Source organism: Succiniclasticum sp. (genome assembly GCF_056977735.1).
On sequence record NZ_DBMCWA010000003.1, the window covers coordinates 23,399 to 81,069 of the forward strand.

Consider the following 57,671-nt stretch of genomic DNA (forward strand, 5'->3'; position numbering starts at 1 on the left):
GCTGTGAAGAGAAGAGTACGCAGAGGAAACTGCCACAGAGAGCTTTCATACCGGTGCAAGAAAGCGCAGGGAACTTTGCCGAAGATGGCCTTGGAGCTGACTGGTCGAAGTAATTGAGACCGTCCGGGCGCACCCGTTACCGTGCTGGGGTATTCAAGGAGAAGTCCCGCGTACCCGAGAAGCTGGTTTTGTAATTTTTACATTTGCTGCTCGCGGTACAGGATACATCCCGCGTACCCGAGGAGGCCGGATGTGTGAGCATCCGGTAAATATGGGTGGTAACACGATGCTTTCGTCCCATTGGGGCGAAAGCGTTTTTTAGTTTCAGGCCTGTTTCCGGTGCGCAAGGTTGCCCAGAGGGGCAGCGCGAGGGACGGCAACACACACCTGCCCCCTGTCAGCGTTACAAGGCTAACCACATCACAGCCGCAAGGAGGAACCAATATGCCGGTGAAAATTACAAACCAGTTGTCTGCAGTGGAAAACCTGCAAAAAGAAGGAATTATCGCCATTACGGAGCAGCGGGCTGTGACCCAGGATATCCGCCCGCTGAAGATCCTGATCCTGAACCTGATGCCCCTGAAGAAACCCACGGAGCTGCAATTGCTGCGGCTGCTGGGCAACAGCCCCCTGCAGATCGAAGTGGACTTCGCCCGTACCGTGTCCCGGGAAACGACCCACACGGACAATACCTATCTGGACAAAGCGTATCTGGAATTTGCGGACATCAAAGACCGGTATTATGACGGTTTTATCATCACGGGGGCGCCGGTGGAATGCTTCGAGTTTGTAGAGGTGGAATACTGGCAGGAATTGGTGGATTACATCCGGTGGGCCCAAAGCCACGTGTTTTCCGTACTGTCCCTCTGCTGGGCCGCCCAGGCTGTGCTGTACTATCATTACGGTATTCAGAAACATGTGCTGCCCCGCAAGTTATCCGGTATTTATCCCTACGGGCTGACGGTGAAGTATCATCCGCTGCTGCGGGGCTTCGACGACCGTTACTTTATTCCCCAGTCCCGCCACACGGACATCGACCATCAGGCGGTGGACGCTACGCCGGATCTGAAAGTGCTTTCCCGTTCCCTGGAACGGGGAATCAACATCTGTTGTACGGAAGACATGCGCCGGGTCTTTGTGCTGGGGCACTTTGAATACGACCGGGAAACCCTGGCCACCGAGTACATCCGGGATAAGAAGAAGGGCATGGACCCGGACCTGCCGGAATACTACTATCCGGACAACGACAGTACCGAACAGCCGGTGTTCAAGTGGTGCAGCTATGCCCACCTGTTTTACGGCAATTGGCTGAACATGGTTTATCAGGAAACGCCTTACGATCTGCTGACGCTGAAGAAAAGGGAATAAAGCGGAACAAACAAGGACGTTTTGCAGTTCAGCAAGATGAATGTGAACAGTTATGCGAGTAAATAAATAATAACCGGTTAACTCCTGCGATTCCATTGCAGGTAAAAATAAAGAATTTAAATAAAGGAGAGAATATCATGGCGAACTATAAATTTGAAACATTGCAGTTACACGTTGGACAGGAACAGGCAGATCCGGCAACGGATTCCAGGGCGGTGCCGATTTACCAGACCACTTCCTATGTATTCCACAACAGTCAGCACGCAGCGGACCGCTTCGGTCTGAAAGATGCCGGCAACATTTACGGACGTCTGACCAATTCCACCCAGGACGTGCTGGAAAAACGGCTGGCGGCTCTGGAAGGCGGCAGCGCGGCGCTGGCCCTGGCCTCCGGCGCGGCGGCGGTGACTTACGCGGTGCAGGCGCTGGCAGCCAACGGCGGTCACATTGTTGCACAGAAAACCATCTACGGCGGCAGCTTCAACCTGTTGGAACACACGCTGCCCGCCTACGGCATCAATACAAGCTTTGTGGATGCCCATAACCTGAACGAGATAGAAAACGCCATCCAGGAAAACACCCGGGCCATTTACCTGGAAACTCTGGGCAATCCCAACAGCGACATCCCCGACATCGATGCGGTAGCAGAGATTGCCCATAAACACGGTCTGCCACTGGTCATCGACAACACTTTCGGCACTCCTTATCTGATCCGTCCTATCGAACACGGAGCGGACGTGGTGATTCATTCCGCCACAAAGTTTATCGGCGGCCACGGCACCACATTAGGCGGCATTATCGTGGACGGCGGGAAGTTTGACTGGAAGAAGAGCGGCAAGTTCCCCAACATCGCAGATCCGAACCCCAGTTATCATGGTGTGTCCTTCTATGACGCGGTCGGTCCCGCTGCTTTCGTAACCTATATCCGCGCCATCCTGTTGCGGGACACCGGCGCCTGCATCTCGCCCTTCAACGCGTTCCTGTTATTGCAGGGGGTGGAAACCCTGTCCCTGCGGCTGGACCGCCACGCGGAAAACACGAAGAGGGTGGTGGAATACCTGAGCAGGCACCCGCTGGTGGAAAGCGTAAGCCATCCGTCTTTGCCGGAACATCCGGATCATGCGCTGTACGAGAAGTACTTCCCCAACGGCGGCGCCTCCATCTTCACCTTTGAAATCAAAGGCGGCCAGGAAGCGGCCTGGAAGTTTATCGACAACCTGAAGATATTCTCCCTGCTGGCCAACGTGGCGGACGTGAAGAGCCTGGTGATCCATCCGGCTTCTACTACCCATTCCCAGCTGACGGAAGCGGAACTGAAAGACCAGGGGATTTCGTCCAGCACCATCCGCCTGTCTATCGGCACAGAGCACATTGACGACATCATCGCGGACCTGGAAAACGGGTTTGCAGCGATAAAGTGAAAACGATATAATAATACCGGTATTTTATTACAAAATTATCCTGCGCAGCGTCACGGTAATCACGTGGCGCTGCCACAGGGTTTCTACGTTTCTGTAAAATGAAAACTGGAAAGAAGGTAAGTGTTTATGAAAATTGCAAAACTGACGATTGCGATACTGTTAAGCATAGCGTTGCTGCTGCTGGCAGGCTGCGGTGGGGAAAAGAAACAGGAACAGAAGCCTGCGGAGAAACAGAAGGCTGCGCAGACGCTGAAAGTGGGAATGGACGCGGCGTATCCGCCTTTTAGCTCCCAGGATGTAACATCGAAAGAGTACGTGGGCTTTGATGTGGACGTGATCAAAGCAATCGGCGCAGCGGAAGGTTTCAACGTGACGATCCACAATATTCCTTTTGACGGGCTGATCCCCGCGCTGCAGGCAGGCAATATCGATGTGGCCATCAACGACATTACCATCAATGAAGACCGGGCTAAAAGTGTGGACTTTTCCAAACGGTATTACATCGCCGGTCTGGGCGTGGTGGTGAAGAAGGATAACAATTCCATTAAGACCGAAAAAGATCTGGAAGGGAAGCGGCTGGGGGTGTCCATCGGTTCCACCGGGGAAGAAGCAGCGCGTAAGATTCCCGGTGCGAAACTGAAAGTGTTCAATCAGCTGAACGAAGCATTCCTGGAATTGAAGAACAGCGGCGTGGACGCAGTCATTAACGATATTCCTACCAATGAATATTATGTCAACACATCGGGGAAGAACGATGTTAAAACCGTGGAACTGGCTCTGACCCGGGAAGATTTGGGCATCGCGGTAAAAAAGGGAAATACGGAACTGTTAGGGAGAATTAACAACGGCCTGCAAAAGATCAAAAAAAACGGCGAGTTTACGAAATTGTATCAAAAGTGGTTCGGCAAAGTGCCTTCGAAAGAACTGCTGGCTGAATGAGGGGGATCCGATGGCTTCTATAAAGAGTATCTTACATGAATATCCGTTGGTTGTGCTGGACGGTGCTTTTGGCACGGAGATCGCCCGGCGCGGCTTCGACACCAGGGATGACCTCTGGGCAGCAAAGGCGCTGTTTGCAAAGCCGGAGCTTGTGAAAGCTGTACACCGCGATTATTTTGAGGCAGGGGCAGATGTTTGCACCAGCGCCAGTTATCAGGCGACGGTGGAAGGTTTTGAGGCCAAAGGTTTTACCCGCAGCCAGGCCGCAGAACTGATCCGGCTTTCCGTACGTCTGGTGCAGGAAGCAAGAGAAGAGTTTTGGGAAAACCGGCAACGTCACAGCAACACTTCCGGTCTGCTTGAAAGGCGTCCGTATCCGCTGGCTGCGGCGTCGGTAGGACCCTACGGCGCGTATCTGGCCGACGGTTCCGAGTACACGGGGGCCTATTCGGCAGATCGTCATGAACTGGCGGACTTTCATGCGGAACGGCTGGCGCTGCTCCTGGAAGCCAAACCCGACATTCTGGCCTGCGAGACGCTGCCCTTGTTCCGGGAAGCGGAAGCGATTCTGGACGCCCTTAAAAAGCATCCCGGGGCGCAGGCTTGGATAACCTTTACCTGTAAAGATGCCCGTTATACCTGCGGAGGCGATAAAATAGCCGACTGCGCCCGTTTTCTGGACAAGGAATCCCAGGTGGCGGCCATCGGTGTGAACTGTACGGCGCCGGAATTTGTGGCAGACCTGATCCGGGAAATCAGAGCCCATACGGAAAAACCGGTAGCGGTATATCCCAATTTGGGAGAAAACTACGACGCGGCGGATAAAGAATGGAAGGGTAAGTCACAGCCTTTTTCGGCTTGCGTGCAAAGCTGGTATGAAGCTGGGGCGCGCCTGATCGGTGGATGCTGCCGGACAACGCCGGAAGACATCAAAGGTATTGCCGCGTTGCGGCAGGAGTTATTTAAAACGTTGTAAGAATTTCCCTAAATTCATATTGACATAGTATGAAATAAGTGATATAACTATGTCTGAGAAGAAAAGAGCACGGATTCGTTTACCGGCGCTTCCGTAGGAAACTTCTGAATTTAGAATAGAAAAGAAGGGAAAAGTTATGGCAAAGATTTTCAAAGGGACACTGGGATTAATCGGCAATACGCCGTTGGTAGAGGTTGTCAATATTGAAAAAGAGTTAGGTCTGGAAGCTACAATCCTGGTGAAGCTGGAATATTTTAACCCGGCAGGCAGCGTAAAGGACCGTATTGCCAAGGCGATGATCGAAGATGCGGAAGCGAAAGGACAGCTGAAACCGGGCGCGGTCATCATCGAACCTACCTCCGGTAACACCGGCATCGGTCTGGCTGCTATCGCGGCGGCCAAAGGGTACCGTATCATCCTCACCATGCCGGAGACCATGAGCGTGGAACGCCGCAATATCCTGAAAGCCTACGGCGCGGAGATCGTGCTGACGGAAGGCGCGAAGGGCATGAAGGGCGCCATCGCCAAAGCAGATGAGCTGGCGAAGGAAATCCCCAACAGCTTTATTCCCGGCCAGTTTGTAAATCCGGCCAACCCAGCCATCCATAAAGCCACGACCGGCCCGGAGATTTGGAACGATACCGACGGCAAAGTTGATATCTTTATCGCGGGCGTAGGTACCGGCGGCACCGTAACGGGAACCGGCGAGTATCTGAAAGAACAGAACCCCAATGTGAAAGTTGTGGCGCTGGAACCGGCCGATTCCCCCGTATTATCCGAAGGCAGGGCAGGCGCTCATAAGATCCAAGGCATCGGCGCCGGATTTGTGCCGGACGTACTGAACACCAAACTTTACGACGAAGTATTTAAAGCGGAAAGCGCGGACGCCTTTGCAGCGGCAAAACTGCTGGCGAAAAAAGAAGGCATCTCCGTAGGTATTTCCTCCGGCGCGGCGCTGCATGGAGCCATTGAACTGGCAAAACGCCCGGAGAACAAGGGCAAGGTTATTGTAGCTTTGCTTCCGGACAGCGGTGACCGGTATTATTCCACCCCGTTGTTTACGGAATAAAAGGTATGCGTAAATGATAGAATGATTTCCGCTTCTGTAAGAAGAGAAAAGCGAAAACTGACGTTGGAAGCGATGTTAGCAACAGCTGTAAGATATCGGCAAAACCCTTTATCTTACATGTATTAAGGCGGCGTAGCCAAGCGTTTAAGGCGATAGTCCGCAAGACTATCATTCCCTGTGTTCAAATCCAGGCGCCGCCTCCAAATTATATAAAGATAAACTGTACCGTTTAAGCGGCCAAGCGGCCGGTGCGGTACAGTTTTTTTCTTTAAAAAAGAAGTAAAAACCTTATTCGGTTTGAATGAAACAATAAACTCCTTCGCAATTGCGGAGGAGTTTATTGTTTCCATTTTCTATTTCTTCAGTGTCCGGTTCATGCTGCCGGTCTGATACCCGTCCATATCAAGGGTTACATAGGAAAATCCAAGCCCGTGCAGGGCTTCGGAAACCTGTCGGCGTATTTCAGGCGCAGTCAGCCGAAGGATTTCATCCTGCCCGACTTCGATACGGGCTATGGTCCCGTGAATCCGTACACGCAGCTGGGTAAAGCCCATATCCAGTAAAAACTGTTCGGCTTTATCGACCATGGACAGCTTTTCACGGGAAATTTCTTCTCCGTAGACAAAGCGGCTGGACAGGCAGGCGAAAGACTGCTTGTTCCAGGTCGCCAGCCCCAGCTCTTTGGAAAGCTGCCGGATTTCTTCTTTGTATAGCCCAACATACCGCAGCGGGCTGACCACATGAAGCTCTGCCACTGCCTTTAACCCGGGGCGGTAATCTCCGTTATCGTCCATATTGGAACCCTCGGCTACGTAGGCAAGATGATTTTCCTGAGCGATGGCGATGATCTTTGTAAACAGCTCATGCTTGCACAGATAACAGCGATTCCTGGGATTATGGCGAAACCCTTCGATATCCAGTTCTTCGCTGTCAACAATGATATGGCGGATGCCTTCCTTTCGGCAGAATTCTTCCGCTTCCTTCAGTTCCCTGACAGGAAAAGAACAGGAACGGGCCGTGACAGCAACGATCTGATCTCCCAGCACATCGTGGGCTACCTTTAACAGAAAGGTTGAGTCAACGCCTGAGGAAAAAGCGATGGCAACACTGTTTAGATTAATAAGATACGCTTTAAGCGCTAATAGCTTTTTAGCAGGTGCGGTTGAATCCATGATCTTGTTTCTCTCCTTTACCGAAACAGATATAGTAATCATATAGAATTAATATGAATACTATAGAAATTCTAACAGATATAGGGAATCTGTCAATATGCTTTTATTTTATGGCGAACTCAAAATTAATTCATATAATTCCTATTGACATACTATGGAATAAGTGCTAAAATCAGAATCACAAAATTTCGTAGTGCGCGGCGGCATAGCCAAGTGGTAAGGCAGAGGTCTGCAAAATCTTTATCCCCGGTTCAATTATGGGTGCTGCCTCCAGCTATAGGATTTGTGGTTTTGTGTGAATGGAAGGTACACAGATGAAAAGGTGGAGGGATGTTTATGAAAAAACTCGTGTTGCTCATCAGTATATTGGTATTGTCTTTTTCGCTGGCGGGCTGCGGCGGTGATACGAAAAAAGCAGAAAAGTCAGCCGCGAAAGAAATCAAGATTGGCGCTACGGCAGGTCCCCACGCACAGGTCGTAGAGGCAGTGGCTAAAGAGGGGACAAAACAGGGGCTGAATATCAAGGTCATTGAGTTTTCTGATTACATTACGCCGGATAAGGCTTTGGCTGATGGTGAGATTGATCTGGTTAGCTATCAGCATAAACCGTTTATGGAGAATTTCAACAAGCAGAACAAATCGGATCTGGTGGCTATCGGAAGAACGATCCTTATGCGCATGGGCATTTACAGCGATAAGCATAAAGATCTGAAGAACCTGCCGGAAAATGCGATCATTGCGATTCCCAATGATCCGACCAACGGCGGAAGAGGGCTGGTATTGCTGGAAAAGGCCGGACTGATCAAATTAAAAGAAGGCGTCGTGTTTAAAGCAACAGCCAAAGATGTTGTAGATAATCCTAAGAAATTCCAGTTTAAGGAACTGGAAGCGGCGCAGCTGCCTCGCAGTCTGCAGGATGTAGACGTTTCCGTGATTACCATGAATTATGTGATGAGCGGCGGTCTTGATGTGAAGAAACAGGGGCTCTTCTGGGAGACGAAGGACGAGCCGCTGGCGGTTATGATCCTGGCCGTAAAAGGCAAGGATAAAGAGAACGCCACGTATTTGAAGATAGCGCAACTCTTCCACTCCGAGGGCGTCCGCAAATATATAGCAGATACCTTTAAGGGAACGATTGTACCGGCGGAATAAGTGTATGGAACATAAAGAATTTGTTGAAGAGGTAAAAGGTCATTTCTACTGGCTGCACAGACATCCGGAATTGTCCGGGGAAGAATTCGGTACAACGGAGTATTTGAAAAAGGCTCTGGCAGCCCATAATATTCCGGTCTATCCGCTTCCTTTATCAACCGGGCTGGTTGCCTACGTTGGACAAGGTAATCCGGTTATCGCGTTCCGGTGCGATATTGACGCGCTGCCCATGCAGGAAGAAAGCGGATTGGATTATTCGTCAGAATATCCGGGCAGGATGCATGCCTGCGGGCACGACTTCCATGCTGCGGCGCTGTTGGGAATTGCAATGGCTCTGCAAATTGAAGATTCGCTTCCCGGTACGGTGAAGCTGATCTTTCAACCGGCAGAGGAAACTCTCGGCGGCACCAGGAAGATTCTTGAAACCGGAATTTTAGACGAAGTGCAGGTGATTTATGGACTGCATTGCTGCGCCGCATATCCTGTCGGAACGGTTATCTCCCGACCCGGATTTATGAATGGGGCAGTGGATGAATTTCGCATAGACTTTCTTGGCAGGGGAGCGCATGCCTGTCGTCCGCATACAGCGGCGGATCCGGTTATCATGATTGGAAATTTTGTACAGGCAGCGCAGACGATTGTGAGCCGTAACGTGAATCCGTTCCATCCCCTGCTGGTGGGAATATCCCATATTGAAGCAGGAACAGCCAAAAATATCATTCCGGAGAAAGGGGTTGCGGAAGGCACGATTCGCTCCCTCTATCCGGAAGACCGGAAGATGGCAAAAGAAAGACTTGGAAGCCTGGCCCGCAGCATTGCGGAATCGTTCGGCGGGAGCGCCGATGTCCATATTACAGACGGATCGCCTGCTACGAACAACACACCAGAATGGGTATCTCTGGTGGAACAGGTTGCCCGTAAACTGGGAATGCCATTTGTTTCAGCGCCGGATTCTCTTTCCGGAGAAGATTTTGCTTTTTACCAGCAAAAAATACCGGGGGCATTTATACAAATTGGCACAGGGATTGGCCCTATGATGCATAACCCGGCATTCAGAGCCGATCCGGATGCGTTGGAGCCTGCAGTGCAGTTTGGGGCTCGGTTGGTACGAGAGGCTTTGGAAAAATTGAAAAATGTTGAAAGTTGTTAACTGGGGTACCAGTCAATTTTAAAATTTGAAAAGTGAGGGGAACATCATGAACATTACTAAAAAAGCGATAACCATTTTATTAAGTATTATAATGCTTTCAACGATCGGCTGCGGCAGTGAGGAAAAGAAACCGGCAGCCAGCGCTCCGGTACAGAAACAGGAATTGAAATACCGGGTGATGCCAACGGCTACGTCCGATTTGTTCGAGGCGGGGGTAAAGCCGCTGCTTGAAAAGAAAGGCTATAAGCTGACCCCTGTAAAGATCAAAGACTCGATCCAACGGGAAATTGCGCTGGACGAAGGGAATATTGATTTCCATGTAGACGCGCATGATGCATGGATCAAAGCGGTAAACAAAAGCAAAGGGACGCATTTAGTAGCGGTATTGCCCTTGCCGACAGTTCCGACCGGGATTTACGCCGGTAAAAAGACAGACCTTAAACAGATTGCAGACGGTGACGTTATCGCAATCCCCAATGACGCGTCCAATCTGGCCCGTTCCTATCAGTTGCTGGAACGGCTTGGCTGGATCAAGCTGGATGAGAAAAAAGACAAGGATCATGTAACGGGTAAAGATATTGTATCCAATCCTAAAAACCTGAAATTCCAGGAGATGAAAGGCCCGTCCATCAATGCAATCAAAACGGATGTAGCGTTTATCATCCTGCGCGGATCCGATGCATATAATGCAAAACTTGATTTCAACACGGTGCTGTTCGCCGAAAGTTCCGACAGCATGAAAGACTCCATGCGTATTGCCCTGTGTGTAGCTGAAAAGAATAAAGACACTTCCTGGGTAAAAGATATTATTGCTGCGTATAAATCGCCGGAATTTAAAGAATTCACAAAAAAGAACGGAACGTTCTGGATTCTGCCGAAGTACATGCAATAACAGGATGAATAGCAAAAGAAAGAAGTGAGAACATGGCTATCAATCTTTCGGGTTCCTGGGTGGCAATGCCCATACCCTTTGATAAAAAAGGAGCAATTGATTATGACGGTTTTAAAACCCTGATTGACCGTCAGATCAAATATGGTACAAGCCAGTTGTTTGTATTAGGTTCTGCAGCGGAAGTCAGTCTGCTGACGGCAGAGGAAAAGAAAGAAATCATCCGCCAGACTGTCAGTATAGTAAAACAGCGTATCCCGGTATTCTTCAGTGCGGCTTCCAATACCACAGAAGGAGAAATTGAGATCGCAAAGTTTGCGGAAGAGCAGGGCGCGGATGGTGTGATTTTTACGATTCCGCCGTATGTGCTGATCCCTCAGGAAGATGCGTTCCTGCATTTGGATACAGTGATGGGAGCCACGTCGCTGCCCTGCGGAATCTACAACAATCCGGCTCGGCTTGGCGTGCGGGTTGAACCGGAAACGATCAAACGGCTGTCGGACCGTCATGCGAACTTTGTGGTGGACAAGGAAGCGACCGACAGCGTGTACCAGCTGGTACAAGTACAGCGGCTGACAAAGGGCAAGGTGAAAATTATGTGCTGCGATTCTCCCTGGTATGCAATCGCACTGCCGACCCTTGCGGTTGGCGGAACCGGGTTTGCCAATATAGGTGGGAATATTATCCCGGAAGAAGCCGCCCGATATTCGCGCCCTTGGACCAGTATTGAGATCGTCAACGAGGGACGGGAACTGTACTTCAAATATTTCCCGCTGTTACAGGAGCTGTACGAAGTTTCCAATCCGGTTGTGATCAAGGCGGCATTGAATCTTCTGGGGCTGCCTGGCGGATATGTACGCCGTCCGTATCAGGATTACGACGGTGAAGGATTGAAACGACTGGAAAAGGTGATGACAGAACTGGGGATCTTTGAAAAATATGCAGTGAGGTAAGGAACGTGATTTCATTCGCAGAGGTTACGGTAAAAACCGGTGAAGACATTTTACAGACCATAGAGGCATTTATCATTGCCAGGCGGTGGAATTCCGTTGTGGTGACGAACGCGATAGGTTCGGTGCAAGATCTGCAGTTGGCTACGCCTGTCAGGAACGAATTACCGTTAAAAATCGTGACAACGCCCTGTTACGGTGCAGCTGAAATACTGACCTTTACCGGGGAGATTATGAGCAAGGAACGGATGGATCCTCAACTGAGGGACGTTTATCCTGACAGGGAAAGCCCGTTGTTCATTCATATCCATGTCGCCTGCGCCCGTCCGGGAGGACAGGTTATGGGCGGCGGATTATGGGGAGGTAAGGCATTCCGGGAATTGCGTGTATTTATGTTAGCGCTGTCGGGTGAGGAAATGTTGCCGGAATAATCACACAGGTCGCAGGTGCAACGGGTTATGTTTCCCCAAATGCCTGTGAGAATAAAACGCAGGGGAGAGATCGCTGATGATTGAATTTCAGAATATCAGCAAAGTGTATCAGGGAAAAAACGGAGAGGTACAGGCGCTTGAGCATGTTAACCTGAAAATCATGGATGGGGAAATCTATGGCATCATCGGGTTGAGCGGTGCAGGGAAATCCACGCTGCTAAGCATGATCAACGGCCTGGAGTATCCTTCGGAAGGCACTGTGCTGGTAAACGGAAATAATATCTGCGGGATGAGCTTTAGCGGGTTGCAGAAAATTCGGCGGACAATAGGAATGATATTTCAGGAGTTCAATTTGCTGAACTCCAGAACCGTCCGGCATAATATATCCCTGCCGCTGATTATCGCAGGCGAGGATAAAGCGGTTATCCGGGAAAGAGTCGATAAACTGCTGCAGTTTGTCGGTCTGACGGATAAAGCGGAGCAGTTCCCTGACCAGCTTTCCGGGGGACAGAAGCAACGGGTTGGAATTGCCCGGGCGCTGGTAACGAATCCTTCCATTTTGTTAAGCGACGAGGCGACCAGCGCTCTTGATCCGGACACGATGGAATCTATACTGGATTTGCTGAAACGTATCAATAAAGAGATGGGTATCACGATTGTCATGGTGACACATCAGATACGGGCGGTACAGAAAATATGCAATAAAGTGGCAGTCATGCAGTCCGGAAAAGTCATTGAAGAAGGAGAGGTCTTTCAGGTCTTCAGCAATCCGCAGCAGGAAATTACAAGGGATTTCGTCAGGACTGTAGTGCCGGACGTCATTACGCCTTCTGTCTGCAGGCAGATACGAATGGAATCGAAAGAGAATTATGAGATTCTTCGTCTGAAATTTACCGGAAGCAATGCATTAGGAGATTTGATTTATCAGATTAATACGAAATTTATGCTGAAAACGCGCATACTTCATGCAACTGTTACGGAGCTTGATGAACAGACCCTTGGTATTCTGATACTGCAGATTTCAGGGTCGCCGGAACAGATTGCAGAAGTTGAGGAATATGTACGTGACTGCGGTGTGCAATGCGAGGAGGTGAAATGTCAGTATGGTTTTTAATATCCTGCCCTGGGGCGATATCATCGAAGCGATGAAGACCACCTTTTTTATGGTCAGCATCTCTCTCTTCATTGGCGCGATTCTGGCTGTTATTCTTGCCTTTGCGCTGGTTCTGACGAATGACGGCGGGCTTTGGGAAAACCGGTATGTTTTTTACGGTTTGAACTCTGTGATCAGCCTGATCAGAAGTCTTCCGTTTATTATTCTGATGACCTTTATTTTTCCGTTTACCAAGATGATCGTCGGGACACGTATCGGGGCAACGGCAGCCTTAGTTCCGTTGGTCTGCTTTATCGTTCCGTATCTGGCCCGGTTGTTTGAGAATTCCCTGCTGGGTGTTGACAAGGGTATTATCCGGGCAGCCAAAGCTATGGGCGCCAATTATTTCCAGATTATCTGGTATTTTATCCTGCCGGAAGCCAAAAGTTCCATGATACTGTCCATAACCATTGGAACAATTTCCCTGATTTCGGCTACGGCTCAGGCAGGAACTATCGGCGCAGGCGGAATTGGCGATATGGCGCTGACGTATGGGTATGAGCGGATGGATGTGCCTGTAATGCTTGCCACAATAGTTATTTTGGTAGTGATTGTCCAGTCGGTACAGACGCTGGGTAACTACTTTGCGAAACGGGCGCGTAATCACTAACGGGGTAAGTCAGAGACCGTTGCAGCCATTTAGAGAACAGAGGCATTACAGGAAATCTGCCGGACTGGCATTTTAAGGAGGCTACTTATGGATTTTTCAACGTTATGTATTCACAGCGGTTACAAACCAGACTGTACGGGGAGCGTCAGCGCTCCGATTTATACATCAACAGCCTATGCCCATCCCGGTGTACAGCAGAGCACCGGGTATGATTACATCCGCACGCAGAACCCTACGCGGGAAAGTGTGGAACGATGCCTGGCAGCATTGGAGGGCGGTACGAACGGCTTTGCGTTTGCGTCCGGTATGGCGGCACTGGCCTGCCTGCTGGAACTGTTCCAACCGGGGGATCATGTTATCGTTACGGCCGACTTATACGGCGGCTCGATTCGTCTTTTCAATACAGTATCCCGGAAAAACGGACTGACCTATACGGAAGTGGATACCGGCAATCTGGAGGCTGTGGAAAAAGCGTACAGGCCTGCCACAAAAGCCATATATATTGAAACGCCGTCCAATCCTACCATGCAGATTACGGATCTCCGCGCAATCAGCGAATGGGCGTATGCCAAAAACCTGAAAGTGATTGTGGATAACACATTTCTGACCCCGTATTTCCAGAAACCGCTGCTGCTTGGCGCGGATATCGTCCTTCACAGCGGTACAAAGTATCTGGGTGGCCACAACGATCTGCTGGCGGGAATTCTGGTGACAAAAGAGGAAGAAGATACGGCAAAGATTAAATTTCTGCAGAATACCATCGGCGCGGTACTTTCTCCTTTTGACAGCTGGCTGCTGTTGCGTGGGCTGAAAACGCTGCCGCTACGGATGGAACGGCATGCAGCCTCGGCATTGCGGATTGCCAAATGGCTGAAGCAGCAGCCGCAGGTCAGAGAGGTGTTTTATCCGGGATTGGAGGATTCACCCCGTTATGCTGCAAATGTAAAACAGGTAAGCGGCTTCGGCGGCATGATTTCCTTTGAAGCAGAGTCAGAAGCGTTTGCCCGCAGCGTACTCTCAAAACTGAAGCTGGTTCTGTTTGCGGAAAGTCTGGGCGGAACGGAATCCCTGCTGACCTATCCGCTGCTACAGACCCATTCCGATGTACCCCGTGAGGAAGCGCTGGCAAAAGGCATCAATGAGCGGCTGCTGCGCCTGTCTGTAGGCTGGAGGCGCCGGAAGACATCATTGCGGATCTGGAACAGGCCTTTGCCGCCGCTGCGCAGGAAGCGTAAATAATGCAGCAGATTGTTTTGCATAAAAAGTTAAGTTACCCGTTCTGCATATGCGCTTTGATTATGAAGGCAGGCTGACTTATCGAACAGCAGAAACAGGGAGGGCTCTTTCAATGAATTTGGATAACATCATTGATCGCCGCAATACCGATTGCCTGAAATTCGATGCTGCGGTTCGGCGCGGGTATCCGGAGGATATTTTGCCGCTCTGGGTGGCGGATATGGATTTTCCCGTTGCCCAGCCTGTCATAGAGGCGATACAAAAACGGACGGCCCACGGTATTTTCGGTTACAGCGAACCGGATCCGGTGCGGTTCTATCATGTATTGGAGAAGTGGTTCCGGGAACAGCATCACTGGCAGATACAAAAGGACTGGCTTTTGCAGACGCCGGGCGTGGTGTTTGCGCTGGCCATGGCGGTCAAAGCGCTTACGGATCCAGGCGATGCCGTGCTGATCCAGCAGCCGGTGTATTATCCGTTCAGCGAAGTGATTCTGGATAACGGCCGCCGCAGGGTGAGCAGCGATCTGGTCCTGAAGGACGGGCACTATGAAATTGACTTTACGGATTTTGAACAGAAAATCATAGCGAATCAGGTGAAACTGTTCCTGATGTGCAGTCCCCACAATCCGGCAGGAAGGGTCTGGACCCGGGAAGAACTGGAAACGGTTGCCGGTATCTGCCATAAACATAATGTGATTGTGGTGGCAGACGAAATTCATGAAGATTTCGTCTGGACGGAACGGCTGCATATCCCGTATGCTACATTGGGCGAAACATTCGCGCAGAAAACAGTAATTTGTACCGCACCCAGCAAGACTTTTAATTTGGCGGGGCTGCAGGTTTCCAACATTTTTATTCCCAACTATGAACTTCGCAGAAAGGTCAGGCATGAAATCAACGCGTCGGGTTACAGCCAGCTGAACACGCTGGGGCTGGTTGCTTGTGAAGCGGCGTATCAGTATGGGCATCCTTGGCTGAAGGAGGTAAAACAGTATCTGCGTGAGAACATAAACTTTACCAGGGCGTTTTTGCAGCAGCATATTCCGCAGATCAGCCTGATCGAACCGGAGGGAACGTACCTTCTGTGGCTGGATTGCCGCGGACTGGGACTTACCAATACCGAACTGGAAGAACTCATTGTAAATAAGGCCGGCCTCTGGCTGGACAACGGCGCTATCTTCGGCGCGGCAGGCAAAGGTTTCCAGCGCGTCAATGCAGCCTGCCCCCGCAGCGTGCTTCGAGAAGCGCTGGAACGGATACAGAAAGCCATCTCCTGTTGATTGGAAAACTCAGAAACAGCTGCTCCTTAAAGGCTGCAGGTAAACGAAACAGAGGATTAGATAATCATGCGAAAAGTAATTGTCGGGATGTCCGGCGGTGTTGACAGCGCGGTAACTGCTTACCTGCTGAAAGCCGCCGGCTTTGCTGTTACCGGAATCACACTGCGCACCTGGTCCGGTGCGGACGGGCAGGAAAGCCGCTGCTGTGAGATCAGCGATGCCATGCTTGTGGCACAGAAACTGGATATTCCGTATTATGCGGTAAATTGCATTTCCTGTTTCCGGGAAAAGGTGATCGATCCCTTTGTCGAAGATTACTTACATGGTCTGACGCCGAATCCCTGCGTAGACTGTAACCGCGATGTCAAATGGGAGCAGATGCTGTTGGCTGCGGCAAGGCTGCGGGCGGATTATATCGCTACGGGACATTACGCCTCTTTAGTCCGTCTGCCGAACGGGCGGTATACGGTACAGCAGTCTTCCTTTGCCGAAAAGGATCAGACCTACATGCTGTACCGGCTGACCCAGGAGCAACTTTCGCGTACCATCATGCCGCTGGGTAAACTAAGCAAAAAGGAAGTCCGCCATATTGCAGAAAAAACCGGTTTGCCGGTAGCCCATAAAAAGGACTCCCAGGAGATATGCTTTGTGACTGGGGGCGGGTATGCAGACTACATTGAAGAAGAAACGGACGCACAACTTCCGCCGGAAGGCTGTTTTGTCGATGTGAACGGAAACATCGTCGGACGGCACAGGGGGATCATTCATTATACGGTAGGGCAGCGCAAAGGGCTGGGGCTTGCGATGGGGTATCCTGCCTATGTTAAGAGCATAAACGCTGCGCATAATGAAATCGTGATAGGCGATGAACAATCTCTGTACAGTAAGGAAATCCTTTGCAATGCGGTGAATTTTATGAGCGTTGCGGGGATAGAAGCCGGAAACCCACTGCGGGCCAATGTGAAGATACGGTATCATCACAAGGGAGAAGACGCCTGGCTGAAAATGGAAGGCGAGGATATGCTCCGAATTATCTTTGACGAACCGGTACGGGCGGCCGCGCCGGGACAGTCGGCCGTGTTTTATGATGAAGACCGCTGTGTCATCGGCGGCGGGAAGATTGTGAAAGCAGAATGATAATCAATGCTTCCGTATTTGTGAGGAAGCGCTTATGACCGAGTTAATCACATTATTCCCATTGACATACTATGAAATGAATGATACAATCAAAAATACGAAATTCAGAGAAACAAGGAGCATTGATTATGGCAGAAACGCTGTTAGAGATACATGACTTGCATGCCGGGGCTGCAGACAGGGAAATTTTAAAAGGTATAGATCTTACCATTCAAAAAGGGGAAGTACATGTCATCTTAGGTCCCAACGGCTCGGGAAAGTCTACCCTGATGAACGTGATTATGGGACATCCGGGCTATCAGGTGACGGAAGGCAGCCTGACGTTTGAAGGAAAGGATATTACCGCGTTAAAGACCTTTGAACGGGCCCGGGCCGGTATCTTTTTGTCTTTCCAGACGCCGGAAGAAATTCCGGGGATTACTGTGGAAAACATGCTGCGCACGGCGAGACAGGCGATAACCGGTAAACGGGAACGGATTTTTGGGTTCCGTAAAGAACTGAAGGAAATGATGGAAGATTTGCAGATCGACTCGTCCTATAGCGAGCGCTATTTAAATGTAGGATTTTCCGGCGGGGAGAAGAAGCGCAATGAGATACTGCAGCTGTTGATGCTGCGGCCGAAACTGGCGCTGCTGGATGAAACGGATTCCGGCCTGGATGTGGACGCGGTGCAGATCGTGTCCCGGGGCGTCAGCAAATTCCAAAACGGAGACAATGCATGCCTGATCATTACGCATAACGCCCGCATTCTGGATAAACTGAAGGTAGACCGGGTCCATGTGCTGATGCAGGGCCGGATCGTGGAAGAAGGCGGGCCGGAACTGGTGGATCAGATCAACCGGGACGGGTTTGGACATATAAAAGAAACAACGGTGTGATGCGTTGCCTGTAATATAGACATATGAAGTTTTAAAATGGTTAAGCTTGTAACGGGCAGGCACGAGGCTAAGAGTATGGAACAGCAAAAGACGTTTGTGGAAGATATCGAACGCACCCTGTACGATATCCGCAACGAAGACCATTCCGTGTATAAAACGGAGCGGGGACTGACAGAGGACATCATCCGGGATATTTCCCGGCAGAAAAAGGATCCGGCGTGGATGCTGGATTTCCGGCTGCAATCGCTGGAGAAGTATTATCAGATTCCATTGCCGGTCTGGGGACCGGATATTTCCGAATTAAATATGGACGACATCGTCACGTATGTCCGTCCTGGCGGGAAGATGGCGGGGAACTGGCAGGAAGTGCCGGAAGAAATCAAAGCCACTTTCGATCGTCTGGGGATTCCGGAAGCGGAACGAACCTCCCTGTCGGGGGTAGGGGCGCAGTACGATTCGGAAGTGGTGTATCACCGGGTGCAGAAAAAACTGAGCGACCAGGGGGTCATCTATACGGACTTTGAGACGGCGGTACACGAATACGAAGATATTGTAAAAGAGTATTTTATGAAGCTTGTGCCGCCAAAAGATCATAAGTTCGCAGCGTTGCACGGGGCGGTCTGGTCCGGTGGTTCCTTTGTGTACGTGCCGGAAGGCGTGCATGTGGATATTCCGCTGCAGTCCTATTTTCGTCTGAATGCGGCGGGGGCGGGGCAGTTTGAACATACGCTGATCATCTGCGAAAAGAATTCCAGCCTGCACTTTATTGAAGGCTGCAGCGCTCCCCGTTATAATGTGACGAATCTTCACGCCGGCTGCGTGGAACTGTATGTAAAAGAGGGGGCGCGGCTGCGGTATTCGACCATTGAAAACTGGTCGCGCAACATGATGAACCTGAATACCAAGCGGGCGCTGGTGGAAAAGGACGGCCTGATCGAATGGGTGTCGGGGTCTTTCGGCTCCCATGTGTCGTGCCTGTACCCCAGCAGCATTTTGCATGGGGAGAATGCCCGCTGCGAGTTTACCGGCGTTACCTTTGCCAGTCGGGGACAGGATCTGGACACGGGGGCGACGGTGGTCATGCTGGCGCCAAATACAAGCGCCAATATCAACACCCGGACGATTTCCAAATCCGGCGGAGCAGCCACCTACCGCAGCGCCGTAAAGGTGCCCCCCGGGGCCAAAGGGGCGAAATGCCTGGTCAATTGCGAATCGTTGCTGCTGGATGAAAAGAGCCGCAGTGATACGCTTCCGGTGATGGATATTGAAACCGATGATGTGGAAATAGGGCATGAAGCGAAAATCGGACGCATCAGCGATGAAGCGATCTTTTACCTGACCAGTCGGGGCATTGCGGAAGAAGAAGCCCAGGCTATGATTGTGCGCGGGTTTGTAGAACCGGTAGCCAAAGCGCTGCCGCTGGAGTATGCCGTGGAAATGAACAACCTGATCAACCTGGAATTGGTTGGCAGCATGGGATGAGGTAGCAGACATGGAAAAAGAAATATTCAGTACCCTTCCTGTGCCTACCTGGCACTGGCTTGGGGTCAACGAAGCGTATCTGCCGGAAGAAATACAGACGTTGCCAGCGCCGGTCCGTAAAACGCAAATTGAAGTTCCGGCAGGGCAACATGTTACTCAGGTGATCGCCAACCGAACGGAACAGCGGACGGAAATTACAGCCCACGTATCGGAAGGCGGCTCGCTCCAGCTGGTTCAATTGCAGCTGCTTCCCCCGGATAAAGCCGGAACCTGCAGTGTAACGGTAACGGCTGAAAAGGACGCGCAGGTTTATTACACGGGGGCGGAAATCGGAGCGTCCCGTGTGCTTGCACAGGTGAAGATCCATCTGGCAGGCGATGGCTCCAAAGCGGACGTATCGGCCTTGTATTTCGGCGACGGCACGCGCAGCATAGATTTGAATTATGTAATTACACAGGCAGGGAAGAAGACGGAAGCCAATATGCAGGTGCGGGGCGCGTTGCAGGACAGCGCGGCGAAAATATTCCGCGGTACCCTGGATTTTAAATCAGGAAGCAAGGGCAGCACCGGTCGGGAAAAGGAAGAGGTCGTATTGCTGAACGAAGGGATTCGCAACCGCAGTGTGCCGCTGATGCTTTCCGCCGAAGAGGATGTGAACGGGCAACATGCAGTGAGCGCAGGCAGGCTGGACAAGTCTAAACTGTTCTACCTGATGAGCCGCGGGCTGGATGAGAAGGAAGCTCAGAAACTGGTGGTGGGCGCTTTGTTCGCCACGGTACTGGAGCGGGTTCCCGATGCGGAGCTGAGAGAGGGAATCAGCAGAGTGGTTGAGGAGCAGATAGAACATGAACAGCGTTGAATTCCGGAAAGACTTTCCGATATTGAACCGAAAAATGAACGGACAGCCGCTGGTGTACCTGGACAATGGCGCAACGACCCAGAAACCGGAGCATGTGGTGCGGGCGCTTTGCGGATATTACGGAGGCTGCAATGCCAATCCCCACCGGGGCGCCTACGAACTCAGCGTGAAAGCTACGGAAATATACGAACAGGCCCGGGCGCGGGTACAGCGGTTCATACATGCCGCCAGGCCGGAGGAAATCATTTTCACCAAAAATGCCACAGAGGCTTTGAACCTTGTTGCGTACAGTTATGGCCTGAACTTTGTACAGCCCGGCGATGAAATTGTGATCTCTGTCGCGGAGCATCACAGCAACCTTGTACCCTGGCAGCGGGTGGCCAGGCAAAGAGGCGCAAAACTGAAATATATGTATCTGGAAAAGGATGGAAACCTTTCCGAAGACGATATAGAGACCAAAATAACGGAGAAAACTAAAATTGTTGCTGTAACCCAAGTATCCAACGTGCTGGGCCTGGTGAACGACGTGCGGCGTGTTGCGGACAAGGCGCACAGCGTGGGCGCGGTTTGTGTAGTGGATGGCGCCCAGAGCACCGCGCACATGCAGGTTGACGTACAGCAACTGGGCGCGGATTTTTTCGCTTTCAGCGGGCACAAACTGCTGAGTCCCATGGGTATCGGCGTGTTGTACGGAAGAAAAGAACTGCTGGAAACGATGCCGCCCTTCCTTATGGGCGGGGATATGATCGAATACGTGGAAGAACAGGACGCTACGTTTGCGGAACTGCCCGCCAAGTTTGAAGCGGGGACCCAGAACGTGGGCGGGGCGGCCGGTCTGACGGCTGCGATTGACTATCTGGAACAGTTTACGTTTGCCAGGATCGAACAGATTGAAAAGGAACTGCTGGATTACGCATTGCCCCGCTTGCGGGAATTGCCGTTCATTGAACTGTACGGCTGCGATACGCGGCGAAACAATAAGACGGGAATCATTACCTTTAATGTTAAGGATGTGCACCCCCACGATGTGGCAACGATTCTGGACGCGCAGGGGGTGGCGATTCGGGCGGGGCATCACTGTGCCCAGCCTCTGATGCGTTATCTGGGGCAGAACGCAACCTGCCGGGCCAGCTTTTACCTGTATAATACCCGGGATGACATCGACCGCTGGATCGAAGCATTACAACAGGTAAGGAAGGTGATGCGACTGTGAACGGATTATCGGAGATTTACACGGAACTGATTGCAGAAGAAAGCCGTAACCCGGAAAACCGGCGTCATCTGCCGCATCCCACCTGCTGTGAAAAAGGGCACAACCCAAGCTGCGGCGATGAGATCACACTGGAATTGGAAGTGCAGGACGGCCGGATCGCAGATGCGTCCTTCACAGGGAACGGCTGCGCCATTTCCCAGGCATCCGCTTCCCTGATGATCAATTTAATCAAAGGGCAGTCTGTGGAAAAAGCGGGAAGCCTGATTGCGCTGTTCCAGCGTATGATTAAAGGCGAGGTTACGGATGTCGGCGAATTGGAAGAACTGGAGGACGCAGCGGCGCTGCAAAGCATTTCCCATATGCCGGCGCGGGTAAAGTGTGCGCTGCTTTCCTGGCGAACATTGGAAAAAGCGCTGGATAAACCCGGGAGGGGATAGATATGAAAATCCCATTGCGTTACCAGGTTTCGGAATATGACTGCGGGCCAACTTCCTTGCTGAACGCCCTGAATTACCTGTTCCAGCGGGAAGAGATTTCGCCGGAACTGATCCGTAACATCATGCTGTATTCGCTGGATTGCTACGGCAGCGGCGGCGCGCCGGGGAAACGCGGCACCTCCCGCATGGCCGTGATGTTTCTCAGCAACTGGCTGGATGGCGTGGGCAAGACCGGTATCCTGCCGGTAGAAAGCCGTTACCTTTCCGGCAGGGACGTGCGCATGGATGCCCACAGTACCCTTGTGGACGCGCTGCACCGGAACGGCGTGGCGGTGGTACGGCTGTATCTGGACGGGGAGCACTATGTGCTGCTCACCGGGGAAAAGGAGGGACGCGTTTATCTGTTTGACCCTTACTACCTGCCTGACGGACTTGCGGAAACTGAAATAGAAAACACGACGGACCACCCGTTCCATTACAACCGTATCGTGCCCTTTTCATATTTTAACCGGGAAACGCAGGCTCCTTACGCATTGGGCAGTGAAGCGGAACGGGAAGCGGTGCTGCTGTTTGATACACGCACGAAGCTGACGGAAGAAAAAGCCATCGAGTATTTCATTTAAGCAGATTATTATAATATGTGTTTCGCTAATTGAATGTCATCTTTTAATAATACAGATAATCATGCAATCCGGTATCGGTCATAAGCAGGCTGATACCGGTTTTCCGGTATTTTGTGCGTCATTTTCTGAATCAGGTTGGCATATGGTATAATAAAACAGACGTAAAACCATTGGTAACTTTATATTTGATTTTTTGAAGAGGTTGAAACACTATGAAACGAAAGGCTAACGTGGACATCATCGCAACCGGAGGCACCATCGCCGGGCGGGCGGCTTCGGCGGCGGCCACGGTAGGCTATAAAGCAGGGGAACTGACGGTTGGACAGCTCATCGCTTCCGTACCTGGGCTGGATAAGCTGGCGAACCTTTCCGGCGAGCAGCTTTGCAATATCGACAGTAAAGATATGCAGGAAGAATCTGGCTGCAGCTGGCAGAGCGAGTGGAGGCCGCGGCAGAGCGGAAGGATGTAGACGGCATTGTGATCACCCACGGTACGGATACCCTGGAAGAAACGGCGTTTTTCCTCCAGTTGACGGTAAAGACGGACAAACCCATTGTACTGACAGGCGAGATGCGTCCGGCTACGGCCATCAGCGCGGACGGTCCCATGAACATCTGGCAGTCTGTACAGGTTGCGGCAGATAAAAGCGCAACAGGGCGCGGCGTACTGGTGGTGATGAACGGACAGATCAACGGGGCGGAAACCGTTACAAAAGTCAACGTCAATGCGTTGGAAGCGTTCCAGTCTCCGGGAAGGGGCCCGATGGGCGTTATGATTGATGAGAAAATCTGCTGGAATGAGAGCGGCGCATGTACGTTGCCAACCCATAGCGGATCTGTTTCTGTAAAGAACCTGACGCAGCTTCCCAACGTGAGGATCATCTACGGCTATGTGGGCGGCGACGACGGGCTGTTTGTGAAGGCAGCCCTGCAGAACGGTGCCAGGGGCTTAGTGTATGCGGCCTGTGGAAACGGCAGCGTGCCGGAAAAACTGACGGGCTTGTTAAAGGAAACGGTTGCTTCCGGCGTGCAGGTGGTGATTGCTACCCTTTGCGGCGGCGGTATCGTGGTGCTGTCAGAGGCGATGACGGCGGTAAACGGCTTTATCCCCGCCGGTCCGCTGAATCCGCAAAAAGCGAAAATACAGCTGCAGCTGGCGCTGACGAAAACAAGCGACGTGACCGAGATACAACAGCTTTTTGCTTCCTTTTTATAATTTTGGTTGACGAATCCTATTGAGTTAACTATAATTACGTTAACGTTAACATTGAATTTGTTGACTAAAATACAGAAAAGAGGCAACATGTTATGACCATTGCGGAACTGACGGAAAAGATACTTAAGGAAGGGTACCGGATCACCCGTGAAAATCTGGACAAGGAACTGCTGTTAACGGCAGATCTGGAAGAAATGCTGGATTGTGCCGGCAAACTGCAGAAGCATTTCTGCGGGAACCTGGTGGACTTCTGCTCCATCATCAACGGGCGGAGCGGACGCTGCAGTGAAGACTGCAAATACTGCGCCCAGGCCGCCTGCAACCATACTGGCATTGACGAATACGGCTTTTTGCTGAAAGACAAGATTTTTGCGGCTGCAAAAGCAAACCAGGACGCGGGTGTGAACCGCTTTGCTATCGTCACGGCGGGCCGGGCGTTAAAAGGCAAAGATTTCGATAAAGCCATTGAAGCCTATAAAGAGATGCACGCAAAGCTGAAAATCGAACTTTGCGCTTCCATGGGGTTTATTGATGCGGAACAGTTCCGCCGCCTGAAGGAAGCGGGCGTTACCAGCTATCATCATAATATCGAAACCTCCCGCCGCAACTTCCCGAATATCTGTACCACCCACACCTTTGAGGATAAGATCCGAACCATAAAGATTGCCCAAAAAGAAGGCATGTGCGTTTGCTCCGGCGGTATCATCGGCATGGGGGAAACCTGGGACGACCGTATCGATATGGCGCTGACGCTGGCCGAACTGGGAATTGAGTCCATTCCGCTGAACGCCCTGATGCCGATCAAGGGCACGCCGCTGCAGGATACCCCGCAGATTACTGCGGAAGATGTGGCCCGTACGGTCGCTATCTTCCGTTTCATCAACCCCACGGCAAACATCCGCCTGGGGGCGGGCCGCGGCATTCTGCCGAAGTCCGGGGAGACGGTCATCGGCCGGGGGGGCGTCCGCTTCCATCACCGGCAATATGCTGACCACGGCCGGCGCTGCGACGATTGCCAGCGACATGGAAATGCTGAAGAAGCTGGGGCTGACGAATAAGCCGGAAGAAGCCGTACTGCCTGAGTAAATTTCCAAATTTCTTCTTTACAAAACGGTTACGGGGTATTATAATAACTCCATAAGCAACAAAGAGGTTGCGGATTGTTTTATCCGTTTCTCTTTGTTGCTTTTTTATTTGCAAAGGAGCCTTTTACATCATGGCATGGGTCAATGAGAATTTTACCGCCTTGCAGGACAGTTATCTGTTTTCGCAGGTGGCGCATAAAGTGGCGGCGTATTCTGCCGCCCATCCGGAACAGAAGATCATTCGTCTGGGAATCGGCGACGTGACGCTGCCCCTGGCGCCGGTCGTAGTGGAAGCGATGCAGAAAGCAGCAGCGGAAATGGGCGTGAAGGAAACCTTTCGGGGTTACGGACCGGAGAAGGGCTACGGCTTTCTGCAGGAAGCGCTGGTGAAGTATTACGCAGGCTTCGGCGTTACGCTGGAAGCTTCCGAGGTCTTTATCAGCGACGGTGCGAAAAGCGACTGCGGCAATATTACGGATATTTTTGACGATGCCAACGTGATCCTGGTTCCGGATCCGGTCTATCCGGTCTACCTGGATACCAATCGCATGAGGGGACGAAAGATCCGGTTCATGGAGGGAACGCCGGAGAACGGGTTCCTGCCCATGCCGGATCCGGCCGTTAAGGCGGATATCATTTATCTGTGCTCCCCCAATAATCCTACCGGGGCTGCCTATTCCAAAGCGCAGCTCAAAGAGTGGGTGGCGTATGCCCGGCAAAACGGCGCGGTGATTCTGTACGATGCAGCCTACGAAGCGTTTATCAAAGACGGGGAACTGCCCCGCAGTATTCTCCAGATCGAAGGAGCGAAGGAATGCGCTATTGAGCTTTGCTCCCTTTCCAAAACGGCGGGATTTACCGGTACCCGTTGCGGCTATACGGTAGTGCCCCTGGCGTTGAAACGCAAGACCAAAAGCGGTAAGGAACTGTCGTTGAATAAGATGTGGCTGCGGCGGCAGACCACCAAGTTCAACGGGGTTCCCTATGTGGTACAGCGGGCTGCGGAAGCGGTCTTTACGCCGGAAGGGCAGAAACAGTGCCGGGAAAATCTGGCATATTATAAGGAGAATGCACGTCTGATTGGCAAAGTGCTGGCAGAAAAGGGGATTTTATATTACGGCGGTACAAATTCGCCGTATATCTGGCTGCAGTGCCCGAATGGGATGAAATCCTGGGAGTTCTTTGATTTCCTGCTGGAGGAGCTGGGTATTGTAGGTACACCGGGCTCCGGGTTTGGCAGTAAAGGGGAAGGCTGGTTCCGCCTGACGGCGTTTGCCAGCAGGGAAGCCACGGAAGAAGCGGTGGCGCGGCTGCGTAAGTTTTTGTGACAAACAGCTTGTGTTTTAGCACGGTTGATGGGTAGCATACGTGCTCATTGCCAGAAGGCGGGAGCTTACATAGTATACTGTAGAAAAATTAAGCAACAAAGACGTTGTGGATTGGATTGTAAATCCGTCAGTCTTTGTTGCTTTTTATTTTTGCATGGATAAGGCAAAGTCGTTTTACGTTTTTCTTTCTCCGTTTGCTCAGGCATATGTAGGTAATATAACGATAAATTAACAGAAAAAGAGAATAATTACAGGGAGGCAGTCTTTATGTGTGGAATTGTTGGATTTACCGGTGCGCAAAGCGCCGCGCCGCTCCTGCTGGACGGCTTGAAAAAGCTGGAATACCGGGGCTATGATTCGGCAGGCATTGCCGTCATGGACGGACAGAAGATTACCGTGAGCAAGGTGACGGGGCGCATCGCGAATTTGTGCGAGAAAACTCGGGACGGGGCAGGCGTGCCCGGGTCGACAGGGATCGGCCACACCCGTTGGGCTACCCATGGGGCGCCTACGGAAGAAAACGCACACCCCCATCTGAGCAATGACGGCCGTTTTGCGGTGGTACACAACGGCATCATCGAAAACTATATGCAGTTACGGGACGAACTGATTCGTGACGGCTACCATTTTGAAAGCGAAACCGACACGGAAGTCATCGTCCATCTGATAGAAATGTATTACCGGGGCAACATGCGGAAGGCGTTGCTGAAGACGACGAACCGTCTGCAGGGTTCCTACGCGCTGGGCGTCATCTGTTCGGAAGAACCGGGCAGGATTTACGCAGTCCGGGAAGCCAGCCCGCTGATCCTGGGGGTCGGCATCGGGGAGAACTATTTCGCTTCCGATGTGACGGCGCTGGTGAACCACACCCGCAACGTGATTTATCTGGAAGACGGCGAATTCGCGGAACTCTCCTGCGAAACCATCAAGATATTTGACTGTACCGGTCAGGAAATCCGGAAGAAGGTTACCCGCATCTTGTGGGATGTGCAGGCGGCGGAAAAGGGCGGCTATGAGCATTTCATGCTGAAGGAAATCATGGAACAGCCCGGCGCGGTGAAGGCGACCATTGCGCCCCGGATCAAAGAGGGGAAGGTCGTATTTGAAGAACTGGGCTTAACCGCTTCTGAAATCGGGGAAATCCGCAAGATCATCATTACCGCCTGCGGTTCGGCCTATTATGCGGGCTGCGCCGGGAAATATGCCATCGAAAAGCTGTGCCGCATTCCGGTGGAAGTGGTGCTGGCCAGCGAACTGCGCTACAGCGACCCCCTCATTGATAACCGGACGCTGGTCATTGTGATATCCCAGTCCGGGGAAACGGCGGACACCATTGCGGCCCTGAAGGAATGCAAGGCTAAAGGAGCCAGGACGCTGGCGGTGGTCAATGTAGTTGGCAGCACCGTGGCCAAGCTGGCGGATTATACCGTATACACCTGGGCCGGCCCGGAAATTGCCGTGGCCACTACGAAAGGCTATACCACCCAGGTGACGGTGCTGTATTTACTGGCCGTCTATTTTGCGGGACAGCTGGGACGTACGGAAGGCGAAGACCGGAAACTGCTGACTGCCCTGCAGGCGCTGCCACGGCAGATCCAGCAGGCCTTTGACCTGAACGCATCGATTCCTGCGCTGGCGAAGAAGTATCACGCCAGCAAATCCCTGTTCTTTATTGGAAGGAACACGGATTACGCTATCGCCCTGGAGGGCGCGCTGAAGATGAAAGAAATATCCTATCTGCATGCGGAAGCCTACGCGGCAGGGGAGTTAAAGCACGGGACCATCGCCCTGATAGAAGAGCACCAGCCTGTCATTGCCTTGTGCGGCAATCCCGCTATCATGGAAAAGACCCTGAGCAATATCGTGGAAGTGAAGTCCCGGGGCGCGGAAGTGCTGGCCCTGACCTTCCGGAACAATCAGAAGATCGTTTCCGTTGCCGATGACCTGCTGTTTATCCCGAAGATTGACGCCCTGTTTTCCGCAGTGGTGGAAATTGTACCGTTGCAGCTGCTGGCCTATTACGTGGCCAGGGAAAACGGCTGCGATATCGACAAACCGAAAAATCTGGCCAAGTCGGTAACGGTTGAATAGAGGCTGCGCAAATGCAGCTGCATTGCGTTTTGACTCATATCCCAACGTTGCATTCATCTTATTTATGTTGAGGAACATGTTGTTCCGGAAGCAGTCCGACAGCCGCGTTATTTCTGCGTAATGAGGGGGCAGAAGCGGCTGCCCCGGGCTGTGGACAGAAGACTTGCATAAGCGTATATAGCCAGGAACGCCGGAACAGGAAACAGAACCACCGGGTTGTCCGGTTGTGTGTAAGGCGGTTCCCGGCACAGAAAGGAGAGGCGAACATGGTTAATGTCCCGAAATTATTTGGCAGTCTGACGTTTAATGAACGGGTGATGAAGGACCGGCTTCCGGCCAAAACCTTCCGCACGTTCCGCAAGATGGTGGAAGAGGGCCTGCCCCTGACAAGGGAACTGGCCGATATGATGGCGTATGCCATGAAAGACTGGGCGCTGGAAAACGGCTGCACCCATTTCACCCACTGGTTCCAGCCCATGACAGGGATTACGGCGGAAAAGCACGACAGCTTTATCGCCCCCGCGGCGGACGGCCGGGTCATTATGGACTTCTCTGGCAAGGATCTGATCCAGAGCGAACCGGACGCTTCCAGCTTTCCCTCCGGCGGCCTGCGCGCCACCTTTGAAGCCCGCGGTTACACCGCTTGGGATCCTACCAGCTACGCTTTTATCAAAGACGAATGTCTGTACATTCCCACCGCGTTCTGCTCCTATACCGGGGACGTACTGGACAAGAAGACGCCTCTGCTGCGCTCCATCGCCGTATTAAGCGAAGCGGCCAGACGGCTGCTGGCGATTCTCGGCATACATACAGAAAAAGTCATCACCAACGTGGGTCCGGAACAGGAGTATTTCCTGGTAGACAAGGCCATGTGGGAAAAACGGAAGGACCTGGTTTTTGCGGGCCGCACCCTGTTCGGGGCTAGGCCGCCCAAAGGGCAGGAGATGGAAGACCATTATTTCGGCGCCATCAAACCCCGGGTGAAGGCCTTCATGGCAGAACTGGACGAAGAACTGTGGAAACTGGGCATTCCGGCTAAAACAGAACATAACGAAGTCGCCCCCGCCCAGCATGAACTGGCGCCCGTATACACGTCCGTGAACCTGGCCTGCGACTACAACCAGCTGACCATGGAATTTATGAAACGCATCGCCTTAAAGCACGGCATGGTCTGCCTGCTTCACGAAAAGCCTTTTGACGGCGTGAACGGCAGCGGCAAGCACAACAACTGGTCCCTCTCCACCCTGGAAGGGAAAAACCTGCTGGATCCCGGCAGCGACGCGTATCACAACAACCAGTTCCTGCTGTTCCTGGCGGCCATCATCAAAGGTATCGATGAATATCAGGATGTGCTGCGTGGTACCGTGGCCAGCGCGGGCAACGATCACCGTCTGGGCGCCAACGAAGCGCCGCCGGCCATCGTCAGCATCTTCCTGGGTACAGAACTCACCGGGGTGTTGGAAGCCATTGCTTCCGGGCAGGAGTATAAAACCAACGGTCATATCCAGATGAAACTCAGCGGCAACACCCTGGCCGCAGTAAGCAAAGATAACACGGACCGCAACCGGACGTCTCCCTTTGCCTTTACCGGTAACAAGTTTGAATTCCGCATGGCAGGTTCCCAGGCCAGCCTGGCCTGTCCCAACGCCTACCTGAACACTATTGTGGCAGAAGAACTGGAGTGGGTGGCGGATAAGCTGGAAGGCACCGTGCCGGAAGAACTGGACGCCGCCGTGAAAAAACTGGTAAAAGAAATCTACCTGGATCACAAGCGCATCGTGTTCAACGGCAACGGCTACACCGACGCCTGGGTGGAAGAAGCGGCAAAGCGCGGACTGTACAACAATAAATCCACGCCGGAAGCCCTGGCCTGCATGACCAGCAAGAAGAACGTGGACCTGGTGGTGAAGCACGGCATCTTTACCAAGACGGAAGTGCTGTCCCGCTGCGAGATCCAGTACGAACTGTACAACAAGACCCTGAACATTGAAGCCCTGACCATGCTGGATATGCTGCATAAAGACCTGCTGCCGGCTGCCAAAAAATACCTGAAAGACCTGTCCGAAACCGCCCTGAACGAGAAGGCGCTGGGGCTGAAACCGGACGTGGCGTTTTTGAAAAAGCTGCAGGACGCCACAGCGGCTATGTATAAAGACGGCGAAACCCTGGCGAAAGAACTGGCCAAAGCAGAAGCCATCGAAGACCAGAAAAAGGCCAGCGCCGTGTATCACAACAAAGTGCTGGCGGCCATGGAAGCGCTCCGCAGTAGCGGAGACGGGGTGGAAGTGCTGCTGGGCAAGGAGTACCTGCCATATCCGACCTACGGTGATCTGCTGTTCGGCATCAACAGCTGAACATAGCATCACAATAAAGACTCTCTCTTACATTTTTTTACCTTTCCTTTGTTTGGACAATGCTGCCGGGAAGACGCATCCCGGCAGTGTTGTCGATTTTTTTTGTGTTTGGGCGTATAGAATTTGCTACTGGATTTTATAGACTTAGAGGCGATAGAATCATGGTAGTTAAATGAAAAACCAGCGGCGGGAAAGACTGCACAAAACCGTGCCCGTTTGCTATTTCATGGACTCATTCGCCTGTGGCTTCGAAACTCGGAGCTTCGCTCCTCAAACAGTCTCGCCACAGCCGGCTCATTTCGTCTCATGAAATTACGCAAATGTTCCCGATGTTTTGTGCAGTCTTTCCCGCCGCTGGTTTTTCATTATTATTTTGCGTCAATCGTCGAAATCCCCATGGTCACTTCTTCCAGCACATCCAGCAGCATGCGGACGGTGTCCAGGGAGGTGAGCATCACCACATTGTTCTGGGCGGCTACCCGGCGGATGGCTACGCCGTCGCCGTAGTGGACGCCGGAGAGGATGGCCCGGGTGTTGATTACATAGCTCACGTAGCCGGCACGAATCGAGTCCAGTATCTCTTCGCTGCCCTCACTGGGTTTGTGCCGGATCCGGGTGCGGATGCCGTGCTCCCGCAGCACTTCTCCTGTCAGGGTGCTGGCCTCGATGTTGAAGCCCATGTTGTAGAAGCGGCGGATCAGCGGAATGGTTTCTTCCTTGTCTTCGTCTGCCACGCTGACAACGATGGCGCCGTAATTTTTCAGGGTCAGACCGGAGGCGATTAGGGCCTTGAAGGCGGCCCGGTGCAGCTTATCGTCGTAGCCGATGGCTTCCCCGGTAGACTTCATTTCCGGCGAAAGATAGGCGTCCATGCCCCGGAGTTTGGAGAAAGAGAAGGTGGGGCACTTCACATAATACCGGGTTTTTTCTTTCGGATACCGTTCGGTGATACCCTGTTCCCGCAGAGATACCCCTAAAATAGCCAGGGTGCCGATGTCCGCCAGACTGTAACCGGTGGCCTTGGATAAGAAGGGGACGGTCCGGGAAGACCGTGGGTTTACTTCAATAATATAGACCTGTTCGTTGGCGTCCACGATGAACTGGATGTTGAACAGCCCTTTGATGCCGATGCCCAAACCAAGCTTCTCCGTATAATCCAGTATGGTTTCCTTCACCTTTTCGGACAGGCTGTAGGAAGGATATACGCTGATGGAATCGCCGGAATGGACGCCGGTCCGTTCTACCAGTTCCATGATGCCGGGCACGAACACGTGCTCCCCGTCGCAAACCGCATCCACTTCCACTTCCTTGCCCCGGATGTATTTATCTACCAGCACGGGTTTGTCTTCGTCCACCTCCACCGCGGTTTTCAGATAGTCGTGCATATCCTTTTCCTTGCCCACGATCTGCATGGCCCGGCCCCCCAGCACAAAGCTGGGACGCACCAGCACGGGGTATCCGATGCGGCGGGCCGCGTCCATGCCGGCCTCGATGCTGGTGACAGCTTCGCCCCGGGGCTGGGGAATGTGCAGGGACAGCAGCAGCTTTTCAAACAGGTCCCGGTTCTCCGCACGGTCGATGGCATCGCAGTCCGTACCGATAATCTTCACGCCCCGTTCCTTCAGCGGGCCGGCCAGGTTGATGGCTGTCTGTCCGCCTAAAGTGGCGATAACGCCTTCCGGCTGTTCCAGTTCGATGATGTTCATCACGTCTTCCGGGCAGAGGGGCTCGAAGTACAGCTTGTCGGAGCAGGTGTAGTCGGTGGAGACCGTTTCCGGATTGTTGTTGATGATGATGGCTTCATAACCTGCTTTCTGGATGGTCTGCACCGCGTGGACCGTGGAGTAATCGAACTCCACCCCCTGGCCGATACGGATAGGCCCGGAACCCAGCACTACGATCTTCTTTTTATCCGAAACACGGGACTCGTTTTCCTCTTCGTAGGTAGAATAGAAGTAGGGGATATAGCTTTCAAATTCGGAAGCGCAGGTGTCAATCATTTTATATGTCGGTCTGACGTTACTTTGTTGTCTGAAACGATAAATCGCTGTTTCGGTTTTGTTCCATAGCAGGCCGATTTCTTTATCGGAGAAGCCGTGTTTCTTGGCATCCCGCAGTGTGGGGATGTCGTCGGGGTGGTTGCGGATTTCGTCTTCCATTGTCACGATATTCCGGATTTTGCGGAGGAAGAACCGGTCGATGGCCGTCTCTCCAGCTATGGAGTCCACGTCGCAGCCCAGGCGGAACAGTTGGGCGATGGCGTAGATCCGGTCGTCCGTGCCGATGCGGATGTACGCAAGGAGTTCTTCCCGGCTCATGGTATCGAACTTGCGCAGATGAATATGAAAAGCGCCGATTTCCAGGGAACGGATGCCTTTCAGCAGGCTTTCCTCAAAGGTCCGGCCGATGCTCATCACTTCCCCGGTGGCTTTCATCTGGGTGGACAGGGCGTTGTTGGCGTCGGCGAATTTATCGAAGGGGAAGCGGGGCAGTTTGGTCACTACGTAATCCAGCGCGGGTTCAAAGGAGGCGGGGGTGTTGGCGATCTGTATCTCATCCAGGGTCATGCCGATTCCGATTTTGGCGGAGACCCGGGCGATAGGGTAACCGCTGGCCTTGGAAGCCAGGGCGGAGGAACGGGAGACACGGGGGTTGACTTCGATTAAATAGTACTGGAAGGAGTTGGGGTCCAGGGCGAACTGGACGTTGCACCCGCCTTCGATTTTCAGCGCCCGTATGATTTTCAGGGCGCTGTCCCGCAGCATGTGGTATTCCTTGTTGGTCAGGGTCTGGGACGGGCAGACCACGATGGAATCCCCGGTGTGGATGCCCACCGGGTCCAGGTTCTCCATGTTGCAGATGGTGATGGCGGTATCGTTCTTATCCCGCATCACTTCGTATTCGATTTCCTTAAAGCCCTTGATGCTTTTCTCAATCAGCACTTCCCGGACGGGAGAAAGCTCCAGGGCGTGTTTCATCAGAGGCACGAACTCTGTTTCATTGTCCGCAAAGCCGCCGCCGGTGCCCCCCAGGGTAAAGGCAGGGCGCAGGATGACCGGGTAACCAATCTTTTCCGCGACGTGCAGGCCGTCTTCCACGGTACCTGCGATATCGGAAGGCAGCACCGGTTCCCCTAAGGACTCACAGAGTTCCTTGAACAGTTCCCGGTCTTCCGCCTGTTCGATGGAACGGCTGTCCGTTCCCAGCAGTTCTACCCGGCACTCTGCCAGGATGCCTTTCTTTTCAAGCTGCATGGCCAGGTTCAGGCCCGTCTGGCCGCCGATGCCCGGCAGGATGGCGTCGGGCCGCTCAAAGCGGATGATCTTGGCAATATATTCCAGGGTCAGGGGTTCCATGTACACTTTATCGGCCATGCTGGTATCGGTCATGATGGTGGCCGGGTTGGAGTTGCAGAGGATGACCTGATAGCCTTCTTCTTTCAGGGCCAGGCAGGCCTGGGTGCCTGCATAGTCAAACTCGGCGGCCTGCCCGATGACGATAGGGCCGGAGCCGATGACGAGTACTTTTTTAATATCTGCTCTTTTAGGCATGGTGCGTACCCCCTTCCTCCATCATGTGGATAAAGCGGTCGAAGAGGTAGGCGCTGTCCTGTGGGCCGGGGGCGCTTTCCGGATGGTACTGGACGCTGAACACCCGGTCTTTTTCGCATTTTACACCTTCTACCGTCTGGTCCAGCAGGTTCACGTGGGTTACCTGCAGGGGCGTATGGGCGAGGCTGTCCGTGTCCACCGCGTAGGAATGGTTCTGGGAGGTGATTTCGATTTTGCCGGTCTCCAGATTTTTCACCGGATGGTTGCCGCCCCGGTGCCCGAACTTCAGCTTGTAGGTTCTGGCGCCGTAGGCCAGGGAGATGATCTGGTGGCCCAGGCAGATACCGAAGATGGGAACGGTTCCCAGCAGCTGCCGGATCGTTTCGATGGTCTGGGGCACGTCGGTAGGGTCCCCGGGCCCGTTGGAAATGAAGACGCCGTCCGGTTGCAGTGACCGGATCGTTTCTGCCGTGGTATCCCAGGGGACGATTGTCACGCTGCAGCCTCGCTTATTCAGGGAACGGACGATGTTCTGCTTCATGCCGCAGTCGATGGCGGCTACATGGAAACGCGCCTGCTCTGCCGGGAATTCCTCCGGGGTTTTCCGGCTTACCCGGGAAACGGCATCGGTGGGGAGGCTGCTTTCTTTCAACACGTTCAGTCCTTTTTCCCGCGGGGTGGCGGCATCGGTTATCAGCGCCCTGCGGCTGCCGAAGTCCCGGATGCTCCGGTTCAGTTTGCGGGTATCCACGCCCCAGACGCCCACAATACCGTATTTCTTCATAACCTCCCCCAGGGTCGCCGCGCTGCGGAAGTTGGAAGGCTCATCGTTGTATTCCCGTACGATCAGCGCCCCGATACTGGGGTGCGCAGACTCGTAATCCTCTTCCGCCATGCCGTAGTTGCCAATCAGCGGATAGGTCATCACCACGGCCTGATCCGTGTAGGAGGGATCCGAAAGGATCTCCTGATAGCCAACCATAGAAGTATTGAAGACGATTTCCAGCACCTTGTCCCCGGATGCGCCGAAGCCGTAGCCGTAGTACTCCTTCCCGTCTTCCAGAAGGATCTTTCGGTTGAAGTTGATTGCCATAATAGTAGCCTCGATTTCATTTCTTCCCGGGCCGGTTTCATTCGGAGAAGAGCTGACAGCCTTCGCTGCAAAAAACATAAAAGAAAAGCCCAACAGTCCGCGGCCCGACAAAATAAAGGCGCTCCTTGCCGTACGCAAAAGGGCACGGCAAAGAACGCCTTTGTTATCTATAAAATTGTAACACTGTTACCAGGGCTTTGTCAAATAAATCATGAATAAAAATTCATTTTCTGCTTTTCTTTTTTCCCGTTTCCTTTTCGTGTATCTCTGCGCTGGCAATCACGGCTTTGGCCACTGCCTTCAGGGAAAGCCGGCGATCCATGCTGAGCTTTTGCATGGCTTGGAAGGCATCTTTTTCTGTAAATTTATACTGATCCATCAGGATGCCCTTGGCCCGGTCCAGCAGCTTCCGGGTCTCCAGATCGTCCTTTGCCTTGTCCAGTGCGGCGTTTAACCGCTGGAAGGCGGCAAAACGGCTGATGGCTATCTCAATGGCGGGAAACAGTTCCTCTTCCCGGACCGGTTTTACCAAATAGGCGAACACGCCGGAATTGGTTGCTTCCTGTACGATCTCCTGCTGGCTGTAGGCGGTGAGCAGCAGCACCGGGGCCAGTTTTGCTTCTCCGATGAGCTTGGCGGCTTCCAGTCCGTCCATCTCCGGCATTTTCACATCCATGATGACCAGGTCCGGCCGTTCCCGTTCCGCAAGGCTTACCGCGATTTTTCCGTTTTCCGCTTCGCCTGCGACGGTGTGTCCCGCTTCTTCCAGCATTTCCCGCAGGTCCAGGCGCAGCAATGCTTCGTCATCCGCAATCAGTATCTTTAACGGTTTTACCACTCTGACCCCTCCATTACACAATACAACCTCTCCATAACCCAATACGAAACAAATCAGATATTTATATTTCTGGAACTATCTACTTTCTATGTGGTCTGTCTCTGCCGGACTGTAACGCAAGTCTGACTCTGTTTTATCCATTCAATTATATATGGATGACCACCCTGGCCACGGTGCCGCTTCCGTCGGTACGGGGCTCCAGCGTAAACGTTCCCTTTAAATCGGACTGCACGACTGTCTGCACGATCTTGAGGCCCAGGCTTTTGGTTTTCTGCAGGTCAAAACCGGCAGGCAGGCCCACGCCGTCATCTGTTACCAGCAGAAGCAACCGGTCGTCGTTTTCCTTTTTGGCGCTGCCGGCATAGGGTACAGCTTCTGCTGCCTTGCCCTGGAGTTTTTCCCGGTTCCCTCCGTCTTCCTCCAGCCGGCTGATGGTAGCTGTCAGCGTTCCCTTTTTCCGGTTTTCAAACCCGTGCTCCAGCGCGTTTTGCAATAATTCGTTCAGCACCAGGGCCAGGCTGGCCGCCTGCTGGGAGGGTAATCGCAGGTTATCTGCGGAAAATTTCATTTCCAGTTCCAGGTCCGGCGTTTTCATGCTGCTCATGACCGTGCGGTACACGCCGTTGCCCAGTTCGTTGATGTCCACCAGTTCCGTTCCCTGCCCGGACAGGTACTCGTGTACCAGCGCAATGCTGCTAATCCGGTTGATGGAATCCCGCAGCACGACCTTTGTTTCTTCTGAGGCTGCCCGGCGCTGCTCCAGCCGCAGCAGGCTGGCGATGGTCTGCAGGTTGTTCTTGACCCGGTGATGGATCTCCCGGATCACCGCAGCCTTTACCCGCAGTTCCTCGTCCTTCAGCTTCAGCTGGGTCACGTCTTCGATAACTACAATGATGCGCTCAATGCTTCCGGCCGCATGCAGCGGGATAAAACGGAAATCCAGGAACAGGCCTTTCTTCTGCAGTTCCTGTTCTTCGGCCATGCCTGTGTACAAAACGTTGTCGATGCCGTTCCAGTTAATTTCTTCACTGCTGGTTCGCCGGCCTACCAGGTGCCCGACACCCAGTACCCGGTAAATATGCCGGGCAGCGTTATTGGCTGCCAGAATCAGCCCGTCTTTGGCGTTCACCAGTACCAGCCCGTCGATACTGGACAGGCGGCGGTAGCAGCTGTTAGAGGCATAGTCTGTTTTACTGCCGTGCAGAAAGTCCATGGTGGCGTCCCAGAATACCACATCGGCTTCCCGGTCTTCAAAGGCGGCGGCCGCGAAGCAGCGGTTCGTCCCGTCGCAGACCGGATAGACCTTCAGCCGGGCGAACTGGCCCGGCGCAACTTCCCGGAAACCCTCGGTGACGGTGTTCTCTGCCAGCGCCTGGGTCATCAGCGGTTCATCTGCGGCCCGGGTCATCTCTTCCGGTTCCGTGTTTTCCGAGCGGGTGAGGGGTTCTGCCTGGTCGAAGACACTTAAAAAGCAAATCTCTCCTCCTGCTTTCGCTTTTCGTTTACCCGGCAGTTTCGCTACAGAAGCGCAGAGCTGCCGGCTGCGGTCCAGGGGCAGGATCAGTGAGACCTTGGCCTGGGCCAGGTCGGCGGCCAGTCCCAGGTTGCTACGCATGCCGTCCAGGATATCCCATTGTTCCTGTGTAAGTAATGAAGTCATACTGGTAATTCCATCCTGTCCAATGTATTTATATGGATCGTTGTTTATATTATACCATAAATGTCGATGTCCCGGGATGCCGACGGGTTTCATTCCCCGCACCAGAAGGGAAACGGTTTTGGTTCCGGTATCTCCATCGGATAGTTGTTGTCAAAGCAGCCGCTGCAGATGGGAAGGCCTTTTACCATTTCCGGCAGGGCTTTCAGGTCCAGATAGCCCAGGGAATCCGCGCCCAGCATCCGGCAGATTCCGTCCATGGAAAGCCGGTTGGCGATCAGTTCCTCTTCAGAGGGGACGTCCGTGCCGAAATAGCAGGGGTGGCGGAAGGGCGGGGAACTGATGCGGACGTGCACTTCGGTGGCGCCGGCTTCTTTCAGCATCTGTACCAGGTTTTTCATGGTGGTGCCCCGGACGATGGAGTCGTCCACCAGTATGATGCGTTTTCCCTTTACCGTTGCGGCCAGCACGCTGAGCTTCAGGTGGACGCCGCTTTCCCGTTCGGCCTGGGAGGGCTTGATGAAGGTTCTGCCGATGTATGAGTTCTTATAAAATGCGAAGCCGAAAGGAATGCCTGACTCTAAGGCAAAGCCTTTGGCGGCAGGCAGACCGGATTCCGGCACACCGGTCACCAGGTCGGCTGCTACGGGGTGGGACCGGGCCAGAGACCTTCCGGCGGCGATACGGGCGTCATATACGTTGATGCCGTCCAGCCTGCTGTCCAGTCGGGAAAAATAGATATATTCAAAGATGCAGTGGGCGCATCTTCCCGTTTGCAGGGAACGGTCCGATTCTATGCCTTTTTCCGACAGGGTTACCATTTCCCCCGGTTCCACATCGCGGATGAATTCCGCATCCACGGCGGACAGGGCGCAGCTTTCCGAAGCCAGTATGTACGCCTGGCCCCGTTTCCCCAGACAAAGAGGCTTTAAGCCGTAGGGATCCCGCAGACCGATCAGTTTCTGGGGACTCATGATGACCAGCGTATAAGCCCCGGATAATTTCCGGGCGGTAGCCAGCACCGCTTCCTGTATCGTTTGGGTATGGACGCGTTCTCTGGCAAGGTAAAAGGCGATGACTTCCGAATCGGTGGTGGTGTGGAACACGGCGCCGTTCCGGACCAGCTCCCATTTCAGGTCGGCCGTGTTTACCAGGTTTCCGTTGTGGGCTAACGCCAGCGTCCCTTTTATATAGGAAATGGCCAGCGGCTGGGCGTTCTCCGGACGGGAACCGCCGGTGGTGGAGTAACGCACATGCCCGATGCCCAGATTGCCCGGCAGGCTTTCCAGACTGTTTTCATGGAAGACTTCACTGACCAGCCCGGCGTTCTTGCGGCAGTGATAATTCCCCACCGGTCCGCTCGTATCGGAGGTTACGATGCCGCAGGCTTCCTGTCCCCGGTGCTGCAGCGCCGTGAGCCCGTAATAGATGGAGTGGGCTACACTGCCGCCCTCCGGATCCAAAATACCGAAAACGCCGCATTCTTCTTTCACTTTATCCATGTTGCACGCTTCTTTCTGTCCGAACCGTCCGCAGACTGACAGACTATCCGCCTTGCGGTTTCTGCTGCCTGCAGACGAATTAATCAGCATTTCCCAAAATAAAAAAGCAGGCAAAGACGCGAGGTCTTTGTCTGCTTTGACATCTACAACGATACTTTACCACGGGGCGTGCGAAAAGTCAAACTCTCTTTTACAGCGGGTAGTCCTGTAACGCATCGAAGCCCTCTTCCCCGGTGCGGATCTTGATCACGTTGTCAATCGTGGAAACGAAAATCTTCCCATCCCCGTATTTACCGGTGTATAGAACCTGTTTGGCGACTTCGATGATAATACGGGGCGAGATGGCGGAGACCACGATGTCCAGACGGATTTTGGGCAGCAGGCGGGAAACGACGGAGGCGCCCCGGTACATTTCCGCATGGCCTTTCTGCAGGCCGTAGCCGTGTACTTCCGTTACTGTCATGCCGGTGATGCCGATTTTCTCCAGTGCATTTTTCAGAGGCAGGAACCGTTCTTTGGAAGTGATGATGGTGACCAACGAATAGGCATGCCCGTCGGGCGTGACGGGATGCAGCCCGGGAACGGACGGCGCGATTTCCCGCTGCGGGCTCAGAACCGGATCCGGTTCTGCAGGTATGGCCGATGTATCAACGATATGTTCCGGCGCCGGCATGAAATCCGCATAGGCAGAGGGAAGGCCGTGTTCTTCAAAGTCCAACCCGGCAATTTCTTCTTTGGCTGTGACCCGGAGGCCTACGGTGGATTTGATTGTTTTAAATACGATGAACGCTGCAACGGCTACGTACAGAATAACAGAGGCTACGCCGGTGACCTGTGTGAGGAAGAAGTGCGGGTCGCCGCAGTAGAGCCAGCCTTCTTTTTCCGCCAGTAATCCGGTTAGGACGGTCCCCAGGGCGCCGCATACACCATGCACGGAAATGGCGCCTACGGGGTCGTCGATCTTCAGTTTCTGGTCGATGAATTCAATGGAGCAGACAACGGAGATGCCGGCGACGATCCCAATCAGAAAGGCGCCGGGTACGGTCACGAGGTCACAGCCTGCGGTGATGGCGACCAGACCGGCCAACGCGCCGTTCAGGGTCATGGATACATCCGGTTTGCCGTAACGGAACCAGGTAAAAAACATCACGGTACAGGTCGCAATGGCAGCGGCCATGTTGGTGGTCATAAAAATATGGGCAGCGGACAGGATCGCTTCGTCCCCGGTCAGGCTGACAGTGGAACAGCCGTTGAACCCGAACCAGGCAAACCAGAGGATAAATACCCCCAGGGTGGCCAGAGGCAGGCTGTGTCCGGGAATGGCGTTGACGGAACCGTCCGCGTTATATTTGCCGATGCGGGGACCCAGCAGGTATGCGCCGATGCAGGCGCATACGCCGCCTACCATGTGTACGGCGGTAGAACCGGCAAAATCGTGGAACCCCATCTGGGCCAGCCAGCCGCCGCCCCAGATCCAGTGTCCGGAAACGGGGTAGATGAATAAACTGATCAGAATGCTGTAAATGCAGTATGAAGAGAACTTGGTCCGCTCTGCCATAGAACCCGAGACTATGGTAGCCGCTGTGGCGCAAAAAACAGTCTGGAAAATGAGGAAAGCCATGACCGGATACCCCGCGTCTTCCCCCAACGTGAATTTCGTCACGAAAAAGTCCGGCGTTCCGATGAAGCCGCCGATGTCCGTGCCGAACATGAGCCCGAAGCCGACGATCCAGAAAGCCGGCGTACCCAATGCAAAATCCATGACGTTCTTCATGACGATATTACCGGCGTTTTTAGCCCGGGTCAGGCCTGTCTCGCACATGGCAAAGCCCGGCTGCATAAAAAAGACCAGCGCGGCTCCCAGCAGCACCCAGACGGTGTCCGCGGAAGAATAACGCTGGGGTAATGGATCCGCTGCAAAAGCGGAGACCGGTACTGTGGAAAGCAATGTGGCGGCAAAAAACGTTGCCGCTGTTTTTTTACAGAGTTTTTTCATACGGATCAAGCCCTTTCTCGGTACGAAAAAAGGCGCCTGATTGTGAGCAGTTCACAATCAGACGCCGATGTCTCGTACGTGTTGATTTATAAATCTACAAAAGGTTTGCGCGCTGTTTCCTTTTGCAATTTACAGTTGCATAGTAACACTTTGTTTGAATTTCGTCAAGGAATTTTTGAAAACTGTATCAATAATTCTCTGCCTTAATCGCAAAGAAAGATCTGGGATGGGCGCATACGGGGCATTCTTCCGGCGCTTCCACCGATTCCGCTACAAAGCCGCAGTTGGCGCACATCCAGAGTTTTTTCTCGTCCCGCTTGAACAGCTTTTCGTTCTCCACATTTGCCAGCAGCAGGCGGTACTGTTTTTCGTGGCGCTTTTCGATTTCCGCAACCCGCTCAAACAGGAAGGCGATCTCTTCAAAACCTTCTTCTTTGGCGGTTTTGGCAAATTCCGGATACATGGAGGTCCATTCCTCGTTTTCCCCGTCCGCGGCCATTTTCAGGTGTTCTGCCGTGGATTTGGAAAAATCGCCTAACAGCCAGAACCAGATTTTGGCATGGGCCCGTTCCTGGGCGGCCGTTTCATCCAAAACATCGGCGATCTGGCGGCTCATCTTGCTGTCCTTTTCCGCCTGGCGGGCAAACAGCGTATATTTTACGTGGGCCTGGGATTCGCCGGCAAAGGCTGCTGCCAGGTTTTTCTCGGTCTGTGTGCCTTTCAGCCGTTTCATTTCTTCCATTGCTTTCGCTTCGTTCATGTTGATTCCTCCTGTTTTCTAAATCGGGGCGTCCCCGCTTGGTATCGCACAGTGCTGTTTTTCTGTGCTGTTTCATCTGTGGCGCCGTTTGCTCGCTTGCGCCAATTGTTACTACTATTATAATCCAACAGGCTGACTGTCGTAAATAGTTTTTGCGAATTAAAAAAAATTCAACGTCTCCTTACGCAAACGTATTGAATCACAGATTCCTTAATTTTCAATAATTATTATCAATAACAAAGCAGATGAAGTTCCCGTTATGATTGAAAACAAAGGCCGTCTGCTCTGAAATCTGATTGACATTTTTGTAAAATAATTGTATTATTAAATCGGACGTAAAACAGTAATTATTACTAATAAAATTACTATTTCAACAAGCTTGTGCTTGAAGATGCGCAGCATTTTGCCCGTTTCTTCCTCTCTCACAGGTACATGCTTCCGGCGTTTATCAGGGATTGTGTTTTTCAGGGAGCCGGCCTTGACGGCGCGCCTGGACCGTATCATTGATCAGTTAAGGAGGTAATGTAACATGTCCGCTATTCAGCCTATTTCTATGCAGGCAGTGAGTGAAAAAGTCGCGTTAGCCCGTCAGGGCCGTCTGGAAGAAGACGCGCAGTTTGTGGAAAACCCGAAATTAACCTCTACGGAGTTCATTCCGCTGGAAGAACGTATGGCCGGTGAAAAGCCGGAAATCGCAGCCTGCCTTGCGAAGCTGAAAGAAAAAGTCGGCAGCGAAACCTTTGCGAAACGTTTTAATGTGTTGCAGAATATCAACCGTTCGGATAAAAACCTGCTGATTGTTACAGGCAGCGAACGTCTGCGTACCCTGTTGTTAAAAGAACACCTGAAAGACATCATGGATGCGTTCTCCGTGGAAAACGTCAGGATTGTCGGGGGAGCAGGTTTCGGCGGAATTGACGCGTTTTAACATTATTCCCGGCTCTGTTCCTTTGAATGGTAACAGGCCGGGTTTTACTTATGAGTTTTACGTGCAGGCAGTGCACACGAAAAGGCAAGCCGCAGGCATGTGTGATGCGCACTGCCTCGATCCAAATTTTGTGGAGAGAGAACTGTGAAACAGCTGTTTAATTATTCTACTGTTCCGGGGTATGAGGAAGCCATCCGGCGGACCGGCAAATCGCTGGAAGAATTTCTGGCGATGCTGGGGTTGAATGGAATCGAGCTTCTGGTATACCGCAGCGAACCGTACATGCGTCCTTTTGACAATGTGGCGGTGGGTGCGCATCTGCGTTCCTGGTCCTGCTGGTATGATTTGTGGAAAGACAATAAAGACCGTCTGTATCAGATTTTCCGGAGCGATGATGCGCTCCGGGACTATTACGGCGGTACCCAGAAACGGGCCTGGCTTCTGCAGATCAAACGGAATATTCAGGCAGCCCTGATTGAAAAACCGGAGTATCTGGTCTACAGGGTAGAGGAAGTCTCCCCGGCGGAGCAATATTCCTGGAATTTTGACCATACAAATGCGGAAGTGATCAAAATGGCGGCCCGGGTATTCAACCGGGTCAGTGACCAGGTACCCGAAGATACGAAGGTGCTGTTTGAAAATTCATGGTGGCCGGGCCTGACGCTGCAAAGTGCAAAGCAGACGGGTGAATTTCTGGAAAAAATCAAATTTAATAATATTGGCCTCATGCTTGACACAGGGCATCTGTTGAATACAAACCCTGATTTGCAGAGCGAACGGGAAGGCATCGACTATATTTGCAAGATTCTTAAAGATATGGGTGAACTCCGGCATTATATTAAGGGGGTACATTTGAGTTGCTCCCTGTCCGGTGAATACCAGCGACAGTCTCCCCGGATGATCCCGTCGTTGGAAAATGACGCCCGGCTGTTAAGCCATGTATGCAACATTGACCAGCATAAACCCTTTACGGATCCGGCGGTAACAAAAATTTTTGAGTTGATTGAGCCGGATTATGTGGTACATGTGTTGTATTATGATGATTTTAACCAGCTTGCCCGGCAGATTACGGAACAGAAGCTGCTCCTGAAAGCATGATCAATACACAAGACCGGTACAGGATTGACGGAAGAATCGTTTCCGATTAACAATCCGGTACCGGTTTTTACGTTGTATTCCATCGTTATGTTTTATCTGGCAAATGTCATGTATCATGCCGCCAACGCATATCCTTTTTCCAATCGTTTCAAGGATGTACAGATTTCAAACGGATATGATATAATGATTACTGCAAATCATAGTCCATATCAGGATTCATAGCATAGAAAGGCGGAGGATAATAATGAAAAAATTTATAATGTTCCTGATTTCCGTTGCAATGCTTCTTTCCAGTGCGACAGCATTCGCGAAATGGGAGGACCGGGATATTGTGGAACGGATCCGCGCTGTGGGGAACACGCCTGCCGCACAGAAAAAGGCAGACAGGATCTTCGATCAGCAAATGAAAGAAGCGGGCCGGCGTGGGGAAAACCGCAGACCGGTGGTGGCTATTGTGTATGAGAACAATGCCAAAACAAAATATGACAAAACCATTGATAAAAAACTGTTTGAATATCTGGACGCAGCGCTGCCTGTCAGAACTTACGAACTGATTGACGGCAGAACCTGTAAAGAAAAACTGGCGGAGATTGGTATAGAAGATATTGCGGACGCGGAACGCAGCGACATCATTGACGCACTGACAGACAGCGGTGTCGATTACTTCCTTTACCTGGGAGTGAATCCTGTGCAGGTCAAGGACAAGGGGAGCCTTCTTGCAGCAGGAAAAATTGCCAATACTTCCCTGCCTTTCCGGATTGTGGATATTAATCATAACAGGTATGTTTATACGAAAACATATACGGAATCGGCGAAATCCATGTCGGCCTTCGGCGGCGTAGGCAGCAAGTCTGTTACGCTGGAAATTATAACCCGGGTGGGCAAACAGATTCAGGACGTGATTGAAACCAGGCTGCCCAAAACAGTAAAGAATGGAGAGGATAATTATGCCCAAGCTTATTAAAAGAATCGGACTGGCGATACTGGTTCTTGTGGCAATCGGTTGTGCATTCTTCTTCCTGTACGTAGTGAAAACCCCGCACTATTCACTGTACCAGATACATAAAGCCGTGCAGGGCCACGATACCGTCCTCTTTGAACAGCATGTGGATTTGGACAATATTTACAGCAAAGGCATCGATGACCTGATCGTTTCGGCAGTAAAAGGCAAAAAGAGTATCGGCCTCGATTTCTTTACGGCAGGGATTTTAAAACTTGTGAAGCCGACGGCCGTTCATGCGCTGCGGGATGCGACGCTGGAATCAGTCAGGAAAGTCCCTTCCGGGGATAAGGCTCAGCCGGCGCAGATTGAAAACGGACAGACCTCCCAAACCGAGAACGACAAGTCAGCGAAAAAGAAGAACAAAAAAGAAAACGCAATTCCTCTTCTGAAAAAATTGAAGGATAGGGTGGATGTTTCCAACCTGAAGATCAAAGATGCTTCGGTTGCGGTGAACGACGGAAACACAGCAGACGTAGCGGTTGTTTTGCACAATCATAAATTAAATAAGGATTTCAATGTGAATTTCCGGATGGCAAAACTGTACAATGGGGAGTGGCAAATCAAAGAAATAACCAATTTTGTCGAATTTTTAACCGAAGTAGAAGAGGCAACGAAGCAGGCGGCGAAAGAAGCGGCCAATGAAGCGGTCCAGACAAAGAAAAAGCAGTAAAAAGCAAGGAGGAATCAGCATGGATTACGTTGAACTGATGGAAAAAGCCCGTCCCCGGCTGGGAGCGAACTGTAAAGGCTGCCTGATCTGTAACGGCCGGGCCTGCGGGAACAAGATGCCCGGGCCGGGTGCTAAGGGAATAGGGGATACGGCGATTCGTAATTATGAAAAATGGAAGGAAATCCGTATCAACATGGACACGCTGGTGGAACGGCAGCTTGTAGACATGAGCCTGGATTTTTTTGGCAAGCGTCTCAAATATCCGATTATTGCCGGTCCGGTAGGGTTGGTTGCTGTCCATTACAGTGATGCCTATACGGATACGACTTATAATGACGTGCTGGTTTCCGGCTGCGCTGCCGAGGGAATCGTTGCCATGACCGGCGACGGGGCGGATGCTACGGTTATGCAATCGGCCTGCGTCGCCATAAAAAATGCCGGCGGCATGGGGATCCCTACGGTAAAACCCTGGGGCCCTGAAACCCTGGAGGAAAAATTTGCCTGTGTGAAGGACAGCGGTGCTTTTGCCTGTGCCATGGACGTGGACGGGGCCGGCCTGCCGTTTTTGAAGAAACTGAACACTTCTGCCGGTTCCAAGTCTGAGGGCGAGCTGGCGGACATCATCCGCAACGCCGGTGTGCCGTTTATCGTGAAGGGCATCATGACGGTCAAAGGCGCGCTGAAGGCGAAACGCGCCGGTGCTTCTGCCGTTGTGGTATCCAACCATGGGGGCCGGGTGCTGGATCAGTGCCCCGCTACGGCCGAAGTACTGCCGGAAATCGTGGACGCGGTGCAGGGTGATATGAAGATCCTGGTGGACGGAGGCATCCGTTCCGGTGTGGATATCTTCAAGGCACTGGCCATCGGGGCGGACGCGGTTATCATTGCCCGGCCTTATGTAACAGCTGTATACGGAGCCGGCGCGGAAGGGATTCATGTGCTGACGCAAAAGCTGGCTGCAGAACTGGAAGATACCATGGAAATGTGCGGCGCCCATACCCTGGCGGAAATTACAAGGGACATGGTAAGGCTGTAAGGAAGAAATCTCTCCGGTTTATTTGGACCGGGCGCTAAATGAAAGAGGGGGGGATGTCTCATGGATCTTACAAAAACGGCTGAAGCGTTGAAAAAACGGGGCTACGAGGTCAGTTGTTTTGCTACAGCGGAGGAAGCGGCTGAATATCTGAACGGGAAGATTGACGGTATGACGGTGGGCTTTGGTGATTCAGAAACATTGTTGCAGATGCATCTGTTTGAAAAACTGCAAAGCCATAACGATGTGTATCATCCAAAATACCCGAGGGAGGGGAAAGGCTTTTATTCTACCGCGAGGGACTGCCTCACTACGGAAATATTCCTGTTGTCTGCCAATGGGCTGGCAGAAACCGGGGAAATTGTGAACATTGACGGGACGGGCAACCGAATCGCCGGTTCCCTGTATGGACATAAAAAGGTGTATTTTGTCATCAGCCGCAATAAAATCTGTCCCACATTGGAAGAAGCGGCATTCCGCGCGCGGAATGTGGCGGCGCCGATGAATGCGAAACGCCATGGATATAAAACACCCTGTGCTTTTAAGATGGATCACTGCTATGACTGCCGAAGCCCACAGCGTATTTGCAGTGCCCAGACTATTTACTGGCGCAAGATGAACCATATGGATATGGAAGTAGTGTTGATTGACGAGGACATGGGATACTGACAGTTGGTTGTCAGATATAAATTAAAGAGATATCGGATTTTGGTCCGGTATCTCTTAATTTTGTAACATTCGTCACAGTTAGACCAAAATAATAATTATTTTTTAAAAAAGTTGAATTTTTATTTGACATTGTTCTTTTCCTCTGCTATTTTTAAACACAAGTTAAATACTATGATTTGGCTGTGAAGAGAAGAGTACGCAGAGGAAACTGCCACAGAGAGCTTTCATACCGGTGCAAGAAAGCGCAGGGAACTTTGCCGAAGATGGCCTTGGAGCTGACCGGTCGAAGTAATTGAGACCGTCCGGGCGCACCCGTTACCGTGCTGGGGTATTCAAGGAGAAGTCCCGCGTACCCGAGAAGCTGGTCTTGTTGTTTTTACAATTGCTGCTCGTGGTATGAGGATCACATCCCGCGTACCCGAGGAGGCCGGGCGTGTGAGCGTCCGGTGAATATGGGTGGTAACACGATGCTTTCGTCCCATTGGGGCGGAAGCATTTTTTAGTTTCCGGTTGTCCTGTACCAAAGAAGTGCAGGCTGGTAGCAGGAAGAACATCACACCGTGTTGCACAGCAATAATAATGCGAATGGAATCTTCACAAGCCACAGGGAGGAGTCGCGTATGCCGGTGAAAATTACAAACGAACTGTCTGCAGTGGAAAATCTGCAAAAAGAAGGAATCATAGCCATTACGGAACAGCGGGCCGTAACCCAGGATATCCGCCCGCTGAAAATCCTGATCCTGAACCTGATGCCCCTGAAGAAACCCACGGAACTACAGCTGTTGCGGCTGCTGGGCAACAGCCCGCTGCAGATTGAAGTGAACTTCGCCCGTACCGTGTCCCGGGAAACCACCCACACAGATAATACTTATCTGGACAAAGCCTATCTGGAGTTTGCGGACATCAAAGACCGGTACTACGACGGTTTCATCATCACGGGGGCGCCGGTGGAATGCTTCGAGTTTGAAGAAGTGGAATACTGGCAGGAGTTGGTGGATTACATAGAGTGGGCCCGGAGTCATGTATTCTCTGTGCTCTCCCTCTGCTGGGCGGCTCAGGCCACACTGTATTACCACTATGGTATCCGGAAGCACGTGCTGTCTCGAAAGCTGTCCGGTATTTATCCTTACGGGCTGACGGTGAAGTATCATCCGCTGCTGCGGGGTTTCGATGACCGTTATTTCATCCCTCAGTCCCGCCACACGGATATCGACCATCAGGCGGTGGACGCCACACCGGATCTGAAAGTACTTTCCCGATCCCTGGAGCGGGGCATCAACATCTGTTGTACGGAGGATATGCGCCGGGTCTTTGTACTGGGGCACTTTGAATATGACAGGGAAACCCTGGCCACCGAGTACATCCGGGATAAGAAGAAAGGGATGGATCCGGACCTGCCGGAATATTATTATCCGGACAACGACAGTACCGAACAGCCGGTGTTCAAGTGGTGCAGTTACGCTCACCTGTTTTATGGAAACTGGCTGAACATGGTGTATCAGGAAACGCCTTACGATTTGTTAACGCTGACAAAGCGGGAATGAATAAATAAATAAAAAAGGAGAGATTATCATGGCAAACTATAAATTTGAAACCTTACAGTTACACGTTGGACAGGAACAGGCAGACCCGGCGACAGACGCAAGGGCTGTACCGATTTATCAGACTACCTCGTATGTATTCCACAACAGTCAGCATGCGGCGGACCGTTTCGGTCTGAAAGATGCCGGCAACATCTACGGACGCCTGACCAATTCCACCCAGGACGTGCTGGAAAAACGGCTGGCGGCATTGGAAGGCGGCAGCGCCGCACTGGCAGTGGCTTCCGGCGCAGCGGCAGTGACCTACGTTGTACAGGCGCTGGCAGCCAATGGCGGCCACATTGTAGCCCAGAAAACCATCTACGGCGGCAGTTACAATCTGCTGGAACATACGTTACCTGCTTACGGTATTAAGACAACTTTTGTGGATGCCCACAACCTGAATGAAATTGAAAATGCCATTCAGGAAAATACCCGGGCCATTTATCTGGAAACCCTTGGCAATCCCAACAGCGACATTCCCGACATTGATGCGGTAGCGGAAATTGTCCATAAGCACGGTCTGCCGCTGGTCATCGACAACACCTTCGGCACCCCGTACCTGATTCGTCCCATTGAGCACGGTGCGGACGTGGTGATTCATTCCGCTACAAAGTTTATCGGCGGACACGGTACCACTCTGGGTGGTATTATCGTAGACGGTGGAAAATTCGATTGGAAGAAGAGCGGCAAATTCCCCAACATCGCGGACCCGAATCCCAGTTATCACGGTGTGTCCTTCTATGATGCGGCAGGCCCCGCTGCCTTCGTAACTTATATCCGCGCAATCCTGCTGCGGGATACCGGCGCCTGTATCTCTCCTTTCAACGCCTTCCTTTTATTGCAGGGTGTGGAAACGCTGTCCCTGCGGTTGGAACGCCACGCGGAAAACACAAAGAAGGTCGTGGAATATCTGAGTAAGCACCCGCTGGTGGAAAGCGTAAGCCATCCGTCTTTACCGCAACATCCGGATCATGCGCTGTATGAGAAGTACTTCCCCAACGGCGGTGCCTCCATCTTTACTTTTGAAATCAAAGGCGGGCAGGAAGCGGCGTGGAAGTTCATCGACAATCTGAAGATTTTCTCCCTGCTGGCCAACGTGGCGGACGTAAAGAGCCTGGTGATCCATCCGGCTTCCACCACCCATTCCCAGCTGACGGAAGCGGAACTGAAAGATCAGGGCATTTCGTCCAGCACCATTCGTCTCTCCATCGGCACGGAGCACATCGATGACATCATCGCGGATCTGGAAAACGGGTTTGCGGCTGTTGGAAAACAAAATTCCTAATTCATATTGACATAGTATGAAATAAGTTCTATAACTATGTCTGAGAAGAAAAGAGCACGGATTCGTTTACCGACGCTTCCGTAGGAAACTTCTGAATTTAGAATAGAAAAGAAGGGAAACGTTATGGCTAAGATTTACAAAGGAACCCTGGGATTAATCGGCAACACGCCGCTGGTAGAGGTTGTCAATATTGAAAAGGAGTTAGGCCTGGAAGCTACCATTCTGGTGAAGCTGGAATACTTCAACCCGGCAGGCAGCGTGAAGGACCGCATTGCCAAAGCCATGATCGAAGACGCGGAAGCAAAAGGCCTGCTGAAACCGGGCGCAGTAATTATTGAGCCTACTTCCGGCAACACGGGCATTGGTCTGGCATCTATCGCGGCGGCCAAAGGCTATCGCATCATTCTCACTATGCCGGAAACCATGAGCGTGGAACGTCGCAACATACTGAAAGCCTACGGCGCGGAAATCGTGCTGACGGAAGGTGCGAAGGGCATGAAGGGCGCCATCGCCAAGGCGGATGAGCTGGCGAAGGAGATACCCAACAGCTTTATTCCCGGTCAGTTTGTAAATCCGGCCAACCCGGCCGTTCATAAAGCCACTACCGGCCCGGAAATCTGGAACGACACCGACGGCAAAGTTGACATCTTTATCGCGGGCGTAGGTACCGGCGGTACGGTAACGGGCACCGGCGAGTATCTGAAAGAACAGAACCCCAATGTGAAAGTTGTGGCGCTGGAACCGGCGGATTCCCCTGTGTTATCCGAAGGCAGGGCAGGCGCCCATAAGATCCAGGGCATCGGCGCGGGCTTTGTGCCGGAAGTGCTGAATACCAAACTTTACGACGAAGTATTTAAAGCGGAAAGCGCGGACGCCTTTGCAGCGGCAAAACTTCTGGCAAAAAAAGAAGGAATCTCCGTAGGCATTTCTTCCGGCGCGGCGCTGCATGGTGCCATTGCATTGGCAAAACGTCCGGAGAACAAAGGCAAGGTCATCGTGGCCCTGCTGCCGGACAGCGGCGACCGTTACTATTCAACCCCGTTGTTTACGGAGTAAAAGTATGCGTATTTGATAGAATGTTTTTAAGGGCTTTCGTTAAGGGCAGGAATCCTCATTGCAGAATGCCAACAGATTATTGAGACAGTACGAAGAAGAGGAACGGTTCCGGCTCCGTAAAATAAAACGGCAGCGGAACATCGCATATGTGATAGCCGCTGCCAGTCTGTATTTTGCGGTACGGAAAATGTAGATGGCGTTATGACCCGTGGGGTAAACCCCGCGGTTTTTTTTGTACTTTTTCGGAAAAACAGGCCTTTTTTCTCTTTTAGGAACCAGGAAGGAAAAGAAATAACGATAACATCCTGCCTTCACGGATTTCGGGAAAATCACTAAAAAACCGGCTTTAAGTGGGCATAGGAAGATGAGGGACAGAATAAACCTATCGTTATTGCCCCGCAGGCGGCTTTTGAATGCTACGTGGAAGGAAACCATGAGTGTCTTACAAAGTAAATAATATGCACACCCTTGTTCCAGCATTGCTGAAATTGTTGATCTCAACTTCAGAATATTTCCCAATAGCCTGTTTTGTTGGATCCAATCCTTCTTATTTTTCCAGCGACGGACAGTTTGTCCAATGCTCGCTGAATTGTCCGAACAGTTCGCCCGGTCTTTTCCGCAAGTGACTCTCTTGTCTGGGTTGGATCCTCTTTCAGCAGCATATAAACCCTTGCTTCGGTAGGAATCTTTACTTCTTTATCGTGATCAGTGACACTTATAGTGACATTTTGAGTGACATGTTCCTGATACGTGTCCCTGTAAAAAATGAAGGCGAAGCCATAGTTTTCAAATGCTGCCTCGATCCTGATGCTGAATTTATCACAGAGGGCGTAAACTTTTCTGAATCCGCTGCCGAAAATCTCAACGTCCTTACTCTTGTACAGGGTATTCAGGATCACCCTGTTTCTCGGCATGGAGCGGATCCGCTGTCTGGCAAACATTTCCGGGGACAGACCGGCTGGGAATTGTCCCGGGTTGTAAATTTCAACTTTTGTTGGAGTGATGTCGATTTCGTTCTCGCTGATGCCCCTGTAATCGGCATGCGCGAAAGAGTTCACGACAATCTCTCGTATGGCCTCCACCGGGATCTCAGGTACTTCAACTCGCGAGGTGCCGTTTCCGTTTTCTACACGCCAGTTGATATGTTCCTTAATATAGGAAAAGCCCCTGCGGATCAGATTGAAAACATTATCTTCAATCCTTCCAATGTCGGAGAAGTTGATGCGCTCATCTGTGACATAGACAGCCAGCTTCAGCACAGCAGGCTTTTTGTTCGAAAAGAGGTAGTAACCGGCGTTTGTGAGTTTCCCCTGCTCGTACAACCCGAGTCCGGTGAGCAGTTCTTCTGCATTATATGCAGCCATTTCCTCCAGTCTGCCGCATGAGACGGCCCTTTTGTAGAATTCTTCAAGAGAATCTTTGTCAACGGCATCAAGACCATACTGTGTCAGGTTGTTCTCCCAATGAGACGACCTGTCTGTTTCGGCCATCATTCTTTTCAATTCATCTGGCGTCATTTCTTCTGTCCGGTCAAATACCCTTTTGTAATATCTCCCGAAAGAAGAATAGGGCTTCTCCTTGCCGGAAAAATCCACCCTGATTACATCTCTTCCTCCCAGTATTTCTCTCTTGACTTCCGGATAGATCATGGGTTTGATGGCTTCTTTTACCTTTTTTGCTACATCATCAAGAGATGAGGCACTGAAGGAAGAAAAGAACAGGCTGGCGGATGAAATGGCGGTGCTTGTGGAATTGATGGATAATTCGTCACAGTCGGCAGACGCAAGGAGATCACGGTCAGTTTCAAGGATGGGACGGAGATAAAGGCATGAAGCTTGGAAAGTGTGTAACTGGGAAAAGAAAGATACGTTGTGTTGCTATTGCAAAATATATAAAAAGAATCAGGTTGTGGATTTTGATTTGAATAATGCTGAACGGATAACAGAAGAAGAATTTATGGAAGAGAATGAATAGGATATTTCCTAAACATAGGCGCAAAGATTCTTTTTACAGCTACGGTTCAAAATCTGTGGCTGATTTGTTATAATTAATTAAGGAAACCATAGTTTTGATATAATAAACAATATAGTTATAATGAGACTGTCAATGGTATTTCGCAACATATTTGATTAACATGATTGACAGGGGTTGTATCCCCTGTCAGGTTCGAAGGTTATTATTGTGTCCTTTGTATTTTTCTAACGAGGAGGAAAAGAATGAGTATTTCATCCACACACATTCAGGAGGCAACTGTACGAATGCGGTCGTTGTACGGCGAGAACAAGAAAATTATCAATGGCAATTATGACGAGTCCCTGGCGGTCAAGTGCATAAACGGCATCTTCGTCGGACAGAAGAAGGGGGATGTTATCGCCTTCAGGGGTATTCCGTATGTCGGCGAACAGCCTGTAGGAGAATACCGCTGGAAGGCTCCGGTGCCGGCAGTTCCGGACGATGGCGTGTACGAGGCGCATTATTTTGGGACAGTTCCCCCTCAGGGCGTGGATCCTCTTCAGATCGGCTCCCTTTACCCCGCAAGTGAGAAATGCCTGTATCTGAATGTATGGAAGTCGGTGGACACAGGCACTGAAAAGAAGCCGGTCATCGTATGGATTCACGGCGGCGCTTTTGTGGCCGGCTCCACGGCAGAACCGAGGGAGGAGGGCACCGCATATGTTCAGGAGAATCAGGATATCGTATTTGTTTCAATCGAATACCGTCTTGATGTCTATGGTTTCCTCCATCTCTCCCATCTGCCGGACGGGGGGGACTATCCGGATGCGCAGAATCTGGGGATGATGGATCAGATGCAGGCGCTAAAGTGGATTCATGAGAACATTGCCTTCTTCGGAGGAGATCCCGACAACGTGACGCTCATAGGCGAATCCGCGGGTGGATGCAGCGTATGCCTGCTTTCACTGATCGAGGGTTCTCACAAGTATTTTCATCGTATCATCGCCCAGAGCGGCGCACTTTTTGGTACGCGATCCACGGAGGAGGCCATAGCCTGCACAAATGAATTGATGGAGCTCCTTGGTTTGAAAACCGTTGCCGACCTGCAGAAGGTACCTACTGAGAAGCTTATAGAAGCATCTGGCAGCATACTCGGGCTGCGCATATTCCCGGAAAGGGACGGAAGCTACCTGCCCGAGAACCCGTATGAAGAGTTTGCCGGGGGCGCTGCGAAGGATATCGACATTCTTCAGGGCTGCAACAAGGACGAAGGGGGATATTTTGCGTTCGTTTTGGGACCGGAGGTCTACAGCACGTTTGCTGCCGACCGAAAGGCGAAAAAGCTTGCCCAGCTGACGGAGGAAGAAAAAGCGTTGGTAGAAAGCTTTTGCAGCGATCCGAAGAACGAAAGTCCTGATTACGCCTCCGTAACCCGCCTGTTTGAGCAGATTATGTTTAAGGCTCCGTTGATCAGGCTGTCGGAGAACCAGACCACGGGCGGCGGTAAATCCTACACCTATTACTTCACGCCGGAATCCTCCGTGCCGAAGATGCGGTGCGCGCATACCATAGAGATTTCCACCGTATTCAACCATCCAGAAGAGAATCTCATAACAGGAAGAATATTTGATGAGGCTTTCTCGAAGACCCTGCGTAGGATGTGGATCCAATTTGCAAAGACCGGCAATCCCTCTCTCAGTGCAGATATTTCCCCTGACGGCAAGGCGCATGAGTGGCCGCTTTATGACCTGGAGAATAAGCAGGTGATGGTTTTGGATGAATTCGACATCCATCCCGCAAAGGAGTCGGAGGTCAAGATCGTGGATTGGGATAGGACCTATTTCCTTACCGATTACTATATGATTTAATCAGTGAGGGGCTGTTCTTTTTACAACGTTAACAAATCTTTATTTGCTGGGACAACAGAATCCGGGCGGTCGGGATTGCCAGCATGGAAGTGAAATATGCGGAAGGCTGACTCAGGAAAATACCACATCCATCCCTACAGGCACCAACGCGGGAACATACAGCGTTTGGTATTTTAATTTATAACCGATTAGGAATACATGTTCGAGTCTGACAGGAGGAACCTATGATTTTCAAAGGTTCTTCAAAGGTTGATATTAAGGGGGTGTGCAAAAATGCACCCACCTGAACATGTGCGGGTGCATCGTTAAACGGATTGTTTCTACCTATTATAATTCTATCAATCGCGGATTAGTAATAAAAAAGGCGGAATCAAAATGAACAGAAAAAATGTAAAACGGGTTTTCACCCTCCTGTTATTAGCTGCAGCGCTGATGGCATTTCCATCTGTTTCACATATGTTTGGTACAGAAAAGCCGGCTGAAACAATTTCATCTTTTGAGATTGTCACGCTTCGCCTGAGCGGTATGCGTTTTACCACCGAATACGAAATCATGATGAAAGACAGTGGCGCCGAAGTCGTGGAATATGCGATACGGTACGAAAAAGAGGAGGACCGGCGCCTGCCTCAGAGAAAAACGGTGTGCAGCGCTGAAAGGATACTGAAGCTGTTGAACGACTGCGAGCTAATTTCCTGGGATGGTTTCCATGGCCGGCATCCGAAACACGTCAGGGACGGGATCATGTTTTCTCTTCAGGCCACAGTCAATGGTGACAGAAAAATAAGAGCGGAAGGCTCGGAGAATTTTCCAAAGCATTTCAGGGAACTGAGGGACGGGCTGCACGCCATCCTCAGTCAAAAGAATTAATCAGTGTTTCCTTAATTTCATGGGTAACGATGCGGCGAAAACAAATCCAGGCGCCGCCTTCAAATTATATCAATGATCAACTGTACCGTTTAACGGCCAACGGGCCGGTGCGGTACAGTTTTTTATTATGTATTATTGTCCAATAAAACCATATAAAACCCATTGACATAGTATGAAATAGGTGCTATAACTATAACTGAAGAATTTGAAGCCGGGGTACTGCAGGCAAATAGACGCAGAAGGAAGGGACTGAAGATCTGGAAGAGTGTCTGCGCTATAACAGAGGGGTGAATGAGGGTGACATTCATGAAAGAAAAAGATAAGTTGCATAACCATATGATCTACGCCGACAATGCGGCGACGACAAAGATGAGTCCTGCGGCCATTCAGTCGATGCTGCCGTACATGGAAACGATCTGGGGCAATCCGTCCAGCCTGTACGTGCATGGGCAGCGGGCTGCGGAAGCGCTACAGTCCGCACGGGAACGGATCGCGGCGTGCTTTGGGGCAACGGCAGGGGAAATCTATTTTACCTCCGGCGGCAGCGAAGCGGATAACCAGGCCATTGCGGAAATCGGAAAAATCTGCAAAGAAAAAGGCGTGTTATTCCATACTGACGCTGTGCAGGCGGCGGGGCATCTGCCCATTGATGTAGTGGCGCAGCACATCGATATGCTGTCCCTGTCCGCCCATAAGTTCCACGGTCCCAAAGGGAGCGGCGTACTGTACGCGCGAAAGGGGATCCCGCTGACCAATATTATCGAAGGCGGGGCGCAGGAGCGCGGCAAACGGGGCGGTACGGAAAACGTGCCGGCGATTATGGGTATGGCGATGGCGTTGGAAGAGGCGTGCGCCCATATGGAAGAAAACACTGAAAAGGTACTGAAATTGCGGAACCGGCTGATTGAAGGGCTTTCCCGGATTCCCCACAGCGTGTTGAACGGCGATCCGGAAAAACGGCTGCCGGGCAATGTCAGTTTCTGTTTTGAGGGAATTGAAGGCGAGAGCCTCCTCCTGCTGCTGGACGATAAGGGAATCTGCGCATCTTCCGGCTCGGCCTGCCCTCACATAAACTGCACTGCTCCGTGTTGGCGGAGGAAGCCATTCAGGCGGCAGTAAAAGATTACTATGAACGAAAGAAGCGGACGGAAGATAATAGCCATTGAGTAATTCATTTAAGAGGGGTTTCTATAATTTGTGTTTTGTTAATTGAACATCATCTTTTAATAACACAGATAATCAATACAACCGGTATCAGTCAGAAACAGTCTGATACCGGATTTTTTGATTTGTGTAGCATCTTTTTCTTAATCGAAGTAGTTTATGGTATAATAAAGTAGATTTAAACCATTCAGAAACGTACAGTAGATTTTGGAAGAGGTTGAAACGCTATGAAACAAAAAGCAAATGTGCATATCATCGCAACCGGCGGCACCATCGCGGGGCGGGCGGATTCAGCGGCCGCCACGGTAGGATACAAAGCAGGGGAACTGACGGTTGGACAGCTGATTGCTTCCGTGCCGGGACTGGACAAACTGGCGAAGCTTTCCGGCGAGCAGCTGTGCAATATCGACAGCAAGGATATGCAGGAAGCAATCTGGCTGCAGCTGGCGGAGCGTGTGGAGGAAGCGGCAGAACGGAAGGATGTGGACGGCATCGTCATCACCCACGGCACGGATACTCTGGAAGAAACGGCGTATTTTCTGCAGCTGACGGTAAAGACGGACAAACCCGTCGTTCTGACTGGCGCAATGCGACCT

Annotated in this window: 48 protein-coding genes, 2 tRNA genes and 3 pseudogenes (1 of these 53 cut by a window edge); 44 read left to right on the forward strand and 9 right to left on the reverse strand. The window is 51.9% G+C overall.

Going from position 1 to position 57,671, the window contains the following annotated elements; translation table 11 throughout:
* Window positions 1-444: 444 nt before the first annotated feature.
* The 6 genes from ACZOWY_RS02350 (at window position 445) to ACZOWY_RS02375 (ending at window position 5,976) form a co-directional block, all read left to right on the forward strand.
* Window positions 445-1,368 (forward strand): homoserine O-succinyltransferase, encoded by a 924-nt coding sequence (locus tag ACZOWY_RS02350; RefSeq protein WP_484392570.1) that lies wholly within the window; start codon window positions 445-447, stop codon window positions 1,366-1,368.
* 137 nt (window positions 1,369-1,505) lie between these two features.
* Window positions 1,506-2,789 (forward strand): O-acetylhomoserine aminocarboxypropyltransferase/cysteine synthase family protein, encoded by a 1,284-nt coding sequence (locus ACZOWY_RS02355; RefSeq protein WP_484392571.1) that lies wholly within the window; start codon window positions 1,506-1,508, stop codon window positions 2,787-2,789.
* A 126-nt stretch (window positions 2,790-2,915) separates the two neighbouring features.
* Window positions 2,916-3,728, forward strand: coding sequence for a basic amino acid ABC transporter substrate-binding protein (locus tag ACZOWY_RS02360; protein WP_484392572.1), 813 nt, complete (start codon window positions 2,916-2,918; stop codon window positions 3,726-3,728).
* Window positions 3,729-3,738: 10 nt separating this feature from the next.
* Window positions 3,739-4,704, forward strand: a complete 966-nt coding sequence (mmuM, locus tag ACZOWY_RS02365; protein ID WP_484392573.1) for a homocysteine S-methyltransferase — start codon at window positions 3,739-3,741, stop codon at window positions 4,702-4,704.
* 136 nt (window positions 4,705-4,840) lie between these two features.
* On the forward strand, window positions 4,841-5,773 hold the full coding sequence (gene cysK, locus ACZOWY_RS02370; RefSeq protein WP_484392574.1) for a cysteine synthase A: 933 nt from the start codon (window positions 4,841-4,843) through the stop codon (window positions 5,771-5,773).
* 126 nt (window positions 5,774-5,899) lie between these two features.
* Window positions 5,900-5,976 (forward strand) — tRNA-Cys (locus ACZOWY_RS02375).
* 150 nt (window positions 5,977-6,126) lie between these two features.
* Here the strand turns inward: ACZOWY_RS02375 and larE are convergent.
* Window positions 6,127-6,945 carry an ATP-dependent sacrificial sulfur transferase LarE gene (gene larE / locus ACZOWY_RS02380; protein WP_484392575.1) on the reverse strand — a complete coding sequence of 273 codons (819 nt, stop codon included), beginning with the start codon at window positions 6,943-6,945 and terminating at the stop codon, window positions 6,127-6,129.
* A 199-nt stretch (window positions 6,946-7,144) separates the two neighbouring features.
* Here larE and ACZOWY_RS02385 point away from each other — a divergent pair.
* The 23 genes and pseudogenes from ACZOWY_RS02385 to ACZOWY_RS02495 all read left to right on the forward strand — a co-directional run bounded on the left by ACZOWY_RS02385 (window position 7,145) and on the right by ACZOWY_RS02495 (window position 30,501).
* A tRNA-Cys gene (locus tag ACZOWY_RS02385) sits at window positions 7,145-7,218 on the forward strand.
* A 57-nt stretch (window positions 7,219-7,275) separates the two neighbouring features.
* Complete coding sequence (locus ACZOWY_RS02390; RefSeq protein ID WP_484392576.1) at window positions 7,276-8,097, forward strand: MetQ/NlpA family ABC transporter substrate-binding protein; 822 nt, start codon at window positions 7,276-7,278, stop codon at window positions 8,095-8,097.
* 4 nt (window positions 8,098-8,101) lie between these two features.
* Window positions 8,102-9,247 carry an amidohydrolase gene (locus tag ACZOWY_RS02395; RefSeq protein ID WP_484392577.1) on the forward strand — a complete coding sequence of 382 codons (1,146 nt, stop codon included), beginning with the start codon at window positions 8,102-8,104 and terminating at the stop codon, window positions 9,245-9,247.
* Window positions 9,248-9,293: 46 nt separating this feature from the next.
* Entirely contained in the window at window positions 9,294-10,139 is an 846-nt protein-coding gene (locus ACZOWY_RS02400; protein ID WP_484392578.1) for a MetQ/NlpA family ABC transporter substrate-binding protein, read from the forward strand.
* Window positions 10,140-10,171: 32 nt separating this feature from the next.
* Window positions 10,172-11,089, forward strand: coding sequence for a dihydrodipicolinate synthase family protein (locus tag ACZOWY_RS02405; protein WP_484392579.1), 918 nt, complete (start codon window positions 10,172-10,174; stop codon window positions 11,087-11,089).
* A 5-nt stretch (window positions 11,090-11,094) separates the two neighbouring features.
* Window positions 11,095-11,517 (forward strand): PPC domain-containing DNA-binding protein, encoded by a 423-nt coding sequence (locus ACZOWY_RS02410; protein WP_484392580.1) that lies wholly within the window; start codon window positions 11,095-11,097, stop codon window positions 11,515-11,517.
* Between the two features lie 76 nt (window positions 11,518-11,593).
* Window positions 11,594-12,631, forward strand: a complete 1,038-nt coding sequence (locus tag ACZOWY_RS02415) for a methionine ABC transporter ATP-binding protein (protein WP_484392581.1) — start codon at window positions 11,594-11,596, stop codon at window positions 12,629-12,631.
* Complete coding sequence (locus tag ACZOWY_RS02420; protein WP_484392582.1) at window positions 12,621-13,280, forward strand: methionine ABC transporter permease; 660 nt, start codon at window positions 12,621-12,623, stop codon at window positions 13,278-13,280. The genes ACZOWY_RS02415 and ACZOWY_RS02420 overlap by 11 nt, the downstream gene beginning before the upstream one ends.
* A gap of 87 nt (window positions 13,281-13,367) precedes the next feature.
* Window positions 13,368-14,515: pseudogene (locus ACZOWY_RS02425) on the forward strand (trans-sulfuration enzyme family protein).
* Window positions 14,516-14,628: 113 nt separating this feature from the next.
* Complete coding sequence (locus tag ACZOWY_RS02430; RefSeq protein ID WP_484392583.1) at window positions 14,629-15,798, forward strand: MalY/PatB family protein; 1,170 nt, start codon at window positions 14,629-14,631, stop codon at window positions 15,796-15,798.
* 63 nt (window positions 15,799-15,861) lie between these two features.
* Window positions 15,862-16,935: a tRNA 2-thiouridine(34) synthase MnmA gene (gene mnmA, locus ACZOWY_RS02435; protein ID WP_484392776.1), complete on the forward strand. Its 1,074-nt coding sequence runs from the start codon at window positions 15,862-15,864 to the stop codon at window positions 16,933-16,935.
* Between the two features lie 128 nt (window positions 16,936-17,063).
* Window positions 17,064-17,813, forward strand: coding sequence for a Fe-S cluster assembly ATPase SufC (gene sufC / locus ACZOWY_RS02440; protein ID WP_484392584.1), 750 nt, complete (start codon window positions 17,064-17,066; stop codon window positions 17,811-17,813).
* Between the two features lie 75 nt (window positions 17,814-17,888).
* Window positions 17,889-19,295: a Fe-S cluster assembly protein SufB gene (gene sufB / locus ACZOWY_RS02445; protein ID WP_484392778.1), complete on the forward strand. Its 1,407-nt coding sequence runs from the start codon at window positions 17,889-17,891 to the stop codon at window positions 19,293-19,295.
* A 10-nt stretch (window positions 19,296-19,305) separates the two neighbouring features.
* Window positions 19,306-20,154: a SufB/SufD family protein gene (locus ACZOWY_RS02450; RefSeq protein ID WP_484392585.1), complete on the forward strand. Its 849-nt coding sequence runs from the start codon at window positions 19,306-19,308 to the stop codon at window positions 20,152-20,154.
* Entirely contained in the window at window positions 20,141-21,367 is a 1,227-nt protein-coding gene (locus tag ACZOWY_RS02455; RefSeq protein WP_484392586.1) for a cysteine desulfurase, read from the forward strand. Before ACZOWY_RS02450 ends, ACZOWY_RS02455 begins: the two co-directional genes overlap by 14 nt.
* Window positions 21,364-21,804 (forward strand): Fe-S cluster assembly sulfur transfer protein SufU, encoded by a 441-nt coding sequence (gene sufU, locus ACZOWY_RS02460; protein WP_295359243.1) that lies wholly within the window; start codon window positions 21,364-21,366, stop codon window positions 21,802-21,804. Before ACZOWY_RS02455 ends, sufU begins: the two co-directional genes overlap by 4 nt.
* A 2-nt stretch (window positions 21,805-21,806) precedes the next feature.
* Window positions 21,807-22,427 (forward strand): C39 family peptidase, encoded by a 621-nt coding sequence (locus ACZOWY_RS02465; RefSeq protein WP_484392587.1) that lies wholly within the window; start codon window positions 21,807-21,809, stop codon window positions 22,425-22,427.
* A gap of 212 nt (window positions 22,428-22,639) precedes the next feature.
* Window positions 22,640-23,169: pseudogene (locus ACZOWY_RS02470) on the forward strand (asparaginase); the annotation flags it as partial.
* Window positions 23,170-23,199: 30 nt separating this feature from the next.
* Complete coding sequence (locus ACZOWY_RS02475) at window positions 23,200-23,643, forward strand: hypothetical protein (protein ID WP_484392782.1); 444 nt, start codon at window positions 23,200-23,202, stop codon at window positions 23,641-23,643.
* A 92-nt stretch (window positions 23,644-23,735) separates the two neighbouring features.
* A pseudogene (gene bioB / locus ACZOWY_RS02480) lies at window positions 23,736-24,729 on the forward strand (biotin synthase BioB).
* 130 nt (window positions 24,730-24,859) lie between these two features.
* Window positions 24,860-26,056 (forward strand): LL-diaminopimelate aminotransferase, encoded by a 1,197-nt coding sequence (locus tag ACZOWY_RS02485; RefSeq protein WP_484392588.1) that lies wholly within the window; start codon window positions 24,860-24,862, stop codon window positions 26,054-26,056.
* 267 nt (window positions 26,057-26,323) lie between these two features.
* Window positions 26,324-28,147, forward strand: a complete 1,824-nt coding sequence (glmS, locus tag ACZOWY_RS02490; protein WP_484392589.1) for a glutamine--fructose-6-phosphate transaminase (isomerizing) — start codon at window positions 26,324-26,326, stop codon at window positions 28,145-28,147.
* A gap of 266 nt (window positions 28,148-28,413) precedes the next feature.
* Window positions 28,414-30,501, forward strand: coding sequence for a glutamine synthetase III family protein (locus ACZOWY_RS02495; protein WP_484392590.1), 2,088 nt, complete (start codon window positions 28,414-28,416; stop codon window positions 30,499-30,501).
* Between the two features lie 368 nt (window positions 30,502-30,869).
* On the opposite strand, the gene carB is transcribed toward ACZOWY_RS02495, so the two are convergent.
* The 7 genes from carB to rbr form a co-directional block, all read right to left on the reverse strand.
* On the reverse strand, window positions 30,870-34,052 hold the full coding sequence (gene carB / locus ACZOWY_RS02500) for a carbamoyl-phosphate synthase large subunit (RefSeq protein ID WP_484392591.1): 3,183 nt from the start codon (window positions 34,050-34,052) through the stop codon (window positions 30,870-30,872).
* Window positions 34,045-35,145 carry a glutamine-hydrolyzing carbamoyl-phosphate synthase small subunit gene (gene carA, locus ACZOWY_RS02505; protein WP_484392783.1) on the reverse strand — a complete coding sequence of 367 codons (1,101 nt, stop codon included), beginning with the start codon at window positions 35,143-35,145 and terminating at the stop codon, window positions 34,045-34,047. The genes carB and carA overlap by 8 nt, the downstream gene beginning before the upstream one ends.
* 223 nt (window positions 35,146-35,368) lie before the next feature.
* Entirely contained in the window at window positions 35,369-35,983 is a 615-nt protein-coding gene (locus tag ACZOWY_RS02510; RefSeq protein ID WP_484392592.1) for an ANTAR domain-containing response regulator, read from the reverse strand.
* Between the two features lie 145 nt (window positions 35,984-36,128).
* Complete coding sequence (locus ACZOWY_RS02515) at window positions 36,129-37,643, reverse strand: sensor histidine kinase (protein WP_484392593.1); 1,515 nt, start codon at window positions 37,641-37,643, stop codon at window positions 36,129-36,131.
* Between the two features lie 89 nt (window positions 37,644-37,732).
* Complete coding sequence (gene purF, locus ACZOWY_RS02520; protein WP_484392784.1) at window positions 37,733-39,142, reverse strand: amidophosphoribosyltransferase; 1,410 nt, start codon at window positions 39,140-39,142, stop codon at window positions 37,733-37,735.
* 190 nt (window positions 39,143-39,332) lie between these two features.
* Entirely contained in the window at window positions 39,333-41,138 is a 1,806-nt protein-coding gene (locus tag ACZOWY_RS02525) for an ammonium transporter (protein WP_484392594.1), read from the reverse strand.
* Window positions 41,139-41,325: 187 nt separating this feature from the next.
* Entirely contained in the window at window positions 41,326-41,898 is a 573-nt protein-coding gene (rbr, locus tag ACZOWY_RS02530) for a rubrerythrin (RefSeq protein WP_093730041.1), read from the reverse strand.
* Window positions 41,899-42,427: 529 nt separating this feature from the next.
* Between rbr and ACZOWY_RS02535 the strand changes: the two genes are divergently transcribed.
* The 9 genes from ACZOWY_RS02535 (at window position 42,428) to cysK (ACZOWY_RS02575) (ending at window position 51,223) form a co-directional block, all read left to right on the forward strand.
* Window positions 42,428-42,826, forward strand: a complete 399-nt coding sequence (locus ACZOWY_RS02535; RefSeq protein ID WP_484392595.1) for a hypothetical protein — start codon at window positions 42,428-42,430, stop codon at window positions 42,824-42,826.
* 144 nt (window positions 42,827-42,970) lie between these two features.
* Entirely contained in the window at window positions 42,971-43,924 is a 954-nt protein-coding gene (locus ACZOWY_RS02540; RefSeq protein WP_484392596.1) for a TIM barrel protein, read from the forward strand.
* A gap of 244 nt (window positions 43,925-44,168) precedes the next feature.
* Window positions 44,169-44,888 (forward strand): hypothetical protein, encoded by a 720-nt coding sequence (locus ACZOWY_RS02545; protein WP_484392597.1) that lies wholly within the window; start codon window positions 44,169-44,171, stop codon window positions 44,886-44,888.
* The gene (locus ACZOWY_RS02550; protein WP_484392598.1) at window positions 44,872-45,597 is read left to right on the forward strand and encodes a hypothetical protein; all 726 of its coding nucleotides are present in this window, start codon (window positions 44,872-44,874) and stop codon (window positions 45,595-45,597) included. The genes ACZOWY_RS02545 and ACZOWY_RS02550 overlap by 17 nt, the downstream gene beginning before the upstream one ends.
* Before the next feature lie 19 nt (window positions 45,598-45,616).
* Window positions 45,617-46,633, forward strand: a complete 1,017-nt coding sequence (locus ACZOWY_RS02555) for an alpha-hydroxy-acid oxidizing protein (RefSeq protein WP_484392599.1) — start codon at window positions 45,617-45,619, stop codon at window positions 46,631-46,633.
* Between the two features lie 60 nt (window positions 46,634-46,693).
* Complete coding sequence (locus tag ACZOWY_RS02560) at window positions 46,694-47,299, forward strand: lactate utilization protein (protein WP_484392600.1); 606 nt, start codon at window positions 46,694-46,696, stop codon at window positions 47,297-47,299.
* A gap of 620 nt (window positions 47,300-47,919) precedes the next feature.
* Complete coding sequence (locus tag ACZOWY_RS02565) at window positions 47,920-48,843, forward strand: homoserine O-succinyltransferase (RefSeq protein ID WP_484392601.1); 924 nt, start codon at window positions 47,920-47,922, stop codon at window positions 48,841-48,843.
* Window positions 48,844-48,871: 28 nt separating this feature from the next.
* A complete protein-coding gene (locus ACZOWY_RS02570) occupies window positions 48,872-50,167 on the forward strand; it encodes an O-acetylhomoserine aminocarboxypropyltransferase/cysteine synthase family protein (RefSeq protein WP_484392602.1) in 1,296 nt (431 codons plus the stop codon).
* A 123-nt stretch (window positions 50,168-50,290) separates the two neighbouring features.
* Window positions 50,291-51,223 (forward strand): cysteine synthase A, encoded by a 933-nt coding sequence (cysK, locus tag ACZOWY_RS02575; protein WP_484392603.1) that lies wholly within the window; start codon window positions 50,291-50,293, stop codon window positions 51,221-51,223.
* Window positions 51,224-51,726: 503 nt separating this feature from the next.
* On the opposite strand, the gene ACZOWY_RS02580 is transcribed toward cysK (ACZOWY_RS02575), so the two are convergent.
* Entirely contained in the window at window positions 51,727-52,872 is a 1,146-nt protein-coding gene (locus ACZOWY_RS02580; protein WP_484392604.1) for an ATP-binding protein, read from the reverse strand.
* A gap of 7 nt (window positions 52,873-52,879) precedes the next feature.
* Here ACZOWY_RS02580 and ACZOWY_RS02585 point away from each other — a divergent pair, with 7 nt between their 5' ends.
* The 6 genes from ACZOWY_RS02585 to ACZOWY_RS02610 all read left to right on the forward strand — a co-directional run.
* Window positions 52,880-53,047: a hypothetical protein gene (locus tag ACZOWY_RS02585; protein WP_484392605.1), complete on the forward strand. Its 168-nt coding sequence runs from the start codon at window positions 52,880-52,882 to the stop codon at window positions 53,045-53,047.
* 392 nt (window positions 53,048-53,439) lie between these two features.
* The gene (locus tag ACZOWY_RS02590; protein ID WP_484392606.1) at window positions 53,440-55,044 is read left to right on the forward strand and encodes a carboxylesterase/lipase family protein; all 1,605 of its coding nucleotides are present in this window, start codon (window positions 53,440-53,442) and stop codon (window positions 55,042-55,044) included.
* Window positions 55,045-55,419: 375 nt separating this feature from the next.
* A complete protein-coding gene (locus ACZOWY_RS02595) occupies window positions 55,420-55,911 on the forward strand; it encodes a ubiquitin family protein (protein WP_484392607.1) in 492 nt (163 codons plus the stop codon).
* A 306-nt stretch (window positions 55,912-56,217) separates the two neighbouring features.
* Window positions 56,218-57,030, forward strand: a complete 813-nt coding sequence (locus ACZOWY_RS02600; protein WP_484392608.1) for a cysteine desulfurase family protein — start codon at window positions 56,218-56,220, stop codon at window positions 57,028-57,030.
* On the forward strand, window positions 56,997-57,077 hold the full coding sequence (locus ACZOWY_RS02605) for a hypothetical protein (protein WP_484392785.1): 81 nt from the start codon (window positions 56,997-56,999) through the stop codon (window positions 57,075-57,077). Before ACZOWY_RS02600 ends, ACZOWY_RS02605 begins: the two co-directional genes overlap by 34 nt.
* 225 nt (window positions 57,078-57,302) lie before the next feature.
* On the forward strand, window positions 57,303-57,671 hold the 5' end (the start) of the coding sequence (locus ACZOWY_RS02610; RefSeq protein WP_484392609.1) for an asparaginase. Its footprint extends 702 nt past the window's final position; the window shows 369 of its 1,071 coding nt (coding positions 1-369); the start codon lies at window positions 57,303-57,305; its stop codon lies off the right edge, out of view.

What these genes read in the sequence shown, in the direction of transcription:
- sufB (WP_484392778.1), top strand. Translation starts at nt 17,889, where the DNA reads ATGGAACAGCAAAAGACGTTTGTGGAAGATATCGAACGCACCCTGTAC.
- ACZOWY_RS02555 (WP_484392599.1), top strand. Translation starts at nt 45,617, where the DNA reads ATGGATTACGTTGAACTGATGGAAAAAGCCCGTCCCCGGCTGGGAGCG.
- ACZOWY_RS02415 (WP_484392581.1), top strand. Translation starts at nt 11,594, where the DNA reads ATGATTGAATTTCAGAATATCAGCAAAGTGTATCAGGGAAAAAACGGA.
- ACZOWY_RS02475 (WP_484392782.1), top strand. Translation starts at nt 23,200, where the DNA reads ATGATTGATGAGAAAATCTGCTGGAATGAGAGCGGCGCATGTACGTTG.
- cysK (WP_484392574.1), top strand. Translation starts at nt 4,841, where the DNA reads ATGGCAAAGATTTTCAAAGGGACACTGGGATTAATCGGCAATACGCCG.
- cysK (WP_484392603.1), top strand. Translation starts at nt 50,291, where the DNA reads ATGGCTAAGATTTACAAAGGAACCCTGGGATTAATCGGCAACACGCCG.
- ACZOWY_RS02525 (WP_484392594.1), bottom strand. Translation starts at nt 41,138, where the DNA reads ATGAAAAAACTCTGTAAAAAAACAGCGGCAACGTTTTTTGCCGCCACA.
- mmuM (WP_484392573.1), top strand. Translation starts at nt 3,739, where the DNA reads ATGGCTTCTATAAAGAGTATCTTACATGAATATCCGTTGGTTGTGCTG.
- ACZOWY_RS02495 (WP_484392590.1), top strand. Translation starts at nt 28,414, where the DNA reads ATGGTTAATGTCCCGAAATTATTTGGCAGTCTGACGTTTAATGAACGG.
- carB (WP_484392591.1), bottom strand. Translation starts at nt 34,052, where the DNA reads ATGCCTAAAAGAGCAGATATTAAAAAAGTACTCGTCATCGGCTCCGGC.
- ACZOWY_RS02405 (WP_484392579.1), top strand. Translation starts at nt 10,172, where the DNA reads ATGGCTATCAATCTTTCGGGTTCCTGGGTGGCAATGCCCATACCCTTT.
- ACZOWY_RS02350 (WP_484392570.1), top strand. Translation starts at nt 445, where the DNA reads ATGCCGGTGAAAATTACAAACCAGTTGTCTGCAGTGGAAAACCTGCAA.
- ACZOWY_RS02355 (WP_484392571.1), top strand. Translation starts at nt 1,506, where the DNA reads ATGGCGAACTATAAATTTGAAACATTGCAGTTACACGTTGGACAGGAA.
- ACZOWY_RS02565 (WP_484392601.1), top strand. Translation starts at nt 47,920, where the DNA reads ATGCCGGTGAAAATTACAAACGAACTGTCTGCAGTGGAAAATCTGCAA.
- ACZOWY_RS02360 (WP_484392572.1), top strand. Translation starts at nt 2,916, where the DNA reads ATGAAAATTGCAAAACTGACGATTGCGATACTGTTAAGCATAGCGTTG.
- glmS (WP_484392589.1), top strand. Translation starts at nt 26,324, where the DNA reads ATGTGTGGAATTGTTGGATTTACCGGTGCGCAAAGCGCCGCGCCGCTC.
- rbr (WP_093730041.1), bottom strand. Translation starts at nt 41,898, where the DNA reads ATGAACGAAGCGAAAGCAATGGAAGAAATGAAACGGCTGAAAGGCACA.
- ACZOWY_RS02570 (WP_484392602.1), top strand. Translation starts at nt 48,872, where the DNA reads ATGGCAAACTATAAATTTGAAACCTTACAGTTACACGTTGGACAGGAA.
- ACZOWY_RS02600 (WP_484392608.1), top strand. Translation starts at nt 56,218, where the DNA reads ATGAAAGAAAAAGATAAGTTGCATAACCATATGATCTACGCCGACAAT.
- ACZOWY_RS02395 (WP_484392577.1), top strand. Translation starts at nt 8,102, where the DNA reads ATGGAACATAAAGAATTTGTTGAAGAGGTAAAAGGTCATTTCTACTGG.
- ACZOWY_RS02515 (WP_484392593.1), bottom strand. Translation starts at nt 37,643, where the DNA reads ATGACTTCATTACTTACACAGGAACAATGGGATATCCTGGACGGCATG.
- ACZOWY_RS02545 (WP_484392597.1), top strand. Translation starts at nt 44,169, where the DNA reads ATGAAAAAATTTATAATGTTCCTGATTTCCGTTGCAATGCTTCTTTCC.
- ACZOWY_RS02465 (WP_484392587.1), top strand. Translation starts at nt 21,807, where the DNA reads ATGAAAATCCCATTGCGTTACCAGGTTTCGGAATATGACTGCGGGCCA.
- carA (WP_484392783.1), bottom strand. Translation starts at nt 35,145, where the DNA reads ATGGCAATCAACTTCAACCGAAAGATCCTTCTGGAAGACGGGAAGGAG.
- ACZOWY_RS02455 (WP_484392586.1), top strand. Translation starts at nt 20,141, where the DNA reads ATGAACAGCGTTGAATTCCGGAAAGACTTTCCGATATTGAACCGAAAA.
- purF (WP_484392784.1), bottom strand. Translation starts at nt 39,142, where the DNA reads ATGGATAAAGTGAAAGAAGAATGCGGCGTTTTCGGTATTTTGGATCCG.
- ACZOWY_RS02400 (WP_484392578.1), top strand. Translation starts at nt 9,294, where the DNA reads ATGAACATTACTAAAAAAGCGATAACCATTTTATTAAGTATTATAATG.
- ACZOWY_RS02485 (WP_484392588.1), top strand. Translation starts at nt 24,860, where the DNA reads ATGGCATGGGTCAATGAGAATTTTACCGCCTTGCAGGACAGTTATCTG.
- sufC (WP_484392584.1), top strand. Translation starts at nt 17,064, where the DNA reads ATGGCAGAAACGCTGTTAGAGATACATGACTTGCATGCCGGGGCTGCA.
- ACZOWY_RS02580 (WP_484392604.1), bottom strand. Translation starts at nt 52,872, where the DNA reads ATGATCTATCCGGAAGTCAAGAGAGAAATACTGGGAGGAAGAGATGTA.
- ACZOWY_RS02430 (WP_484392583.1), top strand. Translation starts at nt 14,629, where the DNA reads ATGAATTTGGATAACATCATTGATCGCCGCAATACCGATTGCCTGAAA.
- ACZOWY_RS02560 (WP_484392600.1), top strand. Translation starts at nt 46,694, where the DNA reads ATGGATCTTACAAAAACGGCTGAAGCGTTGAAAAAACGGGGCTACGAG.
- ACZOWY_RS02550 (WP_484392598.1), top strand. Translation starts at nt 44,872, where the DNA reads ATGCCCAAGCTTATTAAAAGAATCGGACTGGCGATACTGGTTCTTGTG.
- ACZOWY_RS02450 (WP_484392585.1), top strand. Translation starts at nt 19,306, where the DNA reads ATGGAAAAAGAAATATTCAGTACCCTTCCTGTGCCTACCTGGCACTGG.
- ACZOWY_RS02595 (WP_484392607.1), top strand. Translation starts at nt 55,420, where the DNA reads ATGAACAGAAAAAATGTAAAACGGGTTTTCACCCTCCTGTTATTAGCT.
- ACZOWY_RS02585 (WP_484392605.1), top strand. Translation starts at nt 52,880, where the DNA reads ATGGCTTCTTTTACCTTTTTTGCTACATCATCAAGAGATGAGGCACTG.
- ACZOWY_RS02420 (WP_484392582.1), top strand. Translation starts at nt 12,621, where the DNA reads ATGGTTTTTAATATCCTGCCCTGGGGCGATATCATCGAAGCGATGAAG.
- ACZOWY_RS02535 (WP_484392595.1), top strand. Translation starts at nt 42,428, where the DNA reads ATGTCCGCTATTCAGCCTATTTCTATGCAGGCAGTGAGTGAAAAAGTC.
- ACZOWY_RS02590 (WP_484392606.1), top strand. Translation starts at nt 53,440, where the DNA reads ATGAGTATTTCATCCACACACATTCAGGAGGCAACTGTACGAATGCGG.
- larE (WP_484392575.1), bottom strand. Translation starts at nt 6,945, where the DNA reads ATGGATTCAACCGCACCTGCTAAAAAGCTATTAGCGCTTAAAGCGTAT.
- ACZOWY_RS02390 (WP_484392576.1), top strand. Translation starts at nt 7,276, where the DNA reads ATGTTTATGAAAAAACTCGTGTTGCTCATCAGTATATTGGTATTGTCT.